General features: G+C 60.0%; 42 protein-coding genes and 1 pseudogene (1 of these 43 cut by a window edge). 23 read left to right on the top strand and 20 right to left on the bottom strand.

The features are described 5' to 3' along the window. The 9 genes from paaC to paaF form a co-directional block, all read right to left on the bottom strand. Nucleotides 1-305 carry the beginning of a 1,2-phenylacetyl-CoA epoxidase subunit PaaC gene (gene paaC, locus IAE36_RS11630; protein ID WP_201212499.1) on the bottom strand. Its footprint begins 454 nt before the window's first position, so 305 of the gene's 759 nt are visible here — the first part of the coding sequence; it begins with the start codon at nucleotides 303-305; its stop codon lies beyond the left edge, outside the window. Nucleotides 306-313: 8 nt separating this feature from the next. Beyond that, nucleotides 314-595, bottom strand: coding sequence for a 1,2-phenylacetyl-CoA epoxidase subunit PaaB (paaB, locus tag IAE36_RS11635; RefSeq protein ID WP_028633994.1), 282 nt, complete (start codon nucleotides 593-595; stop codon nucleotides 314-316). 25 nt (nucleotides 596-620) lie between these two features. Next, on the bottom strand, nucleotides 621-1,610 hold the full coding sequence (gene paaA / locus IAE36_RS11640; protein ID WP_028633993.1) for a 1,2-phenylacetyl-CoA epoxidase subunit PaaA: 990 nt from the start codon (nucleotides 1,608-1,610) through the stop codon (nucleotides 621-623). A gap of 189 nt (nucleotides 1,611-1,799) precedes the next feature. Then, entirely contained in the window at nucleotides 1,800-3,119 is a 1,320-nt protein-coding gene (gene paaK / locus IAE36_RS11645; RefSeq protein ID WP_028633992.1) for a phenylacetate--CoA ligase PaaK, read from the bottom strand. A 120-nt stretch (nucleotides 3,120-3,239) separates the two neighbouring features. Beyond that, nucleotides 3,240-4,460, bottom strand: a complete 1,221-nt coding sequence (gene pcaF, locus IAE36_RS11650) for a 3-oxoadipyl-CoA thiolase (protein WP_201212501.1) — start codon at nucleotides 4,458-4,460, stop codon at nucleotides 3,240-3,242. Beyond that, complete coding sequence (paaI, locus tag IAE36_RS11655) at nucleotides 4,453-4,893, bottom strand: hydroxyphenylacetyl-CoA thioesterase PaaI (protein WP_060483406.1); 441 nt, start codon at nucleotides 4,891-4,893, stop codon at nucleotides 4,453-4,455. Before paaI ends, pcaF begins: the two co-directional genes overlap by 8 nt. Then, nucleotides 4,886-6,403: a 3-hydroxyacyl-CoA dehydrogenase PaaH gene (gene paaH / locus IAE36_RS11660; RefSeq protein ID WP_201212503.1), complete on the bottom strand. Its 1,518-nt coding sequence runs from the start codon at nucleotides 6,401-6,403 to the stop codon at nucleotides 4,886-4,888. The genes paaI and paaH overlap by 8 nt, the downstream gene beginning before the upstream one ends. Nucleotide 6,404: 1 nt before the next feature. Then, complete coding sequence (paaG, locus tag IAE36_RS11665; RefSeq protein WP_201212505.1) at nucleotides 6,405-7,196, bottom strand: 2-(1,2-epoxy-1,2-dihydrophenyl)acetyl-CoA isomerase PaaG; 792 nt, start codon at nucleotides 7,194-7,196, stop codon at nucleotides 6,405-6,407. 33 nt (nucleotides 7,197-7,229) lie between these two features. Then, nucleotides 7,230-8,003 carry a 2,3-dehydroadipyl-CoA hydratase PaaF gene (gene paaF, locus IAE36_RS11670; RefSeq protein ID WP_201212507.1) on the bottom strand — a complete coding sequence of 258 codons (774 nt, stop codon included), beginning with the start codon at nucleotides 8,001-8,003 and terminating at the stop codon, nucleotides 7,230-7,232. A gap of 305 nt (nucleotides 8,004-8,308) precedes the next feature. Here paaF and paaY point away from each other — a divergent pair, with 305 nt between their 5' ends. The 4 genes from paaY (at nucleotide 8,309) to IAE36_RS11690 (ending at nucleotide 11,600) form a co-directional block, all read left to right on the top strand. Beyond that, entirely contained in the window at nucleotides 8,309-8,908 is a 600-nt protein-coding gene (gene paaY / locus IAE36_RS11675; protein ID WP_028633986.1) for a phenylacetic acid degradation protein PaaY, read from the top strand. A gap of 77 nt (nucleotides 8,909-8,985) precedes the next feature. Beyond that, nucleotides 8,986-9,909, top strand: coding sequence for a phenylacetic acid degradation operon negative regulatory protein PaaX (gene paaX, locus IAE36_RS11680; protein ID WP_201212509.1), 924 nt, complete (start codon nucleotides 8,986-8,988; stop codon nucleotides 9,907-9,909). A gap of 132 nt (nucleotides 9,910-10,041) precedes the next feature. Further along, entirely contained in the window at nucleotides 10,042-10,386 is a 345-nt protein-coding gene (locus tag IAE36_RS11685) for a helix-turn-helix domain-containing protein (RefSeq protein ID WP_201212511.1), read from the top strand. Continuing rightward, nucleotides 10,386-11,600, top strand: a complete 1,215-nt coding sequence (locus IAE36_RS11690) for a type II toxin-antitoxin system HipA family toxin (RefSeq protein WP_201212513.1) — start codon at nucleotides 10,386-10,388, stop codon at nucleotides 11,598-11,600. The genes IAE36_RS11685 and IAE36_RS11690 overlap by 1 nt, the downstream gene beginning before the upstream one ends. 37 nt (nucleotides 11,601-11,637) lie before the next feature. Here the strand turns inward: IAE36_RS11690 and IAE36_RS11695 are convergent, their stop codons facing one another. Together IAE36_RS11695 and IAE36_RS11700 are read right to left on the bottom strand one after the other, a co-directional pair. Beyond that, nucleotides 11,638-12,891, bottom strand: a complete 1,254-nt coding sequence (locus IAE36_RS11695; protein WP_201212515.1) for an arsenic transporter — start codon at nucleotides 12,889-12,891, stop codon at nucleotides 11,638-11,640. Nucleotides 12,892-12,898: 7 nt separating this feature from the next. Beyond that, nucleotides 12,899-14,152: an MFS transporter gene (locus IAE36_RS11700; RefSeq protein WP_028633981.1), complete on the bottom strand. Its 1,254-nt coding sequence runs from the start codon at nucleotides 14,150-14,152 to the stop codon at nucleotides 12,899-12,901. A gap of 323 nt (nucleotides 14,153-14,475) precedes the next feature. On the opposite strand from IAE36_RS11700, the gene IAE36_RS11705 reads away from it, so the two are divergent. Next, nucleotides 14,476-15,693, top strand: a complete 1,218-nt coding sequence (locus IAE36_RS11705; RefSeq protein ID WP_201212519.1) for an MFS transporter — start codon at nucleotides 14,476-14,478, stop codon at nucleotides 15,691-15,693. 76 nt (nucleotides 15,694-15,769) lie between these two features. On the opposite strand, the gene IAE36_RS11710 is transcribed toward IAE36_RS11705, so the two are convergent. Next, entirely contained in the window at nucleotides 15,770-16,381 is a 612-nt protein-coding gene (locus IAE36_RS11710; protein WP_028633979.1) for a class I SAM-dependent DNA methyltransferase, read from the bottom strand. Between the two features lie 184 nt (nucleotides 16,382-16,565). On the opposite strand from IAE36_RS11710, the gene IAE36_RS11715 reads away from it, so the two are divergent. The 6 genes from IAE36_RS11715 (at nucleotide 16,566) to IAE36_RS11740 (ending at nucleotide 19,551) form a co-directional block, all read left to right on the top strand. Continuing rightward, on the top strand, nucleotides 16,566-16,796 hold the full coding sequence (locus IAE36_RS11715; RefSeq protein ID WP_201212521.1) for a hypothetical protein: 231 nt from the start codon (nucleotides 16,566-16,568) through the stop codon (nucleotides 16,794-16,796). A 133-nt stretch (nucleotides 16,797-16,929) separates the two neighbouring features. After that, nucleotides 16,930-17,226, top strand: a complete 297-nt coding sequence (locus IAE36_RS11720) for a hypothetical protein (protein ID WP_201212523.1) — start codon at nucleotides 16,930-16,932, stop codon at nucleotides 17,224-17,226. Between the two features lie 6 nt (nucleotides 17,227-17,232). Next, nucleotides 17,233-17,481 carry a hypothetical protein gene (locus IAE36_RS11725; RefSeq protein ID WP_201212525.1) on the top strand — a complete coding sequence of 83 codons (249 nt, stop codon included), beginning with the start codon at nucleotides 17,233-17,235 and terminating at the stop codon, nucleotides 17,479-17,481. Nucleotides 17,482-17,950: 469 nt separating this feature from the next. Then, nucleotides 17,951-18,178 (top strand): phage/plasmid replication domain-containing protein, encoded by a 228-nt coding sequence (locus tag IAE36_RS24055; RefSeq protein ID WP_442967450.1) that lies wholly within the window; start codon nucleotides 17,951-17,953, stop codon nucleotides 18,176-18,178. Between the two features lie 68 nt (nucleotides 18,179-18,246). Continuing rightward, a complete protein-coding gene (locus IAE36_RS11735; protein WP_201212529.1) occupies nucleotides 18,247-18,618 on the top strand; it encodes a hypothetical protein in 372 nt (123 codons plus the stop codon). Nucleotides 18,619-18,918: 300 nt separating this feature from the next. After that, nucleotides 18,919-19,551, top strand: coding sequence for a hypothetical protein (locus IAE36_RS11740; RefSeq protein WP_236408839.1), 633 nt, complete (start codon nucleotides 18,919-18,921; stop codon nucleotides 19,549-19,551). A 984-nt stretch (nucleotides 19,552-20,535) separates the two neighbouring features. Here the strand turns inward: IAE36_RS11740 and IAE36_RS24060 are convergent. The 4 genes and pseudogenes from IAE36_RS24060 to IAE36_RS11755 all read right to left on the bottom strand — a co-directional run bounded on the left by IAE36_RS24060 (nucleotide 20,536) and on the right by IAE36_RS11755 (nucleotide 23,538). After that, nucleotides 20,536-20,643 carry a hypothetical protein gene (locus tag IAE36_RS24060; protein ID WP_442967449.1) on the bottom strand — a complete coding sequence of 36 codons (108 nt, stop codon included), beginning with the start codon at nucleotides 20,641-20,643 and terminating at the stop codon, nucleotides 20,536-20,538. 75 nt (nucleotides 20,644-20,718) lie between these two features. Next, nucleotides 20,719-21,880 (bottom strand): annotated as a pseudogene (locus IAE36_RS11745) (IS3 family transposase). 284 nt (nucleotides 21,881-22,164) lie between these two features. Beyond that, nucleotides 22,165-23,211: a reverse transcriptase family protein gene (locus IAE36_RS11750; RefSeq protein WP_201212531.1), complete on the bottom strand. Its 1,047-nt coding sequence runs from the start codon at nucleotides 23,209-23,211 to the stop codon at nucleotides 22,165-22,167. A 72-nt stretch (nucleotides 23,212-23,283) separates the two neighbouring features. Then, complete coding sequence (locus IAE36_RS11755; protein ID WP_201212533.1) at nucleotides 23,284-23,538, bottom strand: hypothetical protein; 255 nt, start codon at nucleotides 23,536-23,538, stop codon at nucleotides 23,284-23,286. 941 nt (nucleotides 23,539-24,479) lie between these two features. On the opposite strand from IAE36_RS11755, the gene IAE36_RS11760 reads away from it, so the two are divergent. Continuing rightward, complete coding sequence (locus IAE36_RS11760) at nucleotides 24,480-26,492, top strand: AAA family ATPase (protein WP_201212535.1); 2,013 nt, start codon at nucleotides 24,480-24,482, stop codon at nucleotides 26,490-26,492. A gap of 46 nt (nucleotides 26,493-26,538) precedes the next feature. On the opposite strand, the gene IAE36_RS11765 is transcribed toward IAE36_RS11760, so the two are convergent. Beyond that, complete coding sequence (locus IAE36_RS11765) at nucleotides 26,539-27,615, bottom strand: hypothetical protein (RefSeq protein WP_201212537.1); 1,077 nt, start codon at nucleotides 27,613-27,615, stop codon at nucleotides 26,539-26,541. 334 nt (nucleotides 27,616-27,949) lie between these two features. Between IAE36_RS11765 and IAE36_RS11770 the strand changes: the two genes are divergently transcribed. Further along, nucleotides 27,950-28,933, top strand: coding sequence for an IS5 family transposase (locus tag IAE36_RS11770; protein ID WP_201212539.1), 984 nt, complete (start codon nucleotides 27,950-27,952; stop codon nucleotides 28,931-28,933). 209 nt (nucleotides 28,934-29,142) lie between these two features. Here IAE36_RS11770 and IAE36_RS11775 read toward each other — a convergent pair whose 3' ends face one another. After that, nucleotides 29,143-30,573, bottom strand: coding sequence for a coniferyl aldehyde dehydrogenase (locus tag IAE36_RS11775; protein ID WP_201212540.1), 1,431 nt, complete (start codon nucleotides 30,571-30,573; stop codon nucleotides 29,143-29,145). Between the two features lie 96 nt (nucleotides 30,574-30,669). After that, nucleotides 30,670-31,107, bottom strand: coding sequence for a hypothetical protein (locus IAE36_RS11780; RefSeq protein ID WP_201212542.1), 438 nt, complete (start codon nucleotides 31,105-31,107; stop codon nucleotides 30,670-30,672). Nucleotides 31,108-31,267: 160 nt separating this feature from the next. On the opposite strand from IAE36_RS11780, the gene IAE36_RS11785 reads away from it, so the two are divergent. The 4 genes from IAE36_RS11785 to IAE36_RS11800 all read left to right on the top strand — a co-directional run bounded on the left by IAE36_RS11785 (nucleotide 31,268) and on the right by IAE36_RS11800 (nucleotide 35,106). Continuing rightward, complete coding sequence (locus IAE36_RS11785; RefSeq protein WP_201212544.1) at nucleotides 31,268-32,035, top strand: SDR family oxidoreductase; 768 nt, start codon at nucleotides 31,268-31,270, stop codon at nucleotides 32,033-32,035. A 105-nt stretch (nucleotides 32,036-32,140) separates the two neighbouring features. Beyond that, nucleotides 32,141-32,905: an SDR family NAD(P)-dependent oxidoreductase gene (locus IAE36_RS11790; protein WP_201212546.1), complete on the top strand. Its 765-nt coding sequence runs from the start codon at nucleotides 32,141-32,143 to the stop codon at nucleotides 32,903-32,905. Nucleotides 32,906-32,986: 81 nt separating this feature from the next. Beyond that, nucleotides 32,987-34,219, top strand: coding sequence for an ethanolamine utilization protein EutH (gene eutH / locus IAE36_RS11795; protein WP_201212548.1), 1,233 nt, complete (start codon nucleotides 32,987-32,989; stop codon nucleotides 34,217-34,219). An 83-nt stretch (nucleotides 34,220-34,302) separates the two neighbouring features. Further along, nucleotides 34,303-35,106, top strand: a complete 804-nt coding sequence (locus IAE36_RS11800) for a LuxR C-terminal-related transcriptional regulator (protein ID WP_201212550.1) — start codon at nucleotides 34,303-34,305, stop codon at nucleotides 35,104-35,106. Nucleotides 35,107-35,144: 38 nt separating this feature from the next. Here the strand turns inward: IAE36_RS11800 and IAE36_RS11805 are convergent, their stop codons facing one another. Beyond that, nucleotides 35,145-36,203, bottom strand: coding sequence for a sigma-54 interaction domain-containing protein (locus tag IAE36_RS11805; RefSeq protein WP_201212552.1), 1,059 nt, complete (start codon nucleotides 36,201-36,203; stop codon nucleotides 35,145-35,147). Between the two features lie 291 nt (nucleotides 36,204-36,494). Between IAE36_RS11805 and IAE36_RS11810 the strand changes: the two genes are divergently transcribed. The 6 genes from IAE36_RS11810 (at nucleotide 36,495) to IAE36_RS11835 (ending at nucleotide 45,484) form a co-directional block, all read left to right on the top strand. Beyond that, nucleotides 36,495-37,568 carry an ABC transporter substrate-binding protein gene (locus IAE36_RS11810; RefSeq protein WP_201212554.1) on the top strand — a complete coding sequence of 358 codons (1,074 nt, stop codon included), beginning with the start codon at nucleotides 36,495-36,497 and terminating at the stop codon, nucleotides 37,566-37,568. Nucleotides 37,569-37,579: 11 nt separating this feature from the next. Continuing rightward, complete coding sequence (locus IAE36_RS11815; RefSeq protein WP_201212556.1) at nucleotides 37,580-38,803, top strand: lipase family protein; 1,224 nt, start codon at nucleotides 37,580-37,582, stop codon at nucleotides 38,801-38,803. A 12-nt stretch (nucleotides 38,804-38,815) separates the two neighbouring features. Further along, nucleotides 38,816-40,015 (top strand): LLM class flavin-dependent oxidoreductase, encoded by a 1,200-nt coding sequence (locus IAE36_RS11820; RefSeq protein WP_201212558.1) that lies wholly within the window; start codon nucleotides 38,816-38,818, stop codon nucleotides 40,013-40,015. 4 nt (nucleotides 40,016-40,019) lie between these two features. Next, nucleotides 40,020-41,573, top strand: coding sequence for an ABC transporter substrate-binding protein (locus IAE36_RS11825; RefSeq protein WP_201212560.1), 1,554 nt, complete (start codon nucleotides 40,020-40,022; stop codon nucleotides 41,571-41,573). Between the two features lie 218 nt (nucleotides 41,574-41,791). After that, nucleotides 41,792-44,368: a TonB-dependent receptor gene (locus tag IAE36_RS11830; protein WP_201212562.1), complete on the top strand. Its 2,577-nt coding sequence runs from the start codon at nucleotides 41,792-41,794 to the stop codon at nucleotides 44,366-44,368. 27 nt (nucleotides 44,369-44,395) lie between these two features. After that, nucleotides 44,396-45,484 (top strand): LLM class flavin-dependent oxidoreductase, encoded by a 1,089-nt coding sequence (locus tag IAE36_RS11835; RefSeq protein ID WP_201212564.1) that lies wholly within the window; start codon nucleotides 44,396-44,398, stop codon nucleotides 45,482-45,484. Nucleotides 45,485-45,591: the final 107 nt, after the last annotated feature.

The raw sequence follows: 45,591 nt of genomic DNA on the forward strand, positions 1-45,591 counted from the left end.
AAAAACTGCCGGGTCATGGTGACGGCGAAGTCACCATTGGGCTGCTCGACCAGCAGCAGGTTGCGGTATGCGCGCTCGTCGCGGCGCATGGCCAGGTCATCGGCATCGCGACCGTCGCCCAGCAGCTCGGCGGCGTAGTCCAGCCAGTTGCGGGCCTGGCCCACCAGGTCGAGGCCGACATTCATCAGCGCGAGTTCTTCCTCGATGGCCGGTGCCCGCCCGCACCATTCGCACAGCCGTTGGCCCTGCACCAGGGCACTGTCGCCCAGCAGCAACAAGTACGGAATCAGGGGTTGTGTATGCATGGCGAACCTCACATGTGCCCCACTTCATCGGGCAGCTCGTAGAAGCTGGCATGGCGGTACACCTTGTCATCGGCGGGGGCAAACAGCGGGTCCTTTTCATCCGCCGCAGAGGCGGTGATCAAGGCCGAAGGCACCACCCACAGGCTGACGCCTTCACTGCGACGGGTGTACAGCTCGCGGGCGTTTTCCATGGCCATGGCCGCATCGGCGGCGTGCACGCTGCCCACATGCTTGTGGTTCAGCCCGTGCTTGCTGCGCACGAACACTTCGTAGAGGGTCCAGACAGACATTTTCGATCTCCGCATCATTCGCCGCTCAGGCGGCGTTCTTGTTCTGCTGCTTGCGCGCATAGGCCACCGCGGCCTCGCGTACCCAGGCGCCGCCTTCGATGGCCTGGCGCCGGGTGGCCACACGTTCCTGGTTGCAGGGGCCATTGCCCTTGATCACTTCGTAGAACTCGTCCCACTGGATGTCGCCAAAGTCGTAATGGCCGCGCTCGGCGTTCCATTTCAGGTGCGGGTCCGGGGCGGTGCAGCCCAGCAGTTCGAGTTGCGGCACGGTCTGGTCGATGAAGCGCTGGCGCAGCTCGTCGTTGGTCTGGCGTTTGATTTTCCAGGCCATGGACTGGGCGCTGTTGGGCGAATGCTCGTCGCTTGGGCCGAACATCATCAGGGCGGGCCACCACAGGCGGTTGATGGCGTCCTGCACCATGTCCCTTTGAGCCTGGGTGCCCTGGCGCATCATAGTCAGGAGGATTTCGTAGCCCTGGCGCTGGTGAAAGCTTTCTTCCTTGCAGATGCGCACCATGGCCCGGGCGTAGGGGCCATAGGAGGTGCGTTGCAGCACCACCTGGTTGACGATGGCAGCGCCGTCCACCAGCCAGCCTACAGCGCCCATGTCGGCCCAGCTGAGGGTGGGGTAGTTGAAGATGCTGGAGTACTTGGCCTTGCCGCTGTGCAGCTTGGCGATTTCATCATCGCGGTCGGCCCCCAGGGTTTCCATGGCGCTGTACAGGTAGAGCCCGTGGCCGGCTTCGTCCTGGATCTTGGCCATCAGTTGCAGCTTGCGCTTGAGGCTGGGGGCGCGGGTGACCCAGTTGCCTTCGGGGAGCATGCCGACGATTTCTGAGTGGGCGTGCTGCGAGATCTGCCGGATGAGCGTTTGGCGGTAGGCCTCGGGCATCCAGTTCTTGGCCTCGATCTTGATTTCAGCGTCGATCTTTTCCTGGAAATGCCGCTCTTCGGGGGACATTTCTTCCAGGGCCTTGACGTGCTTGACGCCGGTTTCCACTAGCTGTGCGTACATGGGAGCGACTCCTGCTGGGGCATGCGTCATTTGTAAGCGATACATAATACATCGTCAAACAGTTTATGCTGTATCAAATGAGATTTTTGTATCGGTTCAGGTATTTTCGCGGGCAAGCCCGCCCCACCGGGGGCACGACGTGCAAAAAAAAGCCCCGGACTGGCCGGGGCTCATGGGCAGCTGGATTAGTCAGCTGGCAAGCCGCTTGTCAAAAACGTGGCAAGCCTTGCCTTCTGAACGCTTGAGCGTGCCGCAGGGCTGCAACCGCACCTGGGTGCTGATGCCGATGTAGGTCTTGACCTGCCGCGCCAGTTCGGCCGTGAGCAACGTGCGCTGGCTGTCGTCGAGGTGCTGGCATTCTGCGCGCAGCTCAACGTGCACCTCGACGCTGTCGAGGTTGCCATTGCGATACAGGTGTATTTCATACATCTCTGAAAGTTGTTTTATTTTCAGCACCTGCTCCTCGATCTGCGTGGGGAATACGTTCACCCCACGGATGATGAGCATGTCGTCGCTCCGGCCGGTGATCTTGCCGATGCGCCGCATCGGCCTGGCAGTGCCGGGTAGCAGCCGGGTGAGGTCGCGGGTGCGGTAGCGCACCATGGGCAGGGCTTCCTTGCTCAGCGAGGTGAACACCAGCTCGCCCAACTGCCCGTCAGGCAGCACTGCACCGGTGACCGGGTCGATGATCTCGGGGTAGAAGTGGTCTTCCCAAATGGTCGGGCCATCCTTGGTCTCGATGCATTCCATCGCCACCCCGGGGCCCATGATTTCGGAGAGGCCATAGATGTCCAGCGCCTGGATGCCCAGGCGCTGTTCAATGGACCGGCGCAGTTCGTCGGTCCATGGCTCGGCGCCGAAAATGCCCAAGCGCAGCTTCAGGGCGTGCGGGTCGATGCCCTGGCGCTCGATCTCGTCGGCCAGGTTGAGCATGTAGGACGGCGTGACCATGATGATGTCGGGCTGGAAGTCGCGAATCAGCTGCACCTGCTTCTCCGTCTGCCCGCCCGACATGGGGATCACCGTGCAGCCCAGGCGCTCGGCCCCGTAGTGGGCGCCGAGCCCGCCGGTGAACAGGCCGTAACCGTAGGACACATGAACCTTGTCACCCTTGCGCCCACCCGCAGCGCGGATGGAGCGGGCCACCACGTTGGCCCAGGTGTCGATGTCGTTCTGGGTGTAGCCCACCACCGTAGGCTTGCCGGTGGTGCCGCTGGAGGCATGCAGGCGCACCACCTCTTCCTGGGGCACGGCGAACATACCGTAGGGGTAGTTGTCACGCAGGTCGCTTTTGCCGGTGAAGGGGAACTTCGCCAGGTCTTCCAGGCAACGCAGGTCATCGGGGTGAGCACCGCATTCGGCAAAGCGCTGACGGTACAACGGGACATTGTCGTAGGCGTGCTTCAGGCTCCAGCGCAACTGCGTCAGCTGGTGCTGGCGCAAGGCATCGACACTGGCGGTTTCCAGCGGGTCCAGCAGGGCACGATCGGCATCATGGTACATGTTCATGGTTTCACTCGAATTGTTGTTGTACGCCGTAGCCTCGGTCAGGGCACTGGGCGGTGAGTGCAATAAACGCAGCATATAGGGCTGCGCGCCGCTAGGTAACACGGCGATGACGCAGGGCGCTCAGAGGCGCTCGATGATCATCGCGATGCCTTGGCCCACCCCGATGCACATGGTGCACAGGGCATAGCGCCCGGCGGTTTCTTCAAGCTCGTGCAGGGCCGTGGTCACCAGCCGCGCACCGCTCATCCCCAACGGATGCCCGAGGGCAATGGCGCCGCCGTTGCGGTTGACCCGTGGGTCGTCGTCTGCCACGCCCAGTTCGCGCAGCACGGCCAGCCCCTGCGCAGCGAACGCTTCGTTGAGCTCGATGACGTCCATGCTTGCCAGTGCCAGGCCGGTCAGTTCGAGTACCTTGCGGGTCGCGGGCACCGGGCCGATGCCCATCAGCCTGGGCTCGACGCCGGCGACAGCCATGCCGACGATGCGGCCACGGGCCTTCAGCCCACGACGGCGCGCCGCCGAGGGGCTGGCCAGCAGCAGCGCGCAGGCGCCGTCGTTGACCCCCGAGGCATTGCCCGCCGTGACGGTGCCGCCTTCGCGAAACGGCGTACCAAGGCGAGCAAGCTGCTCGAGCGTGGTTTCGGCACGCACGTGTTCGTCATGCTCTACCACCAGGGCCGGGCCTTTGCGCCGGGCAACCTCGACCGGCACGATTTCCTGTGCCAGGCGCCCGCGGGCCTGGGCGGCGGCGGCTTTTTGCTGGCTGCGCAGGGCGAAGGCATCCTGGTCGGCGCGGGAAATGCCGTACTGATCGGCTACGTTCTCGGCGGTCTCTGGCATCGAGTCGGTGCCGTATAACTGCTTGAGCGCCGGGTTGACGAAGCGCCAGCCGATGGTGGTGTCGTACAGTTCGGCTGTACGGCCAAAGGCTTGCTCGGCTTTACCCATCACGAAGGGCGCTCGCGACATGGACTCCACACCGCCTGCCAGCATCAGCCCGGCCTCCCCGCAGCGCAAAGCCCGCGCAGCGTTGCCAATGGCATCCAGGCCCGAGCCGCACAGCCGGTTCAGCGTAGTGCCCGGCACGTCGACCGGCAGGCCAGCCAGCAGGCTGGCCATGTGCGCCACGTTGCGGTTGTCCTCGCCGGCCTGGTTGGCGCAGCCGAGGATGACATCGTCGACGGCCTGCCAGTCCAGCCCCGGGTGCCGCTGCATCAGGGCCTTGAGCGGTATGGCGGCAAGGTCATCGGCCCTGATCCCGCTCAGGGCCCCGCCGTAGCGACCGATGGGGGTGCGGATGGCGTCGATGATCAAGGCATCGCCGGGCATGTGTTCATTCATCTTCGCTCTCCTGCGCCAGCACGGTGCCGCGCACTTTGTAGGATTTGCCATGGAACATCGCCACCAGCGCTCCGTGCTGGTTGTGTATGCGCACGTGGTACAGGCCCGTGCGGCCCTTGCGGCTGACTTCCTCGGCGCTGGCGGTGAGCACGTCATCGCGCAGCGCAGGTGCCAGGTAATCAATGCTGCAGCCCAAGGCTACGGTGGCCTGGTCATGGCTGTTGCAGGCGAACGCGAACGCCGAGTCTGCCAGGGCGAACAGGAACCCGCCGTGGCAGGTGCCGTGGCCCTGAATCATGTCGGCCCGCACCGCCATGCTGACGGTGACACGCCCGGGGGCAACGGCTTCAAGGCGGATGCCCAGGCCCTGGCTGGCGGGGTCGCGGGCGTACATGGCCTGGGCGCAGGCCTGCGCCAGTTCGTGATCAGTCATGCAGAGACCCTCCCTCGGCCGTGCAACGGCGCAGCAGCAGCGAGGGCCGGTAACGGCTTTCGCCATAGGCATGCTGCAGGTTCTCGAGCACCCGCAAGGTGTTGGCCAGGCCAATGGCCGACGCCCATGCCAGTGGCCCGCACGGGTAGTTGACGCCTGCGCGCATGGCCAGGTCGATGTCCGCTGCTGTGCCAACACCTTGCAAAACGGCATCGGCCGCTTCATTGGCCAGCATGGCAACGGTGCGCAGCACCACCAGGCCAGGCAGGTCGGCCACCGGCGTCACGCGCAAACCCGCACGCTGCAGCAATGCCACGGCCTGCTCCAGCGCCTGGGTAGACGTGTCGGCCGACCAGCTGATGGCAAGGCGGGTGGCGGTGACATAGTCGAAGGCAAGATCGAGCAATACCAGGTTCGGCAGGCCATCCTCTTGAGCGCGCTGGCTGGCCAGGCGCCCGTCGGACAGTGCCAGGGTCGCATCGCCCACCCGAAGCAGGCCGCTGCCAGCGCGGCCGTCGACGGCAACGCCACCGGCGCGCAAGCGGTCAATCAATGGCTGCAGGATGCCCGCGGGGCCTTCCAGGGTGCAGGCGCTTACCGACGCATCGCTACACAGCTCTGCGGGCTGGGGGCGTTCGGCCTGTTCGTGGTAGCTGTAGAAGCCATGCCCGCTCTTGCGCCCCAGGCGGCCCGCATCCACCAGTTCTTTTTGCGCCAAGGATGGCTGAAAGCGAGGGTCGCCATAAAACGCTTCGAACACTGAGCACGTCACGGCGTAGTTGACGTCATGCCCAATCAGGTCGGTGAGTTCAAAGGCGCCCATGCGAAACCCGCCGGCCTCGCGCAACACCGCATCGAGGCTGGCGCAGTCAGCCGCACCTTCCTGCAGCAGGCGCAGGCTTTCAGCATAAAAAGGCCGTGCTACCCGGTTGACGATGAAGCCTGGCGTGGAGCGCGCATACACCGGGCGTTTACCCCAGGCTTGAGCCGTGGCATGCACGACAGCGGCGACATCCGGGGCGGTAGCCAGGCCGGAAACGACCTCTACCAGGGCCATCAGCGGGGCTGGGTTGAAGAAGTGCATGCCCACCACTTGCTCAGGGCGCTGCAGCCCGGAGGCCAGACGGGTAATGGACAGGGAGGAGGTATTGCTGGCGAGAATGCAGCTGCTGCGGCACACCGACTCCAGCTGCTGGAACAGGGCCTGCTTGACCTGCAGGTCCTCGACGATCGCTTCGATCACCAGGCCGGCATCGGCAAGCGCTTCCAGGCTGTCGACGGGATGCAGCCGGTTGCAGATGGCGGCGCGCTCAGCCGCTTGCAACCTGCCTTTCTCCACCAGCCGTGACAATTGTCGGTCGATACCGGCCAGCCCCTCGGCTGCAGCGCCGGGGCGGGTGTCGTAGAGCATCACAGTGTGGCCTGCCTGGGCCGCGACCTGCGCGATGCCGGCGCCCATGGCCCCGGCACCGATGACGGCAACGTGGGTTTCACCAGAAAGTGCGCTCATTTCAGCGCCCCTTGAACGCGGGGGTGCGTTTGTTCATGAACGCATCCACCCCTTCACGGTAGTCGTCGCTGCGGCCGGCCAGGCGCTGCAGGTCACGCTCCAGCTGCAGCTGGTCGTCGAACCCGTGGTCGAAACTGGCATTGAGCCCGCGCTTGATCAGGGCCAGACCGTAGGTGGGCTGGGTGGCCAGCTGGCGGGCGAGGGCCAGCGCTTCGTCACGCAGCGCGGCGTCGTCCACCACGCGGTGGATCAAGCCCCACTGCTCGGCCTGCTCTGCGCCAAGGCGTTCGCCCAGCATGGCCAGGGCCTTGGCCCGTGCCATGCCGACCAGCCGCGGCAGCAGCCAGGTGCCGCCCGAGTCTGGCACCAGGCCGATCTTGCAGAAGGCCTGGATGAAACTGGCTGAGCGGGCTGCCAGTACCAGGTCGCACGCCAGCGGGATATTGGCTCCAGCCCCGGCGGCGACACCGTTAACGGCGCACACGACCGGCATGGGCAGGTCGCGCAGGGTGCGCACCAACGGGTTGTAGAACCTGTCGATGGACTCACCCAGGTCAGGCATGTCGGCCCCTGGTGCCACGTTACGATCGGACAGGTCCTGGCCCGCGCAGAACGCGCGGCCTTCGCCAGTCAGCAGCAACACGCGGGCCTCGCTGCTGTGGCGCACCTGTTTGAGCGCTTCGCGCACTTCCAGGTGCATGGCCGTGTTGAAACTGTTGAGCTGCGCTGGGCGGTTGAAGGAGAGAAGGGCTACGCCGTCCTCGATGGCAAACACGATGTGCTGGAAAGGCATGACAGACTCGCTCCGTCGGTGGCGGGTAGTGTTTCAGCGGCCCTGGAAGTGCGGCTGGCGTTTTTCCTGGAAGGCGCGGATGCCTTCGTCCCGGTCGGCGGTGCCCGCCAGCACGGTGAAGGCCTGGCGTTCCAGGCGCAGGCCGCTGGCCAGGTCGGTGTCGCCGGCCTGCAGAAGGGCCTGCTTGGCCAGGCGCACGGCCAGGGGCGCCTTTGCGGCAATGGTGCGGGCGATGTGTAGGGCCCGCTCCACGGTGAATTCGGGCTGTGTGACCTCACTGACAAGCCCGGCTTGCAAGGCATGCCGGCTGCTGATGGGCTCGCCGGTGAGCACCATTTGCATGGCCAGGGGCTTGCCGACGGCGCGCAACAGGCGTTGGGTGCCGCCGGCACCGGGCATGATCCCCAGGTTGATTTCCGGTTGGCCGAAGCGGGCATCACTGCCTGCCACGATGATGTCCGCGCACATGGCCAGCTCACAGCCGCCACCCAGGGCGTAGCCGTTGACGGCAGCCACCAAGGCTTTGGGGAATGCCGCGATGGTGCGCCAGTAGGCTATGCGGGGGTCGTCGAGCATGCCCACCAGGTCACGTTCAGCCATTTCCGCGATGTCGGCGCCGGCAGCGAAGGCCTTGAGGTTCCCTGTGATGACCACGGCCGCCACCTGATCATCCTGCGCAGCGGCTTCGAGGGTGGCAGCAAGTTCCGCCAGTAGTGCGGTGCACAACGCGTTCAGGGCGTCTGGACGTTGCAGGGTGACCAACTGGACGCCGTTTGCAGGTGGCTGCACGTCAAGGTATCGCGGCATGTCGGGTTCCTCGGGCTGCACGCACGGCGCGTCAAGGCACCGGCTTTTATTGGAGTTGTTTGCAGGGGCGTCACACGCAGGTGGCGGCCTCGGTGACCAAGTATATGTCACATGCGATACCTATAATCAACTTCAAAATTGCTTTTCTGTATCCTTTATGCGCTTCAATTAATCGACAAAATATGCGGCTTCAAGACGTTGATTCGGGGCTTAACTCCGCGGTTACGCTGAAAATCTCGACGTTGACGCACTCTAAAACGTGATACAAGATCTATTCACGTATCGAATTTTTTAGGGAGATTACAATGCCTTGTTATCGGCTTGACGGTCTTACACCGGTCGTCCACCCCAGTGCGTATGTGCACCCCAGCGCGGTGCTGATCGGTGACGTGATAGTCGGGGCCGGTTGCTATGTCGGCCCCCTGGCCTCGCTGCGCGGTGACTTTGGCCGTATCGTGCTCGAGGAGGGCGCCAACCTGCAGGACACCTGCGTGATGCATGGTTTCCCGGGCGGCGATACGGTGATCGAACGCAACGGCCACGTCGGCCACGGCGCCGTGCTGCACGGCTGCCGGGTCGGCGAGGATGCGCTGATTGGCATGAATGCGGTGGTGATGGACGGTGCCAGTATCGGCCCACGCTGCATCGTGGCGGCCACTGCTTTCGTCAAGGCGGGCTTCCAGGGTGCTGCGCAAAGCCTGGTGATGGGTTCACCTGCGCAGGTCAAGCGTGCACTGACTGACGAGGAACTGGCCTGGAAGCAGCGTGGCACGGCGCAGTACCAGCAATTGACCCTGCGTTGCATGCAGGGGTTGGTAGAATGCACGCCGCTGGCCCAGGCTGAGGCACAACGCCCACGCATGGCCGATGATGGGCTGCGCCCCAAAGGCCAGCGGCCGGCATGAGCCTTGCCAGCCCCCGCAATGGCCACGCAGGCCGCAGCGCAGGTATAGTCACGGCTTTATCTGCGCACAGTCCATCCATGAGCACTCTTGCCCCCCTCAACACGCTGGTCACCCGCTTTCAGCAGCAGACGCCAATCCGCGCCAGCTCGTTGATCATCACGCTGTACGGCGATGCCATCGAGCCCCATGGCGGCACGGTATGGCTGGGCAGTCTGATCAACCTGCTGGAACCCATCGGGATCAATGAGCGGCTGATCCGCACCTCCATCTTCCGGCTTACCAAAGAAGGCTGGCTGACCGCCGAGAAGGTTGGCCGGCGTAGCTATTACAGCCTTACCGGCACCGGTCGGCGGCGCTTCGAAAAAGCGTTCAAACGGGTATACAGCCCCAGCCAGCCAGCCTGGGACGGCGCCTGGACCCTGGTGTTGCTGTCCCAGCTCGACGCCGCCAAGCGCAAAGCGGTCAGGGAGGAGCTTGAGTGGCAGGGCTACGGGTTGATGGCGCCGAACCTGCTCGGGTGCCCGCGTGCGGACCGTACTGACCTTGCGGGCACGTTGCGTGAGCTGGAGGCCGTGGATGACAGCATTGTCTTCGAAACCCACACCCAGGAAGTATTGGCCTCCAAGGCCATGCGTGCCCAGGTGCGCGAGAGCTGGCGTATCGAAGAGCTTGGCCAGCAATACAGTGAGTTCATCCAGCTGTTCAGGCCGTTGTGGCAAAGCCTGAAGGAACAGCCCGAGCTGAATCCCCAGGACTGCTTCCTGGCGCGCACGCTGCTGATTCACGAGTACCGTCGTTTGCTGCTGCGCGACCCGCAATTGCCGGATGAGCTGCTGCCAGGCGACTGGGAAGGCAGGGCAGCCCGACAGCTGTGCCGCAACCTTTACCGGCTGGTATTCGCCAAGGCTGAGCAGTGGTTGAACACTGCACTGGAAACGGCAGACGGGCCGTTGCCGGATGTGAGTGAAAGTTTCTACAGCCGTTTTGGAGGCCTTGAGTAGCTTTTAAAGCTCACCCAGCTAGGTTTTATGCGGCATAAAGCTAACCCTGGTTAACCTTATTAATTCATTGCTTTCCTTTAAAGTACGCCAGCGTTAGCCTTGTGCACCATAAGGTCGACGAGGGTGACAGTTATGCTGGATTTCTTTCCGGTTGCCTGCGCGGATACGCTTGGGAAAATCGGGCTGCTGGTCAAGGCCCGCCGCCTGGCGCTTGGCCTGCGGCAGGCTGATATCAAAGCGGCGATTGGCGTGTCGGCGCATACGCTGCGCAAGATCGAGAGCGGTTCCGAACAGGTCGACCTGCGGTCATTCATGCTCGTGCTCTGGCGCCTGGGCATCAGCGATGTCGTCTTCACATCGCTTGAGGGCCTGGAGCAGGCCTCTCAGGTCACCCGCTTCACCGAGAGCGCCGAAGGTGCGCAGAGCCTGGCCAGTAGACGGGTACGCCTGGCCAAGCCCAAGGCGGAGGATTTCTGATGCAGCGCGCCTACATCTACATGCAGCACCCGGATACCGGGCGCGTGGTCACGCTTGGCCGCCTGACCCTCAAGGGCAAAGCCGGCGAGTTCATCTATGCGCCAGATTACGTCGCCCAGGGCCACTGGGTGCCAGACCCGATCAACTACCCGCTGCGGGCCGAGCCCTACACCGGCATTACGCGCAACCGGGGTATACCTGGTTTCATCAATGATGCAATGCCTGACGGCTGGGGCGAACGGCTGCTGCACCGGGTGTATGGCCAGGAGCTGAGCACGCTGGATTTTCTGCTCAAGTCCCCCAACAACGACCGGGTAGGCAACCTGATGGCCGGCAGCGCCAATACCCCGGCCGAAGGCATCGGCGAGGGGACTGTGCCTGGCCTCAAAGGCCTGGCACGGTTCATCGCTGCGTGCGAAGCGGTGTATGACGGCCAGCTGAACGCGGAAGCCATCGCGGCGCTGAGCGTACGGCAACAGCGTTCCGCCTTGGGGGGCGCGCGGCCTAAACGCACCTTGCAGGATAAAGGCATGCTGATTCTGGCCAAACCACGGGACCGCTTCGATCATTACGACCTGCCCACTATCGAACATGCCTGCATGACATTCGCCGCGCAGAGGGGGCTGCATGTCGCCCGCACTGCACTGCACGCCGAGCATCCCTCCACCTTGCTGGTGGAGCGCTTCGACCGCACGCCCATTGACCAGGGCGCCAGGCGTATCCCCATGCTCAGCGCGCTGACCTTGCTGGACTCGGAATGGAACGGCCCGCACCACAAGGACTGGCGTTATGCAGGCGTGGCCGATGAGATGCGCAGGCGCGGGGTGCCAGCAGCCGATCTGCAGGAGCTGTTCAAGCGCATGTGCTACAACGCGCTGGTGGGCAACTCGGACGACCACCCACGCAACCATGCGGTGATCTGGCTGGGCGGGCAATGGCGCCTGTCCCCGCTGTATGACGTACTGCCCATGCTTGACGAAGGCCCGGCGAAAACCCTGGCCATGGCTGTTGGCCGTGAAGGCAGCCAGATAAGCCGGGCGAACCTGCTGAGCCACCACACGCACTTCGCATTGGGCCGGGAAGAGGCGGAGCAGGTGCTGGAGGAAGTCGCCAGCTGGGGAGGGGCACTCAAGGACCACTACGCCCAGTTTCTGTCAGGCGAAGACCTGGACAAGGCGTGTGACGCAGTCAGCGCGGTGCGAATGCTCAGCTAGGCCCGCCCTTTAGGCAGGCCACGTTTGCCGCGAGGCGTCAGAGGGTCAGGCACAGCAATGCTGCAGCCAATGCGGGCGGCATCACCAGCACACCCAGGCGCAGGAAGCGCCAGGCGCTCACCGATTCACCCTCCCGGCGAATCGCCACCAGCCAGAGCAAGGTGGCGAGCGAGCCGGTGATCGACAGGTTGGGCCCCAGGTCCACACCGATCAGCAGGGCCGCAGTGGTCTGCTGGGGCAGTTGCACGATATCGCCCATGGAGCCTGCTATCAGGCCCGTCGGCAGGTTGTTCATAAGGTTGCTGGCCAGCGCCACACCCACCCCGGCAACCCAGCTTGCCTTGGCTTGCGAGCCTTGCTCCATGTGCAACAACGCATGCGCCAGGTATTCGATAACGCCTGTTTGCGCGACGGCTTCTACCAGCACGAACAGGCCGGCCACCAGTGGCAGCACGCCCCACGCAACGTGCCGCAGTACCGGCATGGGGCTGCGCCGCTGGCGGAGGTGGATGAGTGCAGTGGTGGCAACACCTGCGCCAAAGGTGGGCAGGCCCAGCGGCAGATCCAGGGCTGAAGCCACCAGCAGCAAGCTGGCAGTCAGCACGATCCCGACTGCACACAACCGTGCGCCCGCCGACAGCGGCTGGGTGGCCACCGTCAGCGCCAGTGGCTGTCGGATCTGTCGGCGTTGGGTGACTCGCAGCACCAGGTAGGTGACGACGATGGCCGCCAGCGAGGGCAGGGTAAACTGCCGGAGCCAGTCGAGCAGCGGCGGCATCTGGCTGCCGAACACCACCAGGTTGGCCGGGTTGGAAATGGGCAGTACGAAACTGGCGGCGTTGGCGATGAAGGCGCAGATGAACAGGTACGGCAGAGGCTCGGCCTTGGCCGCCTTGCACGCTGCGTACACTGCCGGGGTCAGCACTACCGCCGTGGCATCATTGGACAGAAACACGGTGACCACCGTACCCACCAGGAACACCAGGTCGAACAGCCGCTGGCCCGACCCACGGGCGTGACCGACGGCATAGCGGGCCAGCCAGTCGAACAAGCCCTCCTGACGTGCCAGCTCGGCCAGCACCATCATGCCGATCAGAAACAGGTACACATCGCCACCCTTGGCCACGGCGGCCAGGGCGCTGCGCGGGCTGATCAGCCCGAATACGGTGAGCAATATCGCGCCACCCAACGCCCAGACATACTCGGGAACGCGAAAGGGGCGCAGGATGACACCGGCAGTGGCCAAAGCGGCCACCGCCCAGATGATCATTGAATGTTCGCTTGCAAGCATGGGTGGTTCAGTTTCCGGCAGGTGAGGGCATGGAGGGGGAAGGGGTGTCACTGCTGCGGCGCGGACTGGTTTCCGGCAGCGCGAGCAGTACCAGCAGGAACGCGACCGCAGCGATCCCCGCCAGTGTCAGGAACGCGGCATTGTAACCTGAGGACTGCACCACCAGCCCGGCAAGCCCAGGGCTCAGCGCTGCACCCAGCCCGAACACGGCCGTCAGCGCGCCAAGGCTGACATTGAAGCGGCCGGTACCTTCGGTGAGGTCCTTGACGATGATGGGGAACAGCGCGCCGAAAATACCAGCGCCAATGCCGTCCAGCAGTTGCACACCCACCAGCCAGAACGGGTTGTCGGAGAACGTATACAGGGCGCCGCGCAACGGCAAAATCAGAAAACCCGCCAGCAGAAACGGCTTGCGCCCCCACTGCTCGGCTCGGGCGCCTACCAGCAGTGCCATCGGCACCATCACCAGTTGTGCGGCAACGATACACGCCGACGTCAGCGGTGTAGCCAGGCGCAAGTCCACTTGCGACAGCTTCTGGCTCACCAGCGGCAGCATGGCCGCGTTGGCCAGGTGGAACAGCGCGCAGCACACCGCGAACAGCAGCAGCGTACGGTTGTGCAACAGCAGCGCAAAGCCTGCAGGGCTTTCCTGGCCGTTATCGGCATGTGTCAGGCCACGTGCCACTTGGTGATCGATGGCAGCAGCCGGCACACGGCTGACCGCAAAGATGCTGGCAACGGTCAACACACCCATCAGGTAGAACACCACCACAGGGCCATACAGGTAGGCCAGGCCACCGGCCAACAACGCCGAAAATGCATTGCCCGCGTGGTTGTAGGTTTCGTTACGACCGACGCGCCGGGTAAATGCCTTCGGCCCCGTGATACCGAGCGAGATGGCGGCGATCGCAGGCGCAAACACCGAACCCGCCAAGGCACTGATGGTTTGTGTCACCGCTACCCAGGTAAAGGAGGAAGTAAACGGCAACACCAGGCAACTGCCGGTTACCAGTAGTGCCGCGATGACCACCACCGCCCGCTTCGCCGGCGTGCGGTCGATCAATGCGCCAGCGGGCGTCTGGGCGAGCAGTGCGGTGACACCCGCCAGGGTCATCACCAGGCCGATGCTTGCCGGTTGCCACTGATGCACCGCAAGCAGGTAGATGGCGAGATACGGCCCCAGGCCATCGCGCACATCGGCAAGGAAGAAGTTCAACCAGTCAAGCGAACGGTGAGGGGTGTTGGGCCTTTGGTTTTCCAAGGACGTGATCTCGAGTGGGCCACGGGGATGGGGCTGGTTAGGGGCCAGCGCTGGGGTATCTGTGGCAAAAGACTGCGGCATTGAGTAATAGGTTCCGGCTTGGAAACAGCCCGGAGAGCGCCTGCGCGCAACCGTGATCAAGGGTGCTCTGTGCGTGATGATAGGCGAGGGCAGGGCAAAGTAGATCAACAAAAAAATGAAAGTTTTTTGGACAGCTTGCTGCGGAGTCACTCTATTTCTGGAAGGTTGTACGGCATCTATCATGCTTTATGCGATCCTGTACGTAATTGGCCCTACCTTTACCTTTGCAGTACGCCTCGACGATGAATGAGCTGAAACATTTCGCCTCACCGAAGGCTTTGCCTGCAGCTGATGTGTCAGTGCGTCGCCGCTCCCTATTGGCCGGGTGCGGTGCCCATGCGGTGCATGATGGCCTGACCGACGTGATCTACGTGCTGCTTCCGATCTGGCAATCGCAGTTCGCAATGAGCTACGCCCAGATCGGCCTGCTGCGCGGCGCTTATTCCGGGATGATGGCCGGCTTCCAGTTACTGGCCAGCCGAGGCGCCAAACGTTGGGGGCGCGAGCGCCTGCTGGTGGGTGGTACTGCCCTGGCCGGGCTGGCCTACCTGCTGGCGGGGCAGGCCGGGGGGCTAGGGGTGCTGCTCCTGGCGCTGTTGCTGGGCGGCCTGGGGGCGAGTACCCAGCACCCGCTGGCATCATCGCTCATCACCGACACCCATGAGGCCGGTGGCGGGGTCAAGCAGGCGCTGTCCCAGTACAACTTCGCCGGGGACATCGGCAAGACCCTGATTCCCGGCTTGGTGGGGCTACTGCTGACGGTAATCACCTGGCGCGCCAGCGTGTCCCTGATCGGCCTCCTGGGGCTGGCCGCCGCGTTGGCGCTGTGGTGGCTGATGCCATCTCGCGCGTCCACCCTGGCCATGCAGCAAAAGGCGCCCAGGCCTGTGCAGGGGCAGGGCTCGGTGGGCGGCCTGCGAGCACTGATTCTCACGGGTACCCTGGACAGTGCGGTCCGTATGGGTTTCCTGACCTTCCTGCCGTTCCTGCTCAAGGCAAAGGGCGCCGGCACCGCGGGTATCGGCCTGGCACTGACCCTGCTTTTCGTTGGCGGCGCTTTCGGCAAGTTGCTGTGCGGTTACCTGGGGGCCCGCATCGGCATGATGAAGACCGTGTGGATTACCGAGTTCACCACGGTCAGCCTGGTCGTACTGGCCGTGTTCCTGCCCTATGGGGGGTTGATGGTGACGCTGCCGCTGCTAGGGCTGGCGCTGAACGGTACATCCTCCGTGCTTTACGGTGCGGTGCCGGACCTGGCGGGGGCAGGCAAACGCGAGCAGGCCTTCTCGCTATTCTATACCGGCACCATCGGCGGCGGGGCGCTGGCCCCGGTGTTGTTCGGTGGCCTTGGCGACCTAACCGGGGTCCCTTTGGCGGTGATGGCGCTAGCCGCGACTCTGCTACTGACGCTACCGCTGTCTTGGTATGTGCAGCGCGGCTTGGACGCCCACGCAGTGTGAGAGAGGTCTCCAACAGCCAACTATATAACTAAACTAAATCAATATTTAGCATAGTTATTACCGAATCGTCTATTAGTCAGGGTAGGCGGCGCGCAAGCCATACAGTATGACCGCCACATTCTGCGTCTTCGACGACATGCTCCCGTATCTCGAACCCGTGATTTTTAAGCAACGTGGCATATTCCTGCGGATCCAGGCTCGCGTGATACAGCGTTTCGCTTTCAAATACGCCCAATGCCTCGCCATGTGAGGGCCCACTTGTAAACATGAGCAACGCACCCGGCGCTGCATGGCGGCTGAAAACCGAAAACATCTGGCGCTGATCATCGGGCGTCAGATGGAAAAAGCTATTCCAAGCTAAAATCGCATCGAACTGGCGGTTCAGCGCAAGCGTGCGCATGTCTGCATGAATCCATTCCTGCGCCGGCAACTGCGCGCTACACAGCGCCAGCATGTGCGCAGACGTATCGACACCCACGACAGATGCGCCGATTTCTACCAGGTAACGCGCTACAGGTTGGCCAGAGCCACAGCCCAGATCAAGGACATTGGCGGCTGACGGCAGCAACGAACCAAAGCGTTCAATCCATTTGCGGTCGATGAAGTGGTTGGCACGTAGGGTGTTCCAGGTAGACGCGTGACGATCGTAAAGATCGATGATCTGGTCTGCGGATGGGTGGTGGACCATGAGTAAATGGCATCCTTGGCTTGAGTGGCGAGAAAGGACGTATTTGAGGTACTCCAGAGACGGAAATGTACCTTAGGTATCCCTCAGAGGGAAATCCTAATGTGCGCATAATGAGAGGGCCTTATGTTGAGCGGCGCCTGGAAAATGCCCACGGCTCCAGGCGTCGCGTAACATAGGGTCCATTATGCGAATCCCGCTTACGCTCTCAGAGCGCGCCGTACGCGATGCCAAGGCCTACATGGCCAACCCTGACCCGGAACACGCGGTCGAATCTCTCATTGACTCTTACGGCAGCCTTGTCGGTGACCTGCGCAAGCTGCGTGCCCGGGTTCGCCAGTTGGACGATGAGTCCGCCGAACTGGACGTTCTTATCAGCAAGCTGCGAGAGGTCGCCCGGCTGATAGATGATCTGTGAAAGGTACCAGAATGCTCAACCAGGTTTGCTCGATGCAGCTGGTTTTGGTACCAAACCATGGCTTTCATCGAGACAGAATGGTACCATTATGGCAACCCGGGGCTGTTCCCAGGAACAAGGATAGGTACCAAAAATGAGTCAGAAGACCATCACCCTAGATAGTAAGTCCATCGCCGCCCTGGAGCGTTGCGACAAGTATTACAGCCAGATCGCCACCCTGACGGATCAGTACGCCGAGCTTTCAGCACGCTACAACGCGGGTGACTACGGCCTGCACGACGACCTCAATTTTCAGGCGAACGACGAAGGTCTAGCGGTGGCCAGGATGCACTACGAGGCTGCGCTAGAGATGCTGCATATCGCGATTTGCAACCAGCGAAACTTGGTACCAGAATCGCACCAGGATGAACGACCAGGAACAGGGGAGTAGTACCAAATGCTAGTCAAGATTCAAGACATGGATGCGTCAACCGTCGACGTTCTCAAGGGCATTACCGGCAAGAAAACCGCATCAGGCGCAGTGGAAACCGCCGCTCTTGCCTACATCGCCCAGCGCGAGACGATCGCACATCTGCGCGCCAATGAAGCCAAGTTGACGGCCAGACTTGAGGCCGCCGAGAGGACCATTCAGGGTGCCCGCGCTGCCGCCTCGGAACTGCTGGAGCGCACCGGTCAACTGATCTGAAACGGTACCAATTGCTTCGCCGGCAAAGCGGTCCTGGACGGGAGTCTGGTACCGCTTTTTTGCTTCTGGCCAACAACCCCAGCGCGGTCTTGAATGGTCAAGGGCCGCGACCCCGGCTTATCGTGACAGCGCTTCACCGTCGCGATAAACGGAGTCCCGGAGCGCAGCGAACCCTTTACCACACCCCGTCCAATTACTCTCCGCCTGGGGTGTGGGGAGTGCTTTTCTCCCCGCACCCCTGGCCTCGCCGAGAGCTCCCGGAGGGCCGCCGGAGGCGCTTTTGACGTTGATCTTGGGTAGCCCTGACTCGGACTAGAGGGAGCCGCCGAAGGCGGCGATGGGGTGGGGGTGCTGTTACACCCCCACTTTGGTATGGACATCCAAACTTCTTGACGATAAACGCCAGTCGTGGAAGTATGGAAATCCATACCAATCAAGGGGAGGGTAGCCGTACATGCCTTTACGGCTTATGGATATCCACACAGCTTTAATCTCACAATCTATCGCCCCCAACGAGACAGCCGCCAACGCAACGCTTGTATACGTCGTGAAGTGGATGGAGGGCGTTTCTTTCGATCTGGAGAAAAGCGCGGTGAAGACGCATCGAGCGAGATTGCGCAAGCTGGGCATTGATATTGCGCGGCCTTACGATCCATCCTTCAACTTTTCTGTAAAATTCGGCAGCTCAGCCGATTAGAGAAGGCTAGGGGAGTTGCACCTCCCCCAGGCCTAAACCACCCCATGATCTATTAGGGAGATCATCAGATGGCTTCAACCAATGCTATCAACTCTGCTCAGCATAAGCTTCATGGCAGCTCAGTGCTGGGTTCGATTCTTGAGCTCAAACCTGAAAAAATATCATGTTCATTTACTCCCAGCGGGCTGATCGAGGCATCACGCTTACTCGGCTTAGCAGTTTTTGTTGATGAATATCAGCCTGCTTTTGGCTCACATCCTGCTGAAATCTTTAGCTACCGATGTGAGGTCACCGGTGTTCTTGTCGGCTCTCAGGCCTTAGGGCGCGCCTCTCAGTTGTCTTTGCGAGTAGATGGTGCCGACCGGGATGAGCTTGTCCCGATTTCGTATCTAACCGTCAGGGCAGTGGAGCCATCAAATTTGGTGGTTAATGAAGCATAGAAATGGGGCTTGACAGCTTTCCCGTGGCCGGTTGTTTTTTCTTATTCCATGGCTTGGTCGCGGCGCTGACAGCGCGTCTCGACTAGAGCGTGGCTTGGGCAGGAGTTGATTGAGATCGGGGACGGACACGCGCGCAGCGAGGGGCAGGCACCGATCCCAATCAACCGTCGTGCATCCCACATCGCAGGCTGCAGCAGCTTTTCAGCATCGTTGATCGCGACTGGCATATAACTAGACTAAATGAATATTTAGAATAGTTATTCCTTGGAAGAATATAGAGAGAGCAGGGTCACCTATCCCATGAACATCTCGGTAACGATTGACAGCTGTGCGTGGAATTTCTTCTTCGACAATAGACTTGACCTTTCCGTCGAGCTACCACCGGAAAAGTTCTCTTTGTTCATAACCCGTGAGGTCGAAATCGAGCTTCTTCAGATTCCCGATATTTCCAAGGATGGAGTTGATAAATTACCGTTGAAGCAATTCATTCGCTCAAGCATTGATCAGCACAAGGTCGAAACTACGTGCGTTTTTGGCTTCGCTGAGGCCAACGCACCTGATGAACCTGTCCGGTATGGCGGCTTCAACCAAGGTACTTTTGAGTCCGATATTGAACAAAACTGGCGCCAGCGAGAGGAAACACAGCGCTTCCTTCGTCAAGGTCAGGCCAAGCTAAGAAAGGACACAGCGCTACGGAAAAATGAGGCCGACGTTTCGCTAGCCGTGGCTTCCATGGCCTGCGTATTGATTACTGTCGATGAAAAGAAAGGCGCACCTGCGCGTAAGAAAGGGCCAATTTACGATGCGGCTATCAATGGTGGTTTCGTTGTGTTCGCCCAGGACGTAGAAAGCAGCGGCTTGGCTTTGGCTGATTACATCGAAAGAAAATTCGCGGTAGTCGAAGGTGCCTTGCAACGACGGATTGCTGTGTAAGCCTGACGCTCACAGGGGACCCCGCATCTCCATACGAAGAATGCGCATAATGCATATTATGTTAAATGTAGTATTATTAAGCAGGTTTCTGACAGTCTATCCCCGTTCACCTATCGCCGACCCTTGGTTCAAATATCGCCGAACCCGTTTCCGCTCAGAGGCTTAGCCCGGAAATCTCAAACCTGCCCCACACGACGCATCGTTACCAGGCACCTTCCAGGTTCATCTATTACCGGGCCGTGATACAGGTATCAGGTCAGATCTCACAGTCCTGAGCATGGACTACACTCAGTTCACCCGAAACAGCTTGTCATCGTCGTCGCACCTCCTCATTTTAGCGTTCGGAGGTTGCGATGGCTCGCCCGTTAGTCATATTCCCGATCTTCCCGCCATTCCGGCATTTCTATCCGGCACAAAACTGCCTTAACAATTTCGTGCGTGATCGACTCCTTAAGATTGATCGCCGGGCACAGCCTTTCCACTGTGGTCTGTCTTGATTCAAGAAGCTAGAGGACTGTTCGACTTCTACAATAGAAAGGCGTCATCGCCCATTCCCAATCCTTTTCCCCCTGGATTGGAAACAAAAAAGCGCAGCTTGGCGGTGCATATAGGACAGTCAGTGCTGGATCGTCGGCAGCTTGATTGGGTTTTTGAGTTTTTAGGCAAAAGCAGATTGCGAGCGATTCGTGCAAGCCAGATAGGTCTTGTTCTAGCATTTTCTCGCTACACGTCCTTTGCGCTCTCAAGAATAGTGGGTTCCGATGGCAGCCCAGGATCACTTTCTCAGTTCAAACGCAATCAGGATGTATGCCTATAGTACCGACAGCCTGAAACGGCATTTGCTGACATATCGAGCAGAGCTTACCCGCGCAGCCGAATGTCACGTTGAAGGAGAGATACGTGACGGCGCTTCCAAATTCCGCCAGCTCACGACAACCATGATTAGGCGCTCAGCGCGGGCCAACGACTCATAAGCGCCAGGTCTCACCTCGTCGGCGCCATAGTCGGATTTCCATTTTTCAGCAGCTTATGGTTGGCACTGGCGGTTTCAATGAATTCGCCAGTATGGGGGTTTTGGTAGCGTTTCGGCATTCGGGGAGACCGACGACCACCCTGCCCTTGCTTCCCAGTCGCCTTCGACAACCTTGGTGCCGATGCCTGTAGTGGTCAACTCATTCCGGACACAGTTTTGAGTTTTTCTTCCGCTTTTGCCGGAGCCAGCCCATCGTTGAACTGGTGGGGCCGTATCCAGTTGTAATGGCTCATCAGGTACTGGCTGATGTCTCGTTGAGCTTGCTGCCCAGTCAGGTACCCCGTGGTCGGTATCCACTCTGATTTCAAGCTACGAAATACTCGCTCCATCGGCGCGTTATCCCAGCAGTTGCCTCGGCGGCTCATGCTCTGGCGCATGCGGTAGCGCCACAGTCTCTGGCGGAACTGACGGCTGCCATATTGCGACCCCTGGTCGGAGTGGAACAGCAGCCCTTGAGGTTTGCCGCGTTGTTCGTAGCCACATCCAGCGCTTTGACCACGAGGTCTGCGTTCGGCTTGTCTGATAGGGCCCAGCCCACTACTCGGCGTGCGTAGAGATCCAAAACAACTGCCAGATAGTGCCATTTGCCCTGCGCCCAAACGTAAGTGATGTCGCCACACCAGACCTGATTTGGCGCTTCGACATCAAACGCACGGTTCAAAATATTCGGAATATCTGGCCGCTCTACCGTCGCCTTTTTGTAGGCGTGTGTTCCCGGCTGCTTGCTGACCAGCGCCAGTTCACGCATCAGGCTGCGCACCTTGAACCACCCGATTTGCTCACCTTCTTCTTGCATCATTGCCTTGATGCTACGGCTGCCGGGCGCACTTCGTCCTCGCGTGAACAGCTCATTCACTCGACTGCGCAATCGCAGTCGCTCAACGTCCGGAGTTCGTCTTCTATGACGATGTGCGTAGTAACTTGAGCGAGTGACTTCAAACACCTCGCACAACAAATCAACGGGCTCATGGGCGCTGAGTTGACGGATCAGCGAGTAAGCTCGAGATCTTCCGACATCAAGAGCGCGGTAGCCTTTTTTAGTATCGATTTCTCGCGTTCGAGGCGAGTTATCCGAGCTTCGAGCTCTTGGATTTTTTGCTGCTCTGGGGTCAACGCTTTGCTTGAGGGCGTGATGCCGCCACCCTCCTGTTGAAGCTGGTTAACCCAACGGCGCTGGGCCGACTCCACCAAGCCAAGCGAGCGGGCTGCTTCGGCATGACTGTAGCCTTGGTCGAGCACCAGGCAGGCAGCTTCGCGCTTGAACTCGGGGGTAAAGGTACGACGTTGCTTGGTCATCAGACACCTCTCTGTGGCGAGCATTCTCGCCTAAATGGGTGTCCGGTTTCATTAGACCACTACAGTATGGGACTGAAGCCCCTACGGGAAAGCATGTCGCCGCCACCTGTGAGCACATCGGCCACATGCTTTTCACCCGAGAACGGATCAAATCGCACAACCTTTTGCCAAGCCCTTGAGAAGAGTCCCTTCCACTCTCAATGCCAGGGCATCTCGGTCTCACACCACTGCTCACAACCTGCGAGCGAACGATGTGACCAGTGCCAGATCATGAATTTTCCACATTAGGCAATCACCATCGCAGCTGCGCTTTCCACCCGGCGTGCTGTGAAATGCTTTATCAAAGGCTCTCGCCGGATGACTAGGCGTACGCGCGCTTTGAGCCGCTGCCCATCCGGATGACCGCATGCGATAAGACGACCGATGCGCCCCATCAGGCGTTGGATTGCCTTTTGCTCCTCGGCTGGAGGCCTCTCTGGCCATTCACGAGCGCGTTCCTCCAACTGCTTTACAGCAGCACGGATGGCCATCCTTTCCTTCTTGGGGAGTCCAGGACAAGAACGATCTACGACCAAACCGGTCACAGTCACAGCATCGACTTTTTCGCCGGTGATCAGTCCCTGACCGCGCTTGCGCACGTGAAGTTTACTGCGCTTGGGACGACAACCTTTTTGACCCAGCATCCATGTGACGGAGCCGATGATCTGCGTGACGGTATCGCGTGCAATTTCCATCTTGCTAGACACCGTGATGTCATCGGCAAACCTGGAATACCGGAGCCCCTTAGCCTTCAAGCGTTCAATCAAGGCGGGCTCGATATCCCAGAAAACAAGGTTTGCAAGGTAACTGCTCGTGCTTGCCCCTTGCGGCACCTGCCCTTCTCGGGTGACCAGGTTGGCCAGCAAGTGAGCAACATCATGTGAGAAGCCGAATAGCTTCGAAAATAGCTGGTACACATGTACGGTGGTGATGGAGGGAAAAAAATCGGCAATGTCTTGCAGAATGACAACCTTCGACCCCACATGCACGCGTGCATTCGCATAAATGCTTCGCGGGCTTCCAGTATCTTTGATACCGCCTTGCAGGTAGGTTGGGTACGACACCTTACTAAGAATTCGATCAACGATTTTGCGTTGAATGCTCTTCAACGGCTCATGAGCATCATAGGTATGGCGCGGTGTTAAGCCATCTTTCTTTTTCTGGGGGACATATCGGTAAAGGCGAGAGCTCCGCTTGGCAAGCGCGATCAGACGCTCAGCAGGCTCGTCCAGTGCACGGGCTAGTGCATTGACACTATGGACGGGGCTGTGTGGGTAATAAAGCACTTCCATGGCAAAGCGTCCGAGTAGAGACCGTCCCGATTGAGCCGGCCCCTATGAATTCGAATGATGTGGTTTGTTGTGTCATTGAATGGTCTCAACGTATGGCATCACCACTGTGTTGAAATAATCCACACCGTCACAGGCCTTTTCCCACAACCAGTAGTAGTAGGGAATGCGCTTGACCAGTTTGACCGCTGCTTGCGCTTTGGCCTTGATCACAGCTAACCGCCCTGGCTTCACTGGTTCAGGTGAGGCCGCTTGGATGACACGTGCATCTTCATTGCTGTGCATCGAGTGACGAGCCTTGCGGCGCGCCAGTTTCTTCAAATTACTCATGACTTAAGTTCCTAACGACAGGCTGGATTGCCCCGCCGTCAAGCATCCCGGGCCGAAAGGAACGCTGAAGATGCCACTACAAACCACAGTTCTGCTTATCAAGTCCTTGATAAGCCGTCCGCCGCTTTACCGCCGCTTTCGCTCCACCGGAACGCAACGCATTGGGGCACCGTTAAGCTCACCGCTGGATGAACCATAGGTTTACCGCCAGGCGCTACGCACCAGGGATTGAGGGCAGCGGCAACAACCTGCGCCGCGAAGAGAGCCAAGGAGAACACCAAGGCCGACCAGTTTCCCGGTCAACAACTGCAAGCCCGAATTTAAGTCATATTTAAAGAGCACCTGGATGGTCACATCCAGCACGGCAATGTTTACCAAAACAAGCACATCAACTGCAAGAGGTAATTGTGACGAAATATATCAGCATTTAATATGCCAATATTTTGGCTGGCAAAAAGTCAAAAAACAGTTACTCGAAAACCTTTATCTTATAAGACCCTACCCCGAGTCCCTCCCGACGACTTGCACATGCGATGTACGCGTAACCAACGACTTGCCAAAATTCACGAATCGAGGAAACAAGAGCTGATGTTCGAGCTCTGGGAAAAGCGAAAAGATTGACGCTTGCGTTTGGTTTCGGCGCATTCATGAAGGCTGACAGGACGAGCAAATAAGACATAAACACTGAAAGTCACTCATACGAGTTAATTTCAAAAACAAATACATCCAAATGGATACTTCAAGGCTATTTCTTTGGCTCCATTGGCGTCAATTTTTCGGCAAAAAATAAATTAAGCAATCGACCTTGGAATTTGTAATTCGCGCCCTGAGATAGCAAACGGGTAGCTATCAACGTACAACCAGATTTAAGTGTGCCTCTGGCACACGGGAATCGAGCCAGCCTTCATTGCTACTGGCTTCATCAACAAGGAAAAACGGACATGCTGTTGACACATGCTGAAGTTGGGCCGTTTCGCTCAATCAACGAGCCACAAACTACCGAGATTGACCGGGAAGTTACGGTGTTGGTAGGAATGAACGAAGCTGGAAAAACTGTATTTCTAAAAGCTTTACACAAAGCTAAGGATGCTTTGGGAAAAGAAAAATTCGACCTCACTGATGATTACCCCCGCAAGGATTTGTTGACTTACAAACGCCGCCATGAAGAGACGCCAGGCAAAGCAGTCACATTGAGCTACGTCATCAATGAAGAAGAAGCAGCGAAGCTGAATGCAGCGATCGGCTGTAGCGTGCAACCAGGTCTGAGTTTCACCGTTTCCCGAAACTATAAAAATACCAATTTGATTGGACTGACTATTCCGGAAAAACCTGTGCTGATGTCTCTTGCCGCTACAGAGGGGCTGAGCGACGGGGCCGCAGCAGCTCTCACTAAAGCTGCGGGACTGAGAGAAGCACTAGTAAGCCTGAAGGGCATCAGCCTGACCAATGATATTGATACTGCGCTTGTTCAGAAACTTGAAGCTCGCGTAAACGCGGCTCCTGAAGATTGGGCAACTGTCTGCAATCATGAAGCGTGGAAAATCCTCTCACCGTCAATCCCAGGCTTCCTATACTTCAGTGACTATGATCTTTTGCCCGGCAAGCTCAATCTCAAAGATCTTGCGAATCGCTTAGCCGCAGCTCAAAAAGATCCTGAAAATGCTCACAAACAGATTGAGCCCAAGCATCAAGCAGTAATTGCTCTGTTACGAATGGCAGGGGTCGAACTTTCTGATTTCTCCAACGGCACACCGTACGAAGAACTCAAGGCCCAAATTGAGTCGGTATCCATTAATCTGACAGATCAGATCCTGGAGTTCTGGAAGCAAAACGTAGATCTTGAAGTCGAAATCGATATTCGCCCCGACCCCTCAGACGCGGCACCATTCAATGACGGCCCTAATCTTTACTTGCGAATCAAAAATAAACGCCACAGGGGCGTAACTACGCCGTTCGACCAGCGCAGCCGTGGGTTTATTTGGTTCTTCAGCTTTTTGGTCTGGTTCGACAGCGTGCAACAGCAGTTGAATGTGACCGGGGAAAAAACCAGTACTAATCTCGTTCTCCTGCTGGACGAACCTGCACTTGCACTGCACGCCTTAGCGCAGTCCGACTTCTTGCGCTACATTGATGACTTGGCGAAGTCCCACCAAGTCATTTATACAACACATTCTCCTTTCATGGTCAACTCAGATCGACTCCACCAAGTGAGGGTTGTTGAGGACAGGCCACGGCAAGGTACAGTGATCTCATCCAACCTGTCAGGCTCTGATGCCAAAACTATTTTTCCACTGCAAGCAGCCCTGGGCTGGAACATTGCTCAGAACCTCTTCATTGCAGAACGGAATCTGCTAGTTGAAGGAATCTCTGAACTGACCATACTCCAAGCGATGTCCAGAGTCATAGAGGAAAACGGTGGTGAAGGCCTGGATCCTCAGATCACTATTGTTCCCGTAGGAGGGTTGAGCAACGTCGCCACATTCGTTTCTCTGCTGGGAGGTAACGGATTGTCCTTCGCTGTCTTGCATGACTACAGCGGCAAAAGCGATCAAAAACTCGACGCAATGGTGCAGCAGAAATTACTGAACCAGAAGCAAATCTTTAACTTCGCCCAGTTTAGGAGCCTTGAAGTCGCCGACTCGGACAGCTGCGCGACAGACCTGGAAGACTTGCTAAACCCTGAAACATACATTGAGCACTTCAATAAAGTTTATGCCAAAAAACTAAATGGAAAAAACCTAAGCATTAATGAGCTACCCCCATCAGAACGCATAGTTAATCGCATCGAAAAATATCTGGCAGCCAATCAAATAAAAGTCAGACCTAGCAACGGCTACAACCATTTTGCAGTGGCTGCCGCATACATCGCAGAACCGTCAACTGGTAGCATTAACGACGATGTGATACGACGTTTCTCAAAGCTCTTTGAGACGATCAACCAAGCACTTAACTAAACAGCCATAATTATGCGACAGCACTGACCCTGTCGCATAACCCCAATCATGCCGAAGGTCTGACCTTCTGAAAGAAATCGCTAACAAACTTACCGAACGCTACCTTTGACTCACTTTCTAGCCTAGCCTTTTCAAGCTCGACAGTGGTCTGATCCTTACTGAGGATGTGATTACGTTCAGTACCAGCAAGTTTAGTTGTAACGACCCCTATCAGAGCGCTATCGCCCGCTTCTCTAGCCACATTAAGTGCTATCTGTTTGGCCTCCACATTCGTAAGCTCATTCTGAAAATATTTGATTTCAGCAAGGCCCGACTTGTAAAGGCGCAAGAAGAAGTATGCAAACACCTCAATTAATATTATTAAAGACAGTCTTGGCAAGTAGTGAAAAAGCAGACCAAATAAGTCTTTGCTCTCAGACACTTCGTATACTAGCGTTACACCCAGCAGTAGAATGCCCGCAACCGAAGTGCCGGCGCCTAGTGCCAAATTAATATTTCCTCGCCTATTTAGATTTTCTATCTCCTCCAGCAATCGACGCCGACACTCTTCAAAATTCTGAAGAATTAGGCTAGACCTAACACGCCTATCCACTTTCGAAGCAATTATATCATGAGCTTTTTGTGCGACTTCGCCTGCAGAGTCTTCAATAAACCTTCGCTTAAACTCCCGAGTAGCCTCGTCACTCTCCATTGCGACCTGAGCATTGATCGAGGACTTAAGGGCTCCGACTTCCGCCCGAAGCTCGGAAAGCTCTTGGAGAGTAAGATTCGGAGCAGAGTCTGGATTCTCGCTAGCAGCCCTTTTCACTAAACTTTTAAACGTCATCGGCCTTAATTTTACTAGCTCAGCCTCAAGCTCAATTTCTTTAGCAAGAGTAAATCCTGTTTGCAGATAGGTATTCACGACGAAACCTGCTGACACTCCGATCAAGATGATAGATATCAGACCGAAGGGTATATTCAGGCTATACTTATATATTGCCTCGTCAAAAACTGAGAGAGCGATAAATAACAGCACGCCCACAAACCCCGGAACGATCATCTTTACAATTCGTGCTCGCCGTTTTATCTCAACGGCGTGTTGTGCCCTTGCCAACAAAATATCTGGCTCTGCTGAACTCAATTTATTCTCACCCTAAGTCCATGGTTGACAGCTTGACGCGCCTAGCGGGCAAGCGACGCGGAATGATAGCCCAGTGAAATCACCTCCAACAAACGCGCAATGTTGAGTACTGCCACCAAAAGCAGAAGTGAGCGTCAACCCCAGAGGACAGCTTCCATATGACGTTGCCTCTCGCCCCAGATGCCATAGAGCTGAACCGCCCCATCCCTCAAGCGCAATCTCTGACAGCGTTACCCCGGCAAACCTAGGGATTCTCCGATCAAGTCAGCACAGGCCTCCTGACCTGTGCTGAAATAGCCCTCCGTCCAACTGTCCTCTACAAGCCCGTCATCCCATGAGTCAGATGAGCTTTTCCGATTTCGAGTACGCCGGTAAGCGCAAGCAAACCCGCCGCGAGCGTTTCCTGGCCGAGATGGACCAGGTGGTTCCGTGGAGCGGTTTGGTGGCGTTAATTGAGCCGCACTACCCAAAGGCCGGCGGTGGTCCCAAGCCCTATCCCCTGGAAACCATGCTGCGCATTCACCTGCTGCAGAACTGGTTCTCGTTGAGCGACCCAGCCATGGAAGAGGCGCTGTACGAGACCACTTCGATGCGCCAGTTTGCTCGGCTGACGCTCAGCGCTCCGATCCCCGAAGACACGACCATCATGAATTTCCGGCACCTGCTGGAGAAGCACCAACTGGCGGCGGGCATTCTGGAAACCATCAACCATTACCTGCGAGACAAGGGCCTGTCGTTGCGCCAGGGCACCATTGTCGATGCCACCATCATTCACGCGCCCAGTTCGACCAAGAAAAGGGACGGCAAGCGCGATCCCGAGATGCATCAGACGAAGAAAGGCAACCAGTACTTCTTTGGCATGAAGGCGCATATCGGTGCCGATGCTGAATCGGGCCTGGTGCACCACGTCCACGGCACAGCGGCGAATGTGGGTGATGTAACGGAGGTCGCTCACCTGCTGCATGGCGACGAAAATGTTATCTGTGCCGATGCGGGTTATACCGGCGTAGAGAAGCGACCGGAGCATGAAGGGCGGCCGGTGATCTGGCAGGTCGCAGCCCGCCTCAGTACCTACAAGCAGTTGAGCAAACGCAGCGTGCTCTACAAAGCCAGACGCAAGATCGAGAAGGTCAAAGCGCAGACGCGAGCGAAAGTCGAACATCCATTTCGTGTGATTAAGCGTCAGTTCGGCTATGTGAAAACACGCCTCCGTGGCTTGGCCAAGAACACGGCGCAACTGACCACGCTGTTTGCCCTGTCGAATCTGTGGATGGTGCGCCGGCAATTATTGCCTGCTGCGGGAGAGGTGCACCCGTGAGGGCAGAAAACCAAGGCTTTGCCTTGGTTATCCAACAATCAGCGGCTGAAAATCGGGCTTTTCGGCATCCCTCAACCGCCCACTTCAGGCTGATGAGCAACTTGTTCGGAGTTTCCCTAAGTATCTAAGCTTCGAGCACCCTCCGCCGAATAGGGTCATCCGAAATAATTGCTTTAATTGCAGGTGCAGCGCCCTCCTCCATCAAACCCTCATCCGCTTTTCATCCTGATCAACAGGTTAACCACTCGATCGGCCAATTTCCCGTAAGGTGGCAACAACATGTCGATACCGCGTATCGGGCCTTGGTACAGCACTGGGCGTAGCTTGGAGAACGCCAGGAAGCCTTCGTAGTCGTGATAATGGCCCATTCCGCTGTTCCCAATACCGCCGAACGGAAGGCTGTGCACACCCACATGCAGCAGGCTGTCGTTAATCGTTACGCCGCCGGACAAGGTGTTGTAGATGTACCAGTCGGCCAGATCGCGATCGCGGGTATAAGCGTAAAAGGCTAGCGGCCGCGGATGGCTATTGATGTAGGCCACCACTTCCTCGCGGGTTTTGTAGGTTTTGATCGGCAGTATTGGCCCGAAGATTTCGCGCTGCATCACGTCCATGGATTCGCTCGGGTTGAGCACGATATGCGGCGCCATGATGCGCCGAGTGGCATCCGGTTTCTGGTTTTCCAACAAGGGCACGATGCGCGCGCCTTTGTCCTGGGCGTCGGTCAGTGAGGCCTGCAGGCGGTCATAGGCGCGCTGGTCGATGATCGCCGTGTAATCCCCGTTGTTGATATCAGGGTAATGCCGGGCCACGTAAGCCTTGGCCGCGGTGATAAAGGCCTGAACCTGGCCTTCTGGAACGAACAGATAATCGACGCTGGTGCACACCTGCCCGGCGTTGAACATCTTGGCCCAGAGAATACGCTGTGCGGCGGTTTCAATGGCGAAGTCCGGCGCAACGACCGCTGGCGACTTGCCGCCCAGCTCTAGCGTTACCCGGGTCAGGTTGCGTGCAGCATTGGCCATGACCGCGCTGCCAGTGGCCGACGAGCCGGTAAAGAAGATGTGGTCGAACGGCAGCGCAGTGAATGCGGGACCACAGCCACCGCCGTCCGCGAAGAACGCTAACTTGCCGTGTGGGAAATAGCGTGGGGTCAGCTGGCGCAGCAACTGGGCCAGGTGGTTGGAGTTTTCTGACATCTTAACCATGGCCGAATTGCCGGCCGCGAAGATGCACGTCAATGGGTGCATGGCCATGGCGATCGGGAAGTTCCACGGCACTACTATGCCAACCACACCGATCGGTTGCGGAATAAGGCGTGCCCTGGCCAATGGCAACTGCAGCGGGTCGGTGTGACGCTTTTGCGGCTTCATCCACTTCTTCAGTTGTTTGATCGCCGATCGCAGACCGTCAAGGGTCACGGCGATCTCGGCGAACAGCGTTTCAAAGCGCGACCGGCAGCCGTAGTCACGGTTGACTGCTTCGACCAGTTGCTCACGGTTGTCGGCAACCAGGCGCACCAGTGATTTGAGGTCGGCGACGCGCTGTGCGTGGTCGGGGAAGCGGTTGGCCTCGAAATGAGCACGCTGGCCCTCCAGGCACTGGACGAACTCGGCGGGGATATCGATTTGAACGTTCATGAGGGCTTCTTGTGACCGTGACCGGTTCGGATCCGCAGATTAGCGCGTGCGGGATGCCGCTGAACAGCGCGGCACAGTGCCGGGCTACATCGCCAGCTACACGGACCCTCCATTACGCAAACGATCCCACTGCTGCACCAGGAATACACCCGCACTGCCAAGCCAAGCGAGCCAAGTGAGCGTCACTTGCCAGTGCATGAATATGGCTTGCGGCTGCCCCATGAAAAACAAGGTCGCTACCAGCGACAGCAGCAAGGCGATGATGGCCAGCGGCACCCGCGCCAGCCCCGTCAGCCAGCCAGGCACTCCCCACCGACCCAATGCAGTGAGCCCGCCCAGCAGCAGTGATATCACCGACAACAGCATTGGAATAATAAAAAGCGCCACTGCCGGCTCGACCTCACCGCCATCTTCGCCAGGCATGTAGTAGCTTGCGTACCAGATCTCTTCGCACAGCTGCAGCGCGATAAAAATCACGACGACTGGGGCAAACGGAAAGATCAGCATGCTGATGACGGGGGTGCGGGTGTTCATGTGCTCTTCCTTGGGCTCAGCTAAAAGGTGTGCGGGTCAGGCCTGACACTACAATTATCCGAATTCGGGCGCCTGTTTCCACAATGCCCGCGAAAGCGCCTATCGTAGTGCAAGCTGCCACCCCAGGGTAACTACGTCCGAACTTCCAAGGAGACCTGCAATGCAAACCACAGGCAATACCATCCTCATCACCGGTGGCGGCAGCGGTATTGGCCGTGCGCTCGCCGAAGCCTTTCTGGCACTGGGCAATGAAATCATCATCGCCGGGCGCCGCGAGGCGGTGCTCAAGCAAGTAGCCGAGGCTAACCCTGGCTTGCACTACGTGGTATTGGACACCAGCGACCCAGAGGCTACACAACGGGTCGCCAGGCAATTGATCATCGATTACCCGCAACTCAATGCAGTGATCCATTGTGCCGGCATCATGCGTGGCGAATCCCTGCGCGACGGCGCCACAGAACTCGAGGCTACGGTCGCCACCAACCTGGTGGGTCCGATCCGCCTCGATGGGTTGCTGTTGCCGCATTTCTTGACCCTACCCCATGCTGCCATCGTGACAGTGTCGTCGGGCCTCGCCTTCATGCCACTGGCACTCACCCCCAGCTATTGCGCGACAAAGGCAGCAGTGCACTCCTACAGCCAGTCGCTGCGCTATCAGCTCAAGGACACGGCGGTGAAAGTTCACGAATTGGCGCCGCCCTATGTACAGACCGAACTGATGGGCGAGCGTCAGGCCAACGACCCCCATGCCATGCCACTGAAGGATTTCATCGACGAAGTCATGGGCATTTTCCAGGGTTCGCCTGATGCCGAGGAGATTCTGGTCGAGCGCGTGAAGCCGCTGCGGTTTGCGGAGGTCAACGGCGGGTATGCCGAGTTCTTCAAGCAGTTCAATGACCGGATGGTCGCTGCGCGGGTCGGCGAATAACGGCTGCACGTTGTCAGGTAGCCCCTATACCCTTGGGTATATTTACCCCACGGCCCCTCGCCTCTAGTTTTGGTACTACAACCACAACAGGCGAGGCACCTATCCATGGACCGTTTGAAAGGCAAAGTAGCACTCATCACCGGCGGCGCGGGCGGTTGCGGCCTGGCTGTATCTGAACGCTTCGCCGCAGAGGGTGCCAAGGTCGTGATCCTGGACTTGCCAACCAGCCAGGGTGAGTCGGTCGCAGCGCGAATCAATGCCCAAGGCGGCCAGGCGCTGTTTGTTGCCGCCGACGTATCCCAGGCCGACCAGGTACATCGCGCGGTAGCCCAAGGGCAAGCGCACTTTGGCCCGATCACCGTGCTGCTGAACCACGCGGGCATCATTGCAGCCGGGCCCTTTCTGGAAACCAGTGAAGCTGACTGGGACAGGCTCATGAGTATCAACGTCAAGAGCATGTTCCTGGTCACCAAGGCTGTGTTACCCGGGATGCTCGCCGCCGGCGGTGGCAGCGTGATCTGCACGTCGTCTATCTCGGCGGTGGTGGGCACACCGATGGAGGTGCTGTATTGCACGACCAAAGGCGCCTGCCACATGTTCGCTCGCGCCCTGGCAGTGGAGTACCGCGATCAGAACATCCGCAGCAACGCCATTTGCCCAGGCTTCATCGGCACCGCCCATGGCCGCCGCGAACTGGACCTGCTGCGCGGCTACGGTGTCGACGCGTCCGATGAAGCGATCAGGAGCATGCAGGGCCGTCTGTGTGAGCCCAGCGAAGTGGCAAATGCTGCGCTGTTCCTGGCCAGCGATGAATCCAGCTTCGTCAGCGGCTCGCACCTGTTCGTCGACAATGCCTACACCGCGATGTAATCCCTAGGCGCCAGAACAAGAATAACGTGCAGCACCCTTCAATTCTGCCCCAAGCCAATTCCAACAAGAGAGAGGCAGCAGATGGAAAACATAGGCACTTACGTCATCTACGTGATCATGGTATGTGCAGCGATTGGCGCAATAGCATCGATCGTGAATGCGGAATCAGAGTTGGGCAAGGAGTTCACCGCCGGTTTGCACAGTATCGGCCCCATTTTCATTCCCGTCGCCGGGATCATGGCCGCCATCCCCTTTATTTCCAGCTTCATCAGCCAGGTCATCGGCCCGGTGTTTCTCGCGATGGGTGCAGACGCCGGTATCTCGGGGCCGATCTTCATAGCATCGGACCTGGGAGGCTATCAACTTGCACAGGCGCTGTCGCACAGCCCTGAGGGCTGGATCCTCGGCCTGATTACCGGCTTCCAGTGCGGCTCCACGGTGATCTTCGTGATTCCGGTGGGGCTGGCCATGCTCGACAAGGCCGACCACAAGTACATGGCATTGGGCATCATGGCCGGCTTGCTCAGCATACCGATCAGTATTGTGTTCATCGCCATGGGCATGCAAGCCATGGGGCTGGGCGTACGCCCGGATATCGCCACCACCGGGGCCGCCACCCAGGCTCTGCATTTCACACTACTGAGCGTGTTGCGCAACCTTTTACCGTTGATCCTGTTCTGCGGGGTGCTGGCCGCAGCACTGCGCTACTTGCCGAACCTGATGATCAGCCTGTTCCTGAAGCTTGGGCAGTTGATGTATGCGGCGGTGACGCTGGTGCTGGTGACCTCGATCGTGGAGTACTTCACGGGTGTGTTTACCTCGGTATTCGGTAGCTGGGGGTTTGCGCCAATCATTGCCGACAAGGCCGACCAGTTCCGGGCGCTTGAGATTGCCGGCTATGTAGGCATCATGCTCTGCGGTGCTTTCCCGATGGTGTACCTGATAAAACGCTACCTGTCGCGGCCAATCGAGATGCTGGCATCCAGGCTCGGCTTGTCTGCCGTCGGGGCTGCCGGGATGCTGGCCGCTTCGGCCAACATCCTGGCGATGTTCCGCCTGGTCGCCGACATGCCGCCGAAAGACAAAGTACTGGTGATTGCGTTTGCCGTGTGTGCTGCATTCACTTTCGGCGATCATCTGGCCTACTCGGCCAACTTCCAGCCCACCCTCATCGGGCCGCTGATCGTGGGTAAACTCGCCGGCGGCATTCTGGGTATGGTATTGGCCTACTGGCTTGCAGTACCCAAAGCCGTGGAGCTTGGGCGCCAGGCGTTAAAGGCCGAGGCCATGCCGGCCAGCCCAGCGTTGCGCTGACAGGCCTGGTCATCGTTCAATGCCGCTTGGGTTTGCAGCGCCAGGCGGCGTTTGCGTTTTCTTGAAACCATTGAGCCACAGAAATGAACAGTGACAACGCCAGCCAGTTGGCCGCAGTCATACGCAGCATCGGTACCGATGCATTGGGCCCCGCGCTCGACGCAGCACTTGGCAGCGTGATCGGTTTCGACATGAGCTGCGCCTACCTGTTTGGGTTCAATCAGCCGGCAGTGCTGATACACGATGGCTACAATCACCGCGTTGCCGAGCGCACGCTGAAGGCCTACTTGCGTGGGGGTTATCTGCTGGACCCGTTCTACGTGGCCTGCACCAACAATCACCCATCCGGCCTCTGGCGCATGAGCGAACTGGCGCCCGACAGCTTCCATGCGTCCGGCTTTTCTATTTCTCAGGACATTCACCCGTGCGTGTCCTCGCACCACGGCAGCCTCATCGAGGAAGTGGGTTTCATCGTGCCGATACGGCCACGCACGGCACTGGTTTACTCGCTGATGCGGGGGCTGGACACAGGGCCTTTCGATAACCGTGAAGCACAGTGGCTGTCGACACTAACGCCGGTTATCGATGCCCTCTTCAACCAGCACCTGCGCCTGGCCCATGCCGACGCGCTGGTCGACCAGGAGGAGTCAGACAGCCAGCTGGAAGACGCGTTTGTCGACATTCTGCAGGGCCAACTGACCGATACGCAGCGACAGGTGGCCAAGCTGATTCTTCAAGGGCACAGCAGCCAGTCCATTGCGCGTGAACTTCGGATTTCAGAAGGTACGGTCAAGGTTCACCGGCACAACATCTGGCAGCGCTTGGGTATTACCGGCAACGCCGAGTTGTTTCGTTTGTTCATCGGTTATCTAACGAAGAACAGCTGATTGAGAGCCGATACCGTCAGCAGCGCTGCGTCGCCCCCTTACGCCTTGGCCAGTTCGCCGATCTTCTCCAACCGTGCCCGCACGATGTTACGGCTTATGCTCAGCAGCCGCCCTGTCTGTAACTGGTTGCCATGGCAATAGCGATACGCTGCCCTGAATACGGTTTCTTCGATATGTTCATACAAGTCAGGCACGTTCTGCTCGAACAGTGCCAGCAGCGCACTTTCCAGACTGGGCGGCGCCGAGCCTGCGTTTGTAACAGATACCGAAACGGACGGCGCCGTCACCTGCGGGCGCATGTCGACTAGGTGTAGGTCGGCGGGGGCGACCACCTGGAAGCGGCATACCAGCAATGCGTGATGGATAGCATTCTCCAGCTCGCGGATATTGCCTGGCCAACTGTGCGCGAGCAACTTGCGTTCGGTATCCTGGCTAAGCGATGCGCGCTCGTAACCCAGGCGTCGGCAGTGCTCTTCGATGAAAAACTCCGCCAGAGGCAGTATGTCACCCGGGCGCTCGCGCAACGGCGGCAGCCGTATGGTTGCCACGTGCAAACGGTAGAACAGGTCCTCCCGGAAATGCCCCGCTACCACTGCGTCAGCCAGGTTGACGTTGGTGGCTGCCACTAATCGCACATTGATCGGGATCGGTGTGCGCGAGCCTAGGCGCACGACTTCACGCTCCTGAAGTACCCGCAGCAGCTTGACCTGCATGTTCAGTGGCAGATCACCAATCTCGTCAAGGAACAACGTGCCGCCATTGGCTGCCTCGAACCACCCTGCCTTGTTTCCGGTTGCACCCGTGAACGCACCTTTCTCATGCCCGAACAGTTCACTTTCCACCAGTGTTTCGGCAAATGCACCGCAGTTTACTGCCACAAACGGCTCGCGCCCGCGCCGGCTAAGTTGATGAATATGGCGGGCGACCAGCTCTTTGCCGGTACCTGTTTCACCAATGATCAGCGTGTTGGCTTCGCTGGGTGCCAGGCGCTCGATGCGGCTGAGCAGCTCCTGAGACCGTGGATCCTTGAACACGAGCACAGTGGCACGCACCGATTTGGTCAGTTCACGGGCATTGGGGTGAGTAATTAGCGACATGGGGCATTCCTGGCAGTTGGCGCGCAGGCCCATAGTGCATGAAACAAATTAGATCAAAAAATTATTAATTAATATTTACATATATGGATTAGAAATATACGTCTTGCCGGACGATTACTGCTTCTCCAGCAGCAGCCTACCAACACTTCCCTGCACGCCTATCAGCAACGCAAACAGCTCGCCGCTGCGCGAGCAGGAGCGCTCAGGCCCCGTTCTACGCGGCCTACACCGTTATTGTTCTAGCTGGCATGTATTTCGCTCCAGGGCCGTCATACCCATCTGGAGTCGACCATGAACAATCCCTGGCGCCACGCCCTCACCCTGCTGTTCGGCCTGATCATCAGCCTGGGTGCCGCAGCGGCACAGCCACCGGCAGCCGTGCGCATTGCCATTGTTGCATTCACCCAAGGGGGAGCACCGGTGTTCGGTGGTATCGCCGGCCGCGTGATCGAAGAGGGCTGGCTGGAAGAGCAACTGACGGCTCGCGGCGTGAAACTGCAGTGGACCGCGCTGCCCCATGCGGGCGCGGGGCCGCAGATCAACGAAGGTTTCAGTAACGACAGCCTGGACTTTGCCGTACGTGGCGATCTGCCCTCAGTGATCGCCGGTGCCGGCCAGGTACCGGGCAAGCTGGTGGTGCCGGGTGGCAGCGGCAACAACATCTACCTGGTGGTGCCGAGCGACTCGACGGTGCGCAGCATCCAGGACCTCAAGGGCAGGCGCCTGGCCTTGCACCGCGGCCGCCCATGGGAGTTTGCCTTCAGCAACTTCCTGCAAAGCCAGGGCCTGGCACTCAGTGACTTCAAGATTGCCAACCTCAACCCGCAAGTGGGCGCCGCTGCAGTGTCCGCCGGCAAAGTCGACGCCGCCGTGCTGCTCAACGAAGCCTATGCCCTGGAAGACAAAGGCGTAGCGCGCATCCTCTGGTCGACCAAGCAAGGCGCCAACGACTGGCGGCTGGTTTCTGACCTGTGGGGCACTGACCGCTTCGTGCAACAGCACGCCGACCTGACACAACTGGTGGCCACTGCTTGGGTGCGCGCGGCCTGGTGGATTTCCCAAGAGCAGAATCGCGATGGCTACTACGCGCTGTCATCCCGCGCCGGTGTCAGCGAAAGCGTGCTGCGCCGTGACGACCAAGACGACCCGGTCGCGTGGAAAGCGCGCTGGGCGCCAAAAAGCGATGCCCAGCTCAAGGCCCACTACGACGCCTTGGGCCAGTATGCCTTGGCCAACCGGCTGATCCGCACCCCCTACGACATTACCCACGACCTGGCCACGGGCTTTACCCGCCAGGCGCTGATCGACCTGCAACTGACCCACTACTGGCCGTCCCTCGACGCCCAGATCAGCCAACAACCTTGAGAGCCGTCCCCATGAAACTGCCTGCTTCGCTCGTCTTCGGCCTCAGCGCCGTGGCCCTGTCCATCGGTGCCATGGCCGCCGAAACTTACGCGCCCAAACCCGACCCGCAACAGGGCGATGGCCGTGTCTCGGCCTTCTACACCTGGAGCAAGGCCATCCCCGCCACGCCCGGGAAACTGCTACGCAGCGAACCACTGGACCAGGCGCTCAGCCTGCCCAATGCGGCCAGCGCTCAACGCATTCTGTACACCTCCCTGGATGGCATCGACGGCAAGACCCCCGTCGTGGTGTCCGGCGCACTGTTCATCCCTAAAGGCAACGCGCCGGCAGGCGGCTGGCCGGTTGCCAGTTGGGGCCATGGCACCGTCGGCGTTGCAGATATCTGCGCGCCGTCCTGGGCTGGCCGTAGCTACCGCGACGTGCAATACCTCAACCGCTGGCTCGAAGAGGGCTACGCCATTGTCGCCACCGACTACCAGGGCCTCGGTGTGCCGGGCGGCCACCCGCTGCTGAATAACCGCATGGCCGCCTACGGCATACTCGATGCCGCCAAGGCCGTGGTCGCCGGCGTGCCGGGGCTGGCCGACAAGGTGCTGATCATTGGCCAGTCGCAAGGCGGCGCCGGGGCCTTTGCCGCCGGTGCCTACGCGGCGACCTATGCGCCCAAGCTGGGCGTCAAGGGCAGCATCGGCACGGGGGTGATCTACACCGTGGGCGCGAAGAATGTCGGTGAACAGGACCAGGACAAGGTCGACCCGGCCCTGGCCTACGGCTTCTACACCCTGCTGGCTGCGCAGCAATACGACCCGAGCATCGACCCGCGCGACTTCTACACCGACAAGGCCCTGCCGCTGTTCGAACAGGCGCGCACCAGCTGCCTGTCGGCACTGGTCAGCGACGTGGTCGGCACGGGCCTGACCCCGGCCAACGCCAAGAAAGACTACCAGGGCGACCAGCTCAAGCCATGGCTGGCGCAGGTGTCGTACCCGACCTTGAAACTGGCCCAGCCGATCTTCATCGGCACCGGCGCCGAGGACAAGACCCCCGCCGCCGCCACCCAGGTGGCGCTGATGCAGGATGCCTGCAAGGCCGGCTCGGTGGTGCAGGGCCACTTGTACAAGGGTCTGGGCCACAGCGAAACGGTAAATGCCTCGCTGAAGGACTCGATTCCCTTCGCCCGCCAGGTCATCAGCGGCCAGCCGGTCACCCCCAATTGCAGCCCAAGCGTTCAGTAAGGAGGCCAGCCCATGAGCATCGAATTCTTCACCCGCCTGCCCCTGCATGGCGAAACCCAGTACCTCCCCGGCGACCCGCGCAACCGCGGCGACTGGCATGCAGGCGGGCCCAGCACCGGTGCGGTGTCGGGGTTTGCCGTGGGTGATCACTTCACCTATATCGACTACCTCGGTCAAATCGCCCGCGCCGCTGAAATCAACGGCTTCGGCGGCGCGTTGATGGTCAACGCCCACACCGGCGAAGAGCCGTGGACGGTGTGCTCGCTGCTGGCCCGGGAAACCCGCACGCTGAAATTTGTCACCGCGTTCCAGCCCTATCACTACACCCCGTGGGTGGCCGTGCAGCAGGCCGCCACCTACCAGCGCGCCACCGGCAACCGCCTGGTGTGGAACATCATCAACGGCGGCTCGGATGCCATCCAGCGCCAGGTCGGCGACTTCGAAGACCATGACCAACGCTACGCCCGCGCCACCGAGTTCATGGACGTGGTGCGCGGCTATTGGCACAACGAGCAGTTCCACTACGAAGGCACCTACTACCGCGCCGAAGGCGGTGGCCTGCGCGGCCCACTGAAAAAGGCCGAACTGCCACTGATCTGCACCGCCGGTTCGTCGGTGGCAGCGCGCGAGTTCGCCGCCAAGCACGCGGACTTCTACCTGATGCGTGCAGAGCACCCGGACGAGATCGCCGCACTGATCGCCGACATCCGCGCCCGCGCGCTGAAGTGGGGCCGCACCGACATCCGCTTTGGCCTGTCCATCGACGTGATCGCCCGCGAGACCGAACAAGCCGCACTGGCCGAGGCCAAGCGCTTCTTCGACGAAGGCGTGGCCAAGGGCACGGTCAAGGCCCGCGCCGCCCACGCCGGCCTGCGCACGGCGCGCAAGCTGAGCTACGAGCACGACTATAGCGACCAGGACGGGCGGCAGGCGTTCGGCGACTTCTTCATCCACCCCAATGTGTGGACCGGTTTCGGCTACATCGGCGTCCCACCTGGCTGTGCGCTGGTGGGCAGCTACGCCAACGTGGTGGCACGCATCCGCGAGTACCACGGCATCGGTGTCGACCTGTTCTTCCTCGCCGGTTACCCGCACCTGGAAGAAGCCTATCGCATCGGCGAGCACATTCTGCCGCACTTCCGTGCGCAGCGCGCAGCCCTTGCCCGCCCGGCAGCCGAACCCGTGCAACTGCACGCCAGCAACGGAGCCTGACGCCATGGCCAGGGACGGTTACCCATTGAGTCGGCGCGGCTTTCTTGGCCACGCCGGTGTGCTGGCTGGGGGGCTGCTGGCCGGCTGCGGCCCCGCCGAGAGCCCGACCCATGCCGCCACCGAACAGCCTCGCCATGGCGGGCGCCTGCGCCTGGGCATCATCGACGGCAACCAGAGCGGCAACCTCGACGCCCACAAGCCCATAGGCAGCGGCATCGTGCGTGGCTTTGCGTTGTACAGCAAGCTGTGGGAATGGGACGAGCAGATGCAGCCGCGCCTGGCCCTGGCCGAGTTCGCCGAGCCCAACCCCGATGCCAGCGGCTGGACGCTGCGCCTGAAGCCTGGGTTGGAGTTCCACCACGGCAAGACCATCGACGCCGATGACCTGATCTTCTCCATCCGCCGCCTCACCGACCCGCAGCTGGCCTCGCCCTACGCGGCGCTGCTGCACTGGGTAGACCGCGACAACCTGGTCAAGCTGGACGACCGCACGTTGCGCCTGGGCTTTCGCGAAGGGCGCAGCTACCTGCCGCTGCCGGAAACCTGGGTCAATTTCGGCGGCATCGTGCCGGTGGATTACCACCCGGTCACCAACCCGGTCGGTGCCGGGCCGTACAAACTGAAAAGCTTCACCCCAGGCCAGCGGTCACTTTTCACCCGTTTCGACAATTACTACAAACCTGGCAAGCCCTATGCCGATGAGCTGGAGATCATCGATTTCAAGGACCAGACAGGCCGCCTGGCGGCATTGCGTGCCGGGCAGATTGACATGGCCAACGTGATGTCCACCGAACACCTGCATGTACTCCAGGCTGACCCACGGTTGCGGCTGCTGAAGTCGGTGAGTGGCAACTGGTTGTCCTTCGACATGAACACTGCCAAGGCGCCATTCAACGACCCCCGGGTCAGGGAGGCATTCCGCCTGCTGGCCGACCGCGAGGAACTGGTGCGTCGTGCGCTGAATGGCCAGGGCCGGGTGGCCAACGACCTGTATGCACCGTTCGACCCCACCTTCGACCACAGCATCGGCCCGCGCCCCCACGACCCACAGCGCGCAGCGCAGTTGCTGCGCGAAGCAGGCCATGAACAGTTGCAGGTGGAACTGGTGACCACACCCGGGCCGGGGTTGGCTTCAGCCCTGGTGCTGGCCGAACAGGCCCGGCGCATCGGCGTGACCGTCAACGTGCGCCAGGTCGACCTGGCCACCTTTCAGGGCCCGCAACGCGACGACTGGACCTTGAGCACCGGCGGCAGCCTCGGTGCGCCGTACCTGGCCAGTGCCATCCATACCGACGCGCCGTTCGCGGTGGCCAACAAGACCCACTTCCACGACCCCGAATTCAGCGAGGCCTTCCTCGCCGCCATGGCCCAGCCAGACTTGGAAAAGCGTAAGGCGCTGGTGCACAGGGCGCAGCGCATTCAGTACGAGCGCGGCGGCATGCTGATCTGGGGGTATGCCGACCTGCTCGACAGCGTCAGCACCCGCGTGGGTGGCGCGCAGGCGGAGCAGTCGCTGTTCAGTACCTGGCGGTTCGAGAGCCTGTGGCTGAAAACCTGACCTCCAGCGCCATACACCCTCCCCCTGTGGGAGCGGGTTTATCGAGACGTCGAACCGCCGCGAAGAATCCAACGCGGTGTATGGCACCGGCTGCGCCGGTGTTCGCGGGTGAACCCGCTCCCACAGAGACCGTGTAGTACATCCCCGCAACCCATAACCGCAGGCGCGGCTGCGCCCTCGTTTCTCCCACATTCCTACTCTTGAACGAGGCCCAGCCAATGCTCCGCGTGACCTTGCTGCACCCCAAATTCCAGCCCAGCGCCCTGGCGCTGGCCATTCTGGCCGGCAGCCTGCCGCTGGCCCACGCCGAAGATACCCAGCTGCAAACCGTCACCGTACAGGCCGAACAGGCCGATGACGACGCCCTGCCCTCCCGCCCGCCAGCCTCGATCTACGGCGGCCTGGAAGCCAAGGTGCTGGACACCCCACGCTCGGTCACCCAGATCAATGCCGAGCAACTGGCCAACGACCCGATCCGCAGTTCCGACGACCTGGTCAAGTACGCCCCCGGCATCACCCGCGGCGGCGGCCAGAACGCCGGCATCGCCCCGCAGATGCGCGGGCAGAACACCGAGGTGTTCCAGGATGGCCAGCGCGCCTACGGGGTGCGCCACCCGGCCAACTTCAATGCCTACGAAGGCGCCGACATCGTCGCCGGGCCGTCGTCGGTGACGTACGGTTCGGTCAGCGGCAGTGGCGGCTACGTCAACTACCTGAGCAAGAAGCCCGACTTCAGCCGTTTCCGCACCAAGCTCAGCGGCGAGATCGGCAGCTGGATCCCCGATGGCGAATCACGCGATGCCACCAAGTTCAGCATCGACAACACCGGCCCGCTGACTGACAACCTGGCTTACCGGGTGAGCATCACTCGCCAGCGCCAGGAAGACTTCTACGACAACGTCGAGAACAACTTCGACGCGTTCTACGGTGCCCTCGCCTGGCGCAACGACAACCTGCGGGTGGACTGGAATGCCGCCTATGACGACTACTACGACTACAACATCACCCACGGCTGGAACCGCGCCACCCAGGACCTGGTCGACCATGGCAAGTACTCCGCCGGCCGCGCTACACCCATCATCCAGAACGGCAATACCCTGTGGTCGCCAGTGCTGTCCTCCGGCGCTGCAGATGCCCAGGGGCTCGGCTGGGTGCAGCGCCAGCGCAATGCCCAGGGCCAGTACCAGGTTGTCAACGGCAGCTTCCAGGGTGCGTCGCCCAACACCCAGGCCAACCCCGGCAGCCTGCGTGGCTGGGTCTACGACCCGTCGCTGGCAGGCAACGGCCTAAACTCTTTGTCATCACAAACCGGACAGCGTGCGCAAGACGAAAACCGCTCGCGGCGCGTTACCACACAGCTGCGCGTCGAAGGCGACCTGACCCCGTCGATCACCTTGGCCAACAGCACCTTCTACCAGCACTCCACCGACACCACCGATGCCGTCGGGGCGTTCCAGGTGCAGGGCAAGGACGACATCTTCGACAATCGTTTCGAGTTCCGCGCCCGTGGCCAGTTTCAGCTGGGCGACCTGACCCTGGTCGACGACAGCAACTCCGGGCTGATCTACCGCCGCGAGCGCAACCGGTCGATCGCCGCCAACAACAACTTCGGCAGCACCATCAACGCCTATGACCTGACCCTCGACCCCACCTTGAAAAATCCCGGCGACTTGCTCGGCCTGGGCGGCCGCAACCCCGCCGGTGGCAACGCTGCCTGGATCGGCCAACCCGGCGTGCCGCAATTTTCCAACTACTACGGCTGGCTCAACCTGCCCGCCATGTACCCGGCCGGGCATGGCCTGTATGCCGAATCGGTGGCGCCCTACACCGCCGACAGCACCTGGACCACCAAGACCCTGTTCAGCCAGCACAACCTGCGCCTGGGCGAACGCGTGGGCCTTAACGTGGGTGCCAGCCGCAGCTGGATCGACGCCCGTATCGAAAACCCCTTCGTGCTGCCCGGCGGGAATCCGCGCAAGGACTCGGACCATTATCGGCTGTTCTCGGTGCAGGTCAGCCCCTATTTCAAACCCACGGAAAACAGCACGCTGTACTACACCTTCGACCGCTCGCTGGCAGTGAATACCGGCTTCTTCACCAACGGCCTGGGTTGGGGCAGCGGCACGGGGGCCAACCAGCTAAACCCACTGGCCTTCGAGAGTTTGAGCGTGTTGCATGAGGTGGGTTTGAAAGTGGAGGCTGTGCCCGACCAGCTTTTCCTCACCCTGGCCGCCTACAAGCAGGCCCGCGACCAGTCGCCAGATAGCAACAACAACATCGCCCGGCTGATCGTAAAAGGCTGGGAGGCCACCCTGCGCTACCAGGACCAGAACTTGCGCAGCGGCCTCAACCTCAGCCGAATCAGCGCCTACAACGAGTTCACCAGCCAGGCCGGGTTCGCCTCGGCCGGGTTCATCCCCGACAACGGCACCGTGTTCGGCGACAACAACAGCCTCAACCAGCGCCCGTCCGGCAAGTTCGATGCCGTGCAGGTCCCCGAATACAACGCCGGCGGGTATGTCGACTACCGCTTCGACTCAGGCTTTGGCGTCGAGCTTTCCGGCTGGTGGACCAGCAGCTGGTACCTGAACCTGAGCAAGACGGTGAAAGTGCCGGACGAATACAACCTCGACCTTGCCGTGTACTACCGCCAGCCACAATGGGGCGTGACGGTGCGCATGCTTAACGTCACCGACGAGCTGAATTTCGTCAGTGGCCTGGCCGGTTCCACCAATACCTTCCTGCAACCGATGCCGGGCCGCACGCTGCTGGCCCAGGTCGATTACCAGTTCTGATCACCCTAAACCTGAAAGGCTTGCACCATGTCCATTGAATTTGTCGGCATGATCTTCCCCCGCCAGTGGTCCGAGACCCGTGGCGTACGCACACCCGACTTCGACCTGCCGTTCATCCGGCACCACGCCCGCGCCCATGAACATGCTGGCTTCGACCGGGTACTGATCGCCAGCGGCCCGGGCAGCGCCGACAGCCTGCAGATAGCCGCGTATGCTGCCGCGCACACCGAAGGCCTTGGTTTCATGATTGCCCACCGCCCGGCCCTGACCGCGCCGACCGTGGCTGCACGGGCATTCGCCACCCTCGACCACACCACCGGCGGTGGGCGCATCCGCCTGCATGCCATCACCGGTATCACCGCCGAGCCGCAAGAGGGGGACACCCTGCTGGACAAGACCGAGCGCTACCGGCGTACCGACGAATACCTGGAGATTGTCCGTCGCACCTGGACCGCAGAAGAACCGTTCGACTTCGAAGGCCGCTACTTCAACATCAAGGGTGCCTTTTCACCGGTGAAGCCGCTGCAACAGCCGCATATCCCGATTTCCTTCGGAGGTTCGTCCGACATCGCCTACCAGATTGCCGTCAAGCATGCGGACCTGTACGCCCTGTGGGGTGAGCCGCTGAGCGGCGTGGCCGAGCAGATCGGCAAGCTCAGGGCTGCCGCGAACGCCGCAGGCGTGGCTACGCCGAGGGTCAGTTTGTCGGTGCGGCTGATTTTGGGTGCCACCGAGGAACAGGCCTGGCAGCGGGCCGAACAGATCCTCGCGCAGATAAAGGCCAACCCGCAGTTTGCGGCGGACAGCCCTTGGCAGAAGCGAATCAAGGGCACCGGCTCCGAACGCCTGCTGGCTGCCGCCGCCCGCGCCGACCGGCATGACCGCGCGTTGTGGATGCCGACGGCGACTGCGGTGGGCGCCTATGGCGATACCACCGCGTTGGTGGGCACGCCGGAGACCGTCGCCCAGGCGTTGCTCGATTATGTCGACCTTGGCGTGACCACCTTTCTCAACCGGGGTTATGACCCGCTGTATGACACGGTGGATTACGGGCGCTGGGTGATTCCGGCGGTGCGCGAGGAAGTACGGCAGCGGCAGGCCCGGTTTGTGGGGTGAAGGGGTGGGGCATCTGGGCGTCAGGTGCATGCCTTGAGTTGTGCAGCGCCTGTGAGATCGAGCGCCGCCCGCGCGGCGCATCGCGAGCTGGCGCTCGCTCCTACGTT

The sequence above is a fragment of the Pseudomonas sp. S36 genome (assembly GCF_016647875.1).
GTDB lineage: Bacteria > Pseudomonadota > Gammaproteobacteria > Pseudomonadales > Pseudomonadaceae > Aquipseudomonas > Aquipseudomonas parafulva.

What these genes read in the sequence shown, in the direction of transcription:
- paaB (WP_028633994.1), bottom strand. Translation starts at nt 595, where the DNA reads ATGTCTGTCTGGACCCTCTACGAAGTGTTCGTGCGCAGCAAGCACGGG.
- paaA (WP_028633993.1), bottom strand. Translation starts at nt 1,610, where the DNA reads ATGTACGCACAGCTAGTGGAAACCGGCGTCAAGCACGTCAAGGCCCTG.
- paaK (WP_028633992.1), bottom strand. Translation starts at nt 3,119, where the DNA reads ATGAACATGTACCATGATGCCGATCGTGCCCTGCTGGACCCGCTGGAA.
- pcaF (WP_201212501.1), bottom strand. Translation starts at nt 4,460, where the DNA reads ATGAATGAACACATGCCCGGCGATGCCTTGATCATCGACGCCATCCGC.
- paaI (WP_060483406.1), bottom strand. Translation starts at nt 4,893, where the DNA reads ATGACTGATCACGAACTGGCGCAGGCCTGCGCCCAGGCCATGTACGCC.
- paaH (WP_201212503.1), bottom strand. Translation starts at nt 6,403, where the DNA reads ATGAGCGCACTTTCTGGTGAAACCCACGTTGCCGTCATCGGTGCCGGG.
- paaG (WP_201212505.1), bottom strand. Translation starts at nt 7,196, where the DNA reads ATGCCTTTCCAGCACATCGTGTTTGCCATCGAGGACGGCGTAGCCCTT.
- paaF (WP_201212507.1), bottom strand. Translation starts at nt 8,003, where the DNA reads ATGCCGCGATACCTTGACGTGCAGCCACCTGCAAACGGCGTCCAGTTG.
- paaY (WP_028633986.1), top strand. Translation starts at nt 8,309, where the DNA reads ATGCCTTGTTATCGGCTTGACGGTCTTACACCGGTCGTCCACCCCAGT.
- paaX (WP_201212509.1), top strand. Translation starts at nt 8,986, where the DNA reads ATGAGCACTCTTGCCCCCCTCAACACGCTGGTCACCCGCTTTCAGCAG.
- IAE36_RS11685 (WP_201212511.1), top strand. Translation starts at nt 10,042, where the DNA reads ATGCTGGATTTCTTTCCGGTTGCCTGCGCGGATACGCTTGGGAAAATC.
- IAE36_RS11690 (WP_201212513.1), top strand. Translation starts at nt 10,386, where the DNA reads ATGCAGCGCGCCTACATCTACATGCAGCACCCGGATACCGGGCGCGTG.
- IAE36_RS11695 (WP_201212515.1), bottom strand. Translation starts at nt 12,891, where the DNA reads ATGCTTGCAAGCGAACATTCAATGATCATCTGGGCGGTGGCCGCTTTG.
- IAE36_RS11705 (WP_201212519.1), top strand. Translation starts at nt 14,476, where the DNA reads ATGAATGAGCTGAAACATTTCGCCTCACCGAAGGCTTTGCCTGCAGCT.
- IAE36_RS11710 (WP_028633979.1), bottom strand. Translation starts at nt 16,381, where the DNA reads ATGGTCCACCACCCATCCGCAGACCAGATCATCGATCTTTACGATCGT.
- IAE36_RS11715 (WP_201212521.1), top strand. Translation starts at nt 16,566, where the DNA reads ATGCGAATCCCGCTTACGCTCTCAGAGCGCGCCGTACGCGATGCCAAG.
- IAE36_RS11720 (WP_201212523.1), top strand. Translation starts at nt 16,930, where the DNA reads ATGAGTCAGAAGACCATCACCCTAGATAGTAAGTCCATCGCCGCCCTG.
- IAE36_RS11725 (WP_201212525.1), top strand. Translation starts at nt 17,233, where the DNA reads ATGCTAGTCAAGATTCAAGACATGGATGCGTCAACCGTCGACGTTCTC.
- IAE36_RS24055 (WP_442967450.1), top strand. Translation starts at nt 17,951, where the DNA reads ATGGATATCCACACAGCTTTAATCTCACAATCTATCGCCCCCAACGAG.
- IAE36_RS11735 (WP_201212529.1), top strand. Translation starts at nt 18,247, where the DNA reads ATGGCTTCAACCAATGCTATCAACTCTGCTCAGCATAAGCTTCATGGC.
- IAE36_RS11740 (WP_236408839.1), top strand. Translation starts at nt 18,919, where the DNA reads ATGAACATCTCGGTAACGATTGACAGCTGTGCGTGGAATTTCTTCTTC.
- IAE36_RS24060 (WP_442967449.1), bottom strand. Translation starts at nt 20,643, where the DNA reads ATGCCGAAACGCTACCAAAACCCCCATACTGGCGAATTCATTGAAACC.
- IAE36_RS11750 (WP_201212531.1), bottom strand. Translation starts at nt 23,211, where the DNA reads ATGGAAGTGCTTTATTACCCACACAGCCCCGTCCATAGTGTCAATGCA.
- IAE36_RS11755 (WP_201212533.1), bottom strand. Translation starts at nt 23,538, where the DNA reads ATGAGTAATTTGAAGAAACTGGCGCGCCGCAAGGCTCGTCACTCGATG.
- IAE36_RS11760 (WP_201212535.1), top strand. Translation starts at nt 24,480, where the DNA reads ATGCTGTTGACACATGCTGAAGTTGGGCCGTTTCGCTCAATCAACGAG.
- IAE36_RS11770 (WP_201212539.1), top strand. Translation starts at nt 27,950, where the DNA reads ATGAGTCAGATGAGCTTTTCCGATTTCGAGTACGCCGGTAAGCGCAAG.
- IAE36_RS11775 (WP_201212540.1), bottom strand. Translation starts at nt 30,573, where the DNA reads ATGAACGTTCAAATCGATATCCCCGCCGAGTTCGTCCAGTGCCTGGAG.
- IAE36_RS11780 (WP_201212542.1), bottom strand. Translation starts at nt 31,107, where the DNA reads ATGAACACCCGCACCCCCGTCATCAGCATGCTGATCTTTCCGTTTGCC.
- IAE36_RS11785 (WP_201212544.1), top strand. Translation starts at nt 31,268, where the DNA reads ATGCAAACCACAGGCAATACCATCCTCATCACCGGTGGCGGCAGCGGT.
- IAE36_RS11790 (WP_201212546.1), top strand. Translation starts at nt 32,141, where the DNA reads ATGGACCGTTTGAAAGGCAAAGTAGCACTCATCACCGGCGGCGCGGGC.
- eutH (WP_201212548.1), top strand. Translation starts at nt 32,987, where the DNA reads ATGGAAAACATAGGCACTTACGTCATCTACGTGATCATGGTATGTGCA.
- IAE36_RS11800 (WP_201212550.1), top strand. Translation starts at nt 34,303, where the DNA reads ATGAACAGTGACAACGCCAGCCAGTTGGCCGCAGTCATACGCAGCATC.
- IAE36_RS11805 (WP_201212552.1), bottom strand. Translation starts at nt 36,203, where the DNA reads ATGTCGCTAATTACTCACCCCAATGCCCGTGAACTGACCAAATCGGTG.
- IAE36_RS11810 (WP_201212554.1), top strand. Translation starts at nt 36,495, where the DNA reads ATGAACAATCCCTGGCGCCACGCCCTCACCCTGCTGTTCGGCCTGATC.
- IAE36_RS11815 (WP_201212556.1), top strand. Translation starts at nt 37,580, where the DNA reads ATGAAACTGCCTGCTTCGCTCGTCTTCGGCCTCAGCGCCGTGGCCCTG.
- IAE36_RS11820 (WP_201212558.1), top strand. Translation starts at nt 38,816, where the DNA reads ATGAGCATCGAATTCTTCACCCGCCTGCCCCTGCATGGCGAAACCCAG.
- IAE36_RS11825 (WP_201212560.1), top strand. Translation starts at nt 40,020, where the DNA reads ATGGCCAGGGACGGTTACCCATTGAGTCGGCGCGGCTTTCTTGGCCAC.
- IAE36_RS11830 (WP_201212562.1), top strand. Translation starts at nt 41,792, where the DNA reads ATGCTCCGCGTGACCTTGCTGCACCCCAAATTCCAGCCCAGCGCCCTG.
- IAE36_RS11835 (WP_201212564.1), top strand. Translation starts at nt 44,396, where the DNA reads ATGTCCATTGAATTTGTCGGCATGATCTTCCCCCGCCAGTGGTCCGAG.